Origin of the sequence: Streptomyces sp. NPDC056883 (assembly GCF_042788835.1) — a bacterium.
In the GTDB taxonomy this organism is placed as follows: Bacteria; Actinomycetota; Actinomycetes; order Streptomycetales; family Streptomycetaceae; genus Streptomyces; species Streptomyces stoeckheimensis.
The window spans coordinates 64,453-113,899 of sequence record NZ_JBHUBS010000019.1; the positions used below are offsets into that span (position 1 = coordinate 64,453).

Consider the following 49,447-nt stretch of genomic DNA (forward strand, 5'->3'; position numbering starts at 1 on the left):
CACTGCCTCCTGTCGCAGACGACCAGGGCAACAGCACCAGCGTAGGCCCGGGTATCCCCGGTCGCGCGGCGGATCAGGCGTCGATGCGCTCCGGGCCTGCCGCGGCGGCCTCGGCCTCCGCCTGCTTCTTCGAGGCGATCAGGCTGGTGATCGTGGTGATCACCAGGACACCGCAGATGACGCCGAGGGAGACCGGGATGGAGATCTGCGGGACGTGCAGGCCCGACTCGTGGAGGGCGTGCAGCACGAGCTTGATGCCGATGAAGCCGAGGATGACGGAGAGCCCGTAGCTGAGGTGGACCAGCTTCTTGAGCAGGCCGCCGATGAGGAAGTACAGCTGGCGCAGACCCATGAGGGCGAAGGCGTTGGCGGTGAAGACGATGTACGGGTCCTGGGTGAGGCCGAAGATCGCGGGGATCGAGTCCAGGGCGAACAGCACGTCGGTGGTGCCGATGGCGAGCATGACGACCATCAGCGGGGTCAGGACGCGCTTGCCGTTCTTCTGGATGAAGAGCTTGGTGCCGTGGTACTGGTCGGCGACGCCGAACTTCTTCTCGATGGACTTGAGGAGACGGTTCTCCTCGAACTCCTCGTCTTCCTCGTCCTTGCGGGCTTCCTGGATCAGCTTCCACGCGGTGTAGATGAGGAAGGCACCGAAGATGTAGAAGACCCACGAGAAGTTGGCGATGATCGCGGCGCCGGCGGCGATGAAGATGGCGCGCAGGACGAGGGCGATCAGCACGCCGATCAGCAGCACGCGCTGCTGGAGCTGCGAGGGAACCGCGAACTTCGCCATGATCAGGACGAAGACGAAGAGGTTGTCGACGCTGAGGGACTTCTCCGTGATGAAGCCTGCGAAGAACTCCTGCGAGGCCTGGCCGTGGCCGAAGGCCATCAGGCCGAGTCCGAAGAGCACCGCGAGGACGATCCAGACGACCGTCCAGATGCCCGCCTCCTTCATGGAGACGTCGTGCGGTTTGCGGCCGATGAAGAAATCGGCGCCGATGAGGATGCCCAGACCGAGAATGGTCAGCACCCATAGGGTCAACGAAACGTCCACGTGAACACGCCTCCGGCAGATGGCTCAGAACTTGTCAGCGTCATCGCTGCCGGAGGTCTCTTCCACCCGGACGGCCAGGAGGCCACGGGCCGGCGCCCCGGGACCGATTGCAGTCCGTATTGACGGGCACGCCGTAGCAGGAAAGCAGGAATACTCCCCTCCGCACTCACCAGGGTACCCGTCGTAGGCACGTAAGGTAAAGGGGAACCCAAGAACTGGTCAGTAGCCGGTCATCGGCGCCGGGCGGCGGACCGCCCGGCCGCCACTACCGCGCGCGGCCGCGGGCCGCCGCGACCCGCTCCAGTGCCTGGTCAAGGACCCGGCTGCCCTGCGGGGGCAGGTCCGGCTCGAAGATCCAGGCGTGGTGGACCCAGGGGTCGGCGAGGTGGTTGTCCGGTACGGGCGACAGCCGCATCAGCGAGCGCCACAGCGGGTCCAGGAGCGGCCCGTAGGCCGAGGCCTCGTCACGGTCCGCGACCATCAGGAGGTGCACGCCGACGGCCGGGCCCTCGTCGGCGAGGTAGCGCAAACGGGTGACGGCGCGGTCGTCGAAGCCGTGCGGGAAGTCGTGCACGATCAGCAGCTGGTCGGAGGTGTCTACATCGGGCGGCAGGTCCTCCGGAGCCCCGGCCCGCACGGCCATCTGTACGAGGTCCACCCGGCGGGTCAGCCGCTCCAGGGTCTCGGTGACCGCCACGGCCCCGGCGGCGGGCGCCCCGGCCAGCACTCCGGCCCGCACCAGCGGGGCCAGCGAGGCGGCTCCGGCTCCGGCCGCGTCGATGACGTGGACGGCGAACCGGTCGGCGGGGTGGGCGGCCAGCATCCGCGCCGCGTGCGCGACGGCCATGTCCATGGCGGCCCGGCGTAGCCGGTCGGTGTCCATCGCCATGGCTGCCTCGGAACCGGTGCGGCCGTTGTCGATCCACAGGCCGCGTTCCAGCGGGACCCGGACCAGCATGGGGATGCGCAGACCGGGCCGCTCGGGCAGGTGGAGGTCGCCCAGGCGCAGGGCGAGCGGGGCCTCGGCGGGCACGGAGTGCGCGTGCCAGACCGGGTTGTCCCAGCGCGCGTACGCGGCGGGCAGCGCGGGCTCGACCACCTCGGACTCGGAGGTGAGCTGGACCAGGTCCCGGTCGAGGACCTCCTGCGCCCGCGCGACCAGCTCCTCGCGGCGGTCCCGGGCGGCGTCGCGGTCGGCGTTTCCGGAGCCGCCGAGGCGGTGGCGGGGGTCGGACAGCGCCTCGTCGAGCTCGCGGTCCATCCGGGAGTCGGCGAACTCGACGGCGCCGCGGTAGGCGGCGACGGAGCGGGCCAGGTCCTCGAACATGCCCCAGACCTGGTTGTAGAGCCGCTCCTCCATGGACCAGCCGCTCGCGTCCCCGGCGACGGGGCGGGGCTGCTCCCCGGGCCGCGGCGGCGCGGCGGGGCGCGGCGCGGGCTCGGGCGGCTCGGTGCTGGTGCGGCGGCGCGGGTGGGCGTAGCTGATGGTGGGCGGACCGCCGGCGGTGTCAGGTCCCGCTTGCGGTGGCGGGGGCATCGGCGGGGGTGTGGGCGTCGGCGCGGCCGGAACGTCCTGCGGCGCCGGGGTCGGTGTCTGGGCCGTGGCCGGGGCCCGGAGCCCGCGCGGAACGGTCGGGGCCGGACCGCCGGGCATGACGGCCAGGGTGATGTCCCCGGCCGGCGCCGTGCCCAGGGCGGCGGCGGCCAGTTCGGCCGCGGCCGGCGCGGGCAGCCCGGCGTCGGCCAGGAGCGCGCCGAGGCCGGCGGCGTACCCCTGGCCGACGGCGCGCACCTTCCAGGCGCCCTGGCGCCGGTACAGCTCCAGGGCCACGACGGCGGTCTCCGACTCCAGTCCGGTCAGCGTGTACCCGGCGAGCTCCGCGCCCTCCGGGTCGGCCACGGAGACGTAGGAGGCGGGGACCGCGCCGAAGTGCCCCGGCCCGCCGGGCGGCAGGACCAGGACGAGGCCGACCCGGTGGACGGCCGGTGCGACCGCGTCGAGGTCGACCGCTATGCGGTGCTGCCCGGAAGCCGCCCCGGGCACTTCCAGCCCGGGGAGGGTGCGGGCGCCCGGGTGGGCGACCGCCCCGGGGCCGGCGAGCCGGCCCGTGTCGTCGCCGAGCTGGGCCAGGGCGAGCACGGGTGTGCCCGCCGAGACCCTGATCTCCACCCGGCTCCGGGACAGGGGGTGGTTCTGCCCCCGGACCAGTTCGGCCGTCATCGTGCAGCCCCTCCCCCGTACCCGTTCTTCCGCCGGGCCCTCGATCGCGCCCGGTCCTGCCGTGCCGTACTTCTGTTGCGCCGTGCCGTGGTGCTGGTGTGCCGTGCTGCCGGTCCTGCTTACAGGTGCGGCAGGATCGCCGGCATCAGGTCCTGGAAGGTACGGCCGTTGGCCGGGTTTCCGAGGGCCGTCATCTGCCAGCCGCCGCCGACGCGCGACACCTTCGCCATGATCTGAGCGGTGTACTGACCGCCACCGTCCAGCGTGTAGCGGGCCAGCTCCTGGCCGTTGGTCTCGTCGACGATGCGGCAGAAGGCGTTCTCCACCTCCTGGAACGTCTGGCCGGTGAAGGAGTTCACCGTGAAGACGATCTGGTCGATGTGCACCGGCACGCGCTGCAGGTCGACGAGGATCGACTCGTCGTCCCCGCCCTGGCCGACGCCGCCGACGAGGTTGTCACCCGTGTGCTTCACCGAGCCGTCGTCGCTCTGCAGGTGCCGGAAGAAGACGACGTCCACGGGCTGCTTGTCGGCGAAGAGCACCGCCGACGCGTCGAGGTCGATCTCCCGGGTCCGCGAGCCGAACAGCCCCCGGCGCTTGGCCGCCTGCCAGCCGAGGCCCATCCGGACCGCGGTCAGCGTGCCTCCGTCCGCCTTCTGCAGACTGATGGCCTGACCCTTGGTCATGTTGACCGTCACGCGCTGTCCCCTCTCCATAGCCCTCCCCCGATGGGGGTGCGCAGCGTGTACCTGCGGCTGTGCCAACCCTACTGACCGCCTCCGGGTCAGGCGAGGCCCGCTTCCTTCATCTGTCGCAGCTCCTTCTTCAGCTCGCCGACCTCGTCCCGGATCCGGGCCGCGACCTCGAACTGCAGCTCGGCCGCCGCACCCCGCATCCGCTCGGTCATCTGCTCGATGAGCGCGGCCAGTTCGGCGGCGGGACGGTCCGTCGCCACGACGGGACCCTTGGCGCCCTTCGCCCCGGCCTTGCCGCCCGACGCGGCCGACGCCGCCTTGCCGCCCAGCGCCGGGACGGGCGCCTTGAGGGCCTTGCCGTCCTTCGTCTGCCGGTAGCCGGTACCGAGGAGCTCCTCGGTGTCGAGCTCCTCGCGGGCGATGGTGGCCACGATGTCGTTGATCTTCTTGCGCAGCGGCTGCGGGTCGATGCCGTGGGCGGTGTTGTAGGCGACCTGCTTCTCGCGGCGCCGGTTCGTCTCGTCGATCGCCTGGGCCATCGCCGGGGTGATGCTGTCCGCGTACATGTGGACCTGGCCGGAGACGTTGCGCGCCGCGCGTCCGATGGTCTGGATCAGCGAGGTCCCCGACCGCAGGAACCCCTGCTTGTCGGCGTCGAGGATGGCCACCAGCGACACCTCGGGCAGGTCGAGGCCCTCGCGGAGCAGGTTGATGCCGACCAGGACGTCGTACTCGCCGGCCCGCAGCTCGCGCAGCAGTTCGATGCGGCGCAGGGTGTCCACGTCGCTGTGCAGGTAGCGGACCTGGATGCCGAGCTCCAGGAAGTAGTCGGTGAGGTCCTCGGCCATCTTCTTGGTGAGGGTGGTGACCAGGACCCGCTCGTCCTTCTCCACCCGCTGCCGGATCTCGTGCACCAGGTCGTCGATCTGGCCCTCGGTGGGCTTGACCACGACCTCCGGGTCGATGAGCCCGGTCGGGCGGATGATCTGCTCGACGAAGCCGTCGCCGCGCGAGAGCTCGTACTTCCCCGGAGTGGCCGACAGGTAGACGGTCTGGCCGATCCGCTCCTGGAACTCCTCCCACTTCAGCGGCCGGTTGTCGAGGGCCGACGGGAGCCGGAAGCCGTGGTCGACCAGGGTCCGCTTGCGCGAGGCGTCGCCCTCGTACATCGCGCCGATCTGGGGCACGGTGACGTGCGATTCGTCGATGACGAGGAGGAAGTCCTCGGGGAAGTAGTCGATGAGGGTGTTCGGGGCGGAGCCGCGCTCGCGGTCGTCCATGTGGAGCGAGTAGTTCTCGATGCCGGAGCAGGAGCCGATCTGGCGCATCATCTCCAGGTCGTAGGTGGTGCGCATGCGCAGGCGCTGCGCCTCCAGCATCTTGCCCTGCTTCTCCAGCTCGGCGAGGCGCTCGGCGAGCTCGGCCTCGATGCCGCGGACCGCCTTCTCCATGCGCTCGGGGCCGGCGACGTAGTGGCTGGCGGGGAAGACGTAGAGCTCGCGGTCCTCGCTGATCACCTCGCCGGTCAGCGGGTGCAGGGTGGACAGGGCCTCGATCTCGTCGCCGAACATCTCGATGCGGACGGCCAGTTCCTCGTAGACCGGGAAGATCTCGATGGTGTCGCCGCGCACGCGGAAGGTGCCCCGGGTGAAGGCCACGTCGTTGCGGGTGTACTGGATGTCGACGAAGCGGCGCAGGAGCTGGTCCCGGTCGATCTCCTCGCCGACCTTGAGGGAGACCATCCGGTCGACGTACTCCTGCGGGGTGCCGAGACCGTAGATGCAGGACACGGAGGCGACGACGATGACGTCGCGCCGGGTGAGGAGGGAATTGGTCGCGGAGTGACGCAGTCGCTCCACCTCCTCGTTGATGGAGGAGTCCTTCTCGATGTAGGTGTCCGACTGAGGTACGTAGGCCTCGGGCTGGTAGTAGTCGTAGTACGAGACGAAGTACTCGACCGCATTGTTCGGCAGGAGCTCGCGGAATTCGTTCGCCAGCTGGGCGGCGAGCGTCTTGTTCGGCGCCATCACCAAGGTGGGCCGCTGGAGCTTCTCGATCATCCAGGCGGTCGTCGCCGACTTGCCGGTTCCGGTCGCGCCGAGCAGCACGACATCCTTCTCACCTGCACGGATGCGCTTCTCCAGCTCGGCGATGGCCGTCGGCTGGTCGCCGCTGGGCTGGTAGGAGCTGACGACCTCGAAAGGCGCCACCGTGCGTTCGATCTTCGATACGGGCCGCATGGGTCAACCGTACGACCACCCACTGACACTCGGGACCCACCCGCCCCGTGCGGAGCCGTGCGGGCCTGGTCCGTTTGTCGTAGTTCGGTGGCGGCCCGGTGATCGTCAACCCCATGATCGCCGTACGCGGCTCTCCCTGAAAGTGCGTCGGAAACGCATCGCCGCCAGTGCACCGCCGCAACGAATGCCGCTCCGCGCCCGTTTGACGGCAGGAGCAGGGCCCATGACCCGAGGAGAACGCGCATGTACGTCCGATCCGCCGCCGCGGCCACCGCCGCCTTCCTGGGACTCGCCCTGAGCGTGTGCGGTGCGGGATCCGCCTCGGCCGCACCCGGTCCGGACTGGCTGTCCAACCCGATCGTGTACGCCCACCGGGGGGCTTCGGCGTACGCCCCGGAGAACACTCTGGAGGCGATCGACCTCGCCATGGAGATGGGCTTCGACTGGGTGGAGAACGACGTCCAGCGCACCAAGGACGGGGAGCTCGTGGTCATCCACGACGACACCCTGACCCGGACGACCGATGTCGAGCAGGTGTTCCCCGACCGCAAGCCCTGGCGGGTGAAGGACTTCACCGCGGCGGAGATCGCCCGGCTGGACGCGGGCAGCTGGTTCGGCCGGGAGTTCGCGGGCGCCCGCGTACCGACCCTGCGGCAGTACATGAACCGGGTCCAGCGCAACCAGCAGCGCCTGCTCCTGGAGATCAAGAAGCCGGAGCTCTACCCCGGAATCGAACAGCAGACCCTGGTCGTGCTGGGCGAGACCGGCTGGCTCGAGGAGAACCACGTGGCCCGCCGGCTGGTGGTCCAGAGCTTCAGCGCCGCCTCGGTCCGCACCGTGCACGAGCTGCGCCCCGACCTGTTCACGGCCTTCCTCGGCACCCCGGCCCTCGCCGACCTGCCGCGGTACGCCGAGTTCACCGACCGGATCAACCCCTGGTACACCACCATCGACGCGGACTGGGTCGCCGCGGTGCACAAGCTGCTCGGCGCCCACGGCAAGGCGCTGGAAGTGGACACCTGGATCGTGGACGACGCCCCGACCGCCCTGAAGGTCCAGGACATGGGCGTGGACGGGATCATCACCGACAAGCCCGACGTCGTACGGGAAGCGGTCGGCGGCTACTGACGCGGCCGACGCGTGCGGCGCTGTCCGTGCTGTCGGCACTGTCGGCACTGTCAGCGGGGCGCCGTACCGTGAAGGGGTGGACACTCCTCAGCCCCGCGGGCCGCACCTCGAATGGACCGTCGTCGACAGCGATATCGGTCCGCTGCTCCTCGCCGCCACCCCCGAGGGCCTGGTCAAGGTCGAGTTCCATGCCGGGCCGGACCGGGCCGCGAAGATGATCGGCGCGCTCGTCTCCCGGCTCGGCGCCGACGCCCGGCGCCCGCCGCCGGGCGAGGAGGTTCTGCTGGCCGAGCCGATACGCCAGCTGAACGCCTACTTCGCCGGTACGCTGCGCCGCTTCGATCTGCCGCTGGACTGGCGGCTCAGCTCCGGCTTCAACCGGCAGGTCCTGCTGGAACTGGACCGCACCGTGCCCTACGGGGCGGTCGTGGGCTACGGCGAGCTGGCCGCCCGGGCAGGGGCCCCGGGCGCGGCCCAGGCCGTCGGCAACGCCATGGGCTCGAACCCCCTGCCGCTGGTGGTGGCCTGCCACCGGGTCGTGGAGAACGACGGGGGCATCGGCGGCTTCGGCGGCGGCGTGGAGACCAAGCGCCGCCTCCTCGCCCTGGAGGGGGTACTCCCCCAGCCGCTGTTCTAGGGGGTGGCGTGCTCCCGATGCTCCCCGTGCCCCCGGAAACACTGTTCCGCCCGCCCTGCGAGGGGTGCGAAACTGCGGCGGTGACCACACCTTGCGCCGCGCCCGCAGCCCCTCCGCATCCGTGTCGGAGGTGGACCGCGTGAGCACCGCGCCCGGCACCGACCGGCCCGCCGTCACGGTCACCGCCGCCGACCTGCCCCGACTGCGGCGCCGCACCTCCGGGGTGCTGATCGCCGGCCAGATGCTGGGCGGGATCGGCGTACCCATCAGCATCGCCCTGGCCCCGGTCCTGGCCACCGAGGTCAGCGGCACGGAGTCGCTCTCCGGCTTCGCCTCGACCGCCTCCGTGATCGGCACCGCGGCCGTCTCCCTGCCGCTCGCCGCGCTGATGACCGCGCGCGGCCGCCGGCCCGGACTGGTCCTCGCCTACGTGATCGGCGCGGCCGGGGCCGCCCTCGTCGTCCTCGCCGCCTCGATCAAGAGCTTCCCGCTGCTGATGCTCGGCATGGCCGCCTTCGGAGCCGCCTCCTCCGCCAACCTCCAGGCCCGCTTCGCCGCCGCCGACCTCGCCGAGCCCGACCACCGGGCACGGGCGATCTCCGTGGTCGTATGGGCCTCCACCATCGGCGCCGTGCTCGGCCCCAACCTCTCCGCCCCGGCCAGCCGCAGCTTCGCCGGCACCTCCATACCCCCGATGGCGGGGCCCTTCATATGGGCCGGCGCCATCTTCCTGCTCACCGCCACGCTGATCGGCGTGCTCCTGCGCCCGGACCCGCTGCTGACGGCCCGCGCGCTCGCCCCGGCCGAGGACCAGACCCGCGCCGGGCGTTCGCTGCGTGCCGGGTTCGCGGCCGTCAAGGCCTCCCCCCGGGCCCGGCTCGCGCTGCTCACCATCGCGGTGTCACACACCGCCATGGTCTCGATCATGGTGATGACCCCGGTCGACCTCGGGCACCACGGAGCCGGGCTCCAGCTCATCGGGCTGGTCATCAGCGGGCACATCGCCGGCATGTTCGGCTTCTCGCCCGTGATGGGCTGGCTCGCGGACCGGATCGGCCGGCTGTCCGTGATCGGGCTCGCCGCAGGGCTGCTGTCCGTCGCCGCGCTGCTCGCCGGCACCGCCGACGGGAACCACACCCAGAGCGGCATCGGCCTCTTCCTGCTCGGGCTGGGCTGGTCCGCCGGCATGGTGTCCGGCTCCGCGCTGCTGACCGACTCGGTGCCGCAGCCCGCGCGGGCCGCCGTGCAGGGGCTGGGCGACCTCACCATGAACACGGCCGCCGGGGTCGGCGGCGCCGCCGCCGGGCTGGTCATGTCCCAGGCGGGCTACGGCTGGCTCAACGCGGCCGCCGCCGCCCTGCTGCTGCCGATGGCGGCGCTCGCGCTGTTCACCTCGCGCCGCAGCCCGGTGAAGGCTGCGGACACCGGGACGGGCACCGCTCAGTAGCTGATGTGGTAGGCCTTGCGGAGCGTCTCGTGGACGGTCCAGGTGGTCTTGTCACCCTCCCGAAGGACACAGGCGGAGCCCGGGCCGACCTCCAGGGTCTCGCCGCCCTCCACCTCGACGGTGGCGCGGCCGCTCACCACCACGAACAGCTCGTTCGCCTCGGTGTCGGTGACCACGCCCGGGGTGATCTGCCAGATCCCGCGCACCTGCGAGCCGTCCGGCGCCTCCCACAGCACCTTGCCCGTCACCACGGGGTTCCCGGAGACGATCTGCGCCGGGTCGAGCTCGTCCGGCTCCAGCTCGGAATCGGGAAAGTCCGGGACGGAGACGGCGAAGGAAGCGGGGGCGTGATCACTTGTGCTCATGCTCCGGGAGCCTAATCGGCACGCCCGGCGCGCCGCGGCGACCAGAGCGTCCAGCGCGCGTCCACCCGACCCGTCACCCTGTCGAGCGGCACCGTCCCGGTCCGGGCGTCAGTGGGCGGGTGCGGGCGGCGCGGCCCTGCGGGGCGAAGTCCCCTACCCGCCCTTCGCCCGTTCCCCGGGGCTGTGCCCCGGACCCCCTGGGGCTCCGCCCCAGACCCCGCGCCTCAAACGCCGGCGAGGCTGGATGATGCCGCGCAGCGGCATTTCCAGCCCGTCCGGCGTTTGAGGACCGGGTCCGGGCAGCGCCCGGGGAACGGTGGAAGGGCGGGTAGGGGAACTCCGCCCCGCAGGGCAGCACGCCTACGGGCGGGGCCGCGTGTTTGGGGGCCCTGGGCGCGCGCCAGGGATGGGGACATGTCACAGCACACAGCAACTGCACGCACCGCCCCGGTCCCCGTCCTGTCGGAGGAGGTGCGCGAGGCCCTCGACCGCGGGCACCCCGTCGTGGCACTGGAGTCCACGATCCTCGCCCACGGCCTGCCCCGCCCCCGCAATCTGGCGGTGGGTCTGGAACTGGAGGAGCTGGTCCGCGCGGAGGGAGCCGTCCCGGCGACCATCGCGGTCGTCGACGGAGTGGCGTACGCCGGCCTGGACAAGGCCCGGCTGGAGCGGATCGCGGGCGGCGAGGGCGTGCGCAAGCTCGGCCACCGGGATCTGGCCCCGGCCCTCGCCACGGGGGCGACCGGCGCGACGACGGTCTCGGCCACGGCCTTCCTCGCCGCGCGGGCGGGGCTGCGGGTCTTCGCCACCGGCGGGCTGGGCGGCGTACACCGGGACTGGACCCGGTCGCAGGACGAGTCGGCCGACCTCGCGCTGCTGGCGCGGACCCGGATCACCGTGGTGTGCGCGGGGGTGAAGTCGATCCTGGACGTGCCCGCGACGCTCCAGCGGCTGGAGACGCTGGGGGTGACGGTCCTCGGGTACGGGACGGATCGTTTCCCCGGGTTCTACCTGGCCGATTCCGGCGAGCCGGTGGACTGGACGGTGCACCGCCCGGAGGAGGTGGCGGCCGTGATGGCCGCTCAGGACCTGCTCGGCGGCGCGGAGTCGGCGCTGCTCGTGGCGAACCCGGTGGCGGCGGAGCGGCAGCTCGATCCGGAGCTGCACGACCGGGTCCTGGCCGAGGCCCTGGCGGAGTGCCGGGAGCGGGGCATCACGGGACAGGCGGTGACACCGTTCCTGCTGGGGTTCCTGGTGCGCGCGACGGGCGGCGCCTCCCTGGAGGCCAACCTCGCGGCGGTACGGGGCAACGTGCGGCTCGGGGCCCGGATCGCGCGGGCCCGGGCGGCGCGGCCGTGACCGCCGCACCGGCCGCTCCCGCCGGGCCGGGGGCGCTGCTGGTCGTCGGGGACGTGGTGACGGACGTCGTGGCGGTCCATGCGGAACCACTGGCTCCGGGCACCGACACCCCGGCCCGGATCCGGACCCTGCCGGGCGGCGCCGGCGCCAACGCGGCCTGCTGGGCCGCCCACGCGGGGGCTCCGGAGGTACGCCTCCTCGCGCGGGTCGGCGCCGACTCGGCCGGGTGGCACGAGCGGGCCCTGCTCGACGCGGGGGTGCGGCCGAGGCTGGTGGTGGATCCCGCCGAGCCGACCGGGACGGTGGTCGCGCTGGTCGGAGCGGACGCGGAGCGGACCTTCCTGACCGACAGCGGTGCCTCGCTGCGGCTCTCCCCCGCCGACTGGGAGTCCGGACTCCTGGACGGGGTCGCCCATCTCCACCTGTCGGGCTACCTGTTCTTCGCGGACGCGAGCCGGGAACTGGCCCTGGTCGCGCTACGGGCCGCCCTCGCCCGGAACGTGACGGTGAGCGTGGATCCGGCGTCGGCGGGGTTCCTGGCCGCGCTGGGTCCGCAGCGCTTCCTGGCCGCCGCGGCGGGGGCCGGCGTACTGCTGCCGAACGCGGACGAGGCGCTGCTGCTCGCGGGGGCACCGGGACCGACGGGAGCGACCGGGCCTACAGGGGCGGCCGGACCGCCGGAGCTGGCGGCCGCGGTCGCGCGGGCGGCGGCGGAGCTGAGCCGGCGGGTGCCGTTGGTGGTGGTCACCCGGGGCGGGGCCGGAGCGCTCATCGCCGAGGACGGCCGGGTGACGGCCGAGGTCGCGGCGGAGAGCGCCGAGGCGGTGGATTCCACGGGCGCCGGTGACGCCTTCACCGGCGCCTTCCTCGCGGCCCGGCTGGCGGGCGCGGGCCCGGCGTGGGCCGCGGGGGCCGGATGCCGGGCGGCCGCGCTGGCGGTGGCCCGGCTGGGCGGGCGGCCGTAGAGCGGCCTCGGGACGAGGGGTCAGGAGGTGTACTGCTGGTCGAGGGAGTCGATGACGCCCGTGCCGTCCAGGTGGTAGCGGAAGACGCGGCCCTGGTTCGGGTGGGCGATCAGCCAGTCGATGAGCTGCTGGAGGGTGATCGGCTGGCTCACGGTGCTCGCGACGATGGGGGTGACGGCCGTGATCTTGGCGTCCTCGGCGATGTTGAGGAAGGTTTCCTTGCCGGTGGTCTCGAAGGGGGCGGAGTCCGCGCCGGGGGCGGCGCAGCCCCAGTTTCCGTGCTTGATGATCAGGCTGTGGACCCCGCCTTCGGGGGTGTAGCGGTTGACGGCGATCTCGTCGGGCGAGATCGGCATCTTGTGGTCGCAGGTGGAACCGGGCGTCGGCGCCTTCTTCGTACCCGCCGGGGTGACGGTCGAAGGGGTGGCGGGAGTCGGCTTCTTCGACGGGGCCGAGGAGGCCGACGGCGAGGCGGCGCCCGTGGCCGCCGCACTGGTGGCGGGGCTCGCGGGGGTTCCCGGCGCGCCGGTCTCCTCGTCGCCGTTGCAGGCCGTGAGGGCCAGGGTCCCGCACAGGGCCAGCGCGGCGAGCGCCGCCTGCGTGCGCACCCGTCTCGCGCCCCGAACCACCTTGCCGTGTCCGTGCATTGACCGCATCGCCTTCTCCCTCTGCCAAGGCGCCACCGGGGTGGCCGCCGTCGAAGCGTGCCGTCAACGTAGCGCGGGGTTCCGGCCGGAGCGATGGCCGGAACCGATCGTCACCGTGCCGGAATCCCCCTGTTGCCGTTCCCGGACCTCCGTGACGGGGAAGGGGTATGCAGCCGCAGCCGCGGCGGCCCGCCGGGTCAGCCGGAACCTCCTCCGCGCAGGCCCGTCCAGGCCGGATGGCGCGGATCGTCGGCCCGGACCAGGGCGTCGGCCCGGTCCGCCGGGCCGGTCTCGGCCTCGTAGCGCGCGAAGGCGGGGAGGGTCCAGCGGGCGGCCTCCTCGGTGCGGCGGGCGAGTGCGCCCGGGGAGAGCCCGATGTGGACGCTGAGGTCGAAGGGGAACCAGTGGCCCAGCAGCAGCGGGCCGTGCACGATCAGCACGCCGCCGGGCGGGAGTTCGGCGTAGGGGCTGCGGGTCGCCCGGTCGGTGACCGGGTCCCAGAGGTCGGGCAGCACCCGGCCGGTGCCGCCGGGGTCGGTCGGGCCGAAGACCTCCCGCCAGAGCGCGGCCGTGTCGTACCAGCCGTCGAGGTAGGAGTCCACGTCCTCGCGGCCGAACTCGAAGCGGAGGGAGGCCGGGCGCAGGAAGCCCTCGGCCGCCACCACCAGGACCGAACGCCCGCGCAGGCGCAGCGCGTCGGCGAGCTCCGCGGCGAGCACGCCGGTGCGGGCGGCGGGCGCCCCGTCGATGCCCACCCGCCGCCATCGGCCCTCGGGGCCGCCCCCGTCCTCGCCGGTGCCTCCGCCTCCGCTCTCGCCGCTGCCCTGCTCGTCGTCGTCGTCGAGGTGACCGGCGAGCCGCTCGGCCATCCGCTGCCATGTGATCGCTTCCAGCTGCACCAGCCCATTGTCAGTGGTGACACCTAACGTTTTTCAGGAGGGATCACCGGCGCACAGGGGGCCGGCGGCCCGGCCTTGGGGAGGGGTCTGTCATGGCTCGGGAGACGACGTATCTGGAGCTGTCCCAGGAGGACGGCGGTGCCCACAAGTTCTACGAGGTCACCGTCGACGGGACCTCCGTCTCGGTGCGGTACGGCCGCATCGGCGCGGACGGCCAGCTGCAGAGCTCCTCCTTCCCCACCATCGAGAAGGCGCGGGCCGCCGCCGCCAAGAAGGTCGGGGAGAAGGTCCGCAAGGGCTACGCCCCCGCGGTGCGGGGAGTCCGCGCGGCCCGGTCGGTGACGCGCCGCCAGGTGACCTCGACCCCCTCCACCGCACGCGCGGTGGCCCCGGTGCTGTGGCGGTTCCGTACGGGGTCCTCCGCCTTCGGGATCCACGTGGACGAGGACCGCTGCTGGGTCGGGAACCAGGCCGGAGACGTCTACACGGTGAGCCACGAGGGTGAGGTGCTCGCCCGGTACTCGCTGCCGGACGGGGTGAAGTGCCTGGTGGCGGACGAGTTCTGGATCTACGCGGGCTGTGACGACGGCACGGTGTACGACCTGTCCTCGAAGGTGCCGTTCGGGGCGTACGACATCGCGGCCGACGTGGACATCTTCTGGCTGGACATCCGCGAGGGCGTGCTGAACGTGTCCGACCGCAACGGCGGGCTGACGGTCATCGACCACGAGGACGAGTTCCAGTGGTCGCGGCGCTCGGCCGGGGCGAACGCGTGGATGGTGCGTGCGGACGAGCGGGCGGTCTACCACGGCCACGGCAAGGGGGTCACGGCCTACGCCCCCGACGGCGGGCGGGAGTTGTGGCACACGCAGACCGACGGGTCGGTGCTGTTCGGCTGGCAGGAGGACCACGCGGTGTACGCGGGAACCGGCCGCAACACCGTGCAGCGGCTGTCGAAGGCGACGGGCGCACTGGAGGCCACCTACCGGTGCGACGCCGCGGTCTACTCGTGCGCGACCTCGCCGGACGGCCGGCACGTCTTCGCCGGCGACCTCGCCTCGTCCGTGTACTGCTTCGACGCCGACGGGCGGCGGCTGTGGAAGCTGGGCACCGGCAGCGGGGCCGCGCTGTCCATGCAGTATCTGGACGAGCGGCTGTACTTGGTGACCACGGACGGTTCGCTGGTCTGCGTGGATGCGAGCGAGGCCGCGATCGCGGCCGCCCGGGAGGGGTCGGTGCCGACGGCCGTGGACGTGAAGTCGGCGGCCGCCCTGCCCGTCTTCACCCCGGCGGCCACGCCCGCCGCGGTGGCGACGGTGTCGGTGGCCTCGGTGCCCGCGGGCGGCGTGGTCGTGGAGTGCGTGCAGCAGGGCCAGCGGATGCGCGTACAGGTGGTGTCGGGCGGGTTCGAGCCCTCCTGGAACGTGCAGTTCCCGCGCGGGATACGGGAGCCCGGCGCCAGGTACGTGGTGGACGGCCTGCACCCGGCGGCCGGAGGCTTCTACCGCGTGCGCGGGGAGATCCGCCGTCTCGTCTGAGCAATGGCCCGGTTCACGGGGGCGGGGCCACCGCTCACGGGGGGCCACCGCTCACGGCAGGGGCGGGGGCGGGGTCACCGCATCGGCCTCATCGCGTCCGCGTGGGGCACGCGCAGGGCGTGGTCCCGGGCGGGGCCTGCGCGGGGAGCGCGAAGGGGTCGCCCTCGCCGAGGGCGGCGGTCACGCAGAGCACGACCCGCTCGGTGCCGAAGTTGCGGCCGAGGTGGACGTGGCGCCGCCCGGCGGGTTCGACGAAGCTGGTGCCGGTGTGGTGCACCTCGACCGTGCCGTCGCTCAGGATCCGGGTCAGGGTGCCGGACTTGACCACCGCTATCAGCGGCACGCGGTGGTAGTGCCAGCCGGTGCAGCCGCCGGGCTCTATCTCGACCTCTCTCACCACGAGGTCGGAGGCCACCTCCGCTTTCGGGCGGCGGCCCGCAGTCCTCGGGCGCCCGACCGTCGCCTGCCGTCCAGCCATGTTTCCCTCCTCGATGGACCGGACGCGGCCCACTCGACTCACGGTAGGAGGACACCATGAGGTCGGGGAAGGCTCTGTGAAACCGCAAGTATCCATACGTACAAGGTGATATAAGGCCTGAACGGCGGTATCACTTCGGCATGAGCCTGGTCGTTTTCGAGTCGACGAAGCAGATTCACTGCGCGGAGTGCAGGCAGGGACCGCTGCGCCGCCTCGTCCGCGAGACCGGCGTGCCCCGCTGCCTGGACTGCGCCGATCTCGGACACCTCGTCTACCTGCCGCGCGGCGACACCGCCCTCACCCGCCGAGCCCACGAAGCCAGTTCGCTGTCCGCCGTCGTGGTCCGTTTCCACCGGCGCCGCCGCCGCTACGAGCGCATGGGAATCCTCGTCGAGGACGCCGCCCTGGCCCGGGCCGAGCGTGCCTGCCTCGCGGACGCCGAGGCGCGGGCCCGCCGCCGGGAGCGCGACCGGCTGCGCCGGGCGGCCGAGGACACCCGGTTCACGGCGGCCTTCGCCGCCGAGATCCTGCGCCTGTTCCCCGGGTGCCCCTCCGACCGGGCCCGGGCCATCGCCGCGCACGCCTCGGTGCGCGGCAGTGGCCGGGTGGGTCGCAGCGCGGCGGGCCGGGCCCTCGACCCGCCGGCCGTGTACGCGGCGGTACGGGCGGCCGTACGGCACCTCGACACCGAGTACGACTCCCTGCTGATGGGGGGCGTGCCCCGGTTCGCGGCCCGGGCCCGGCTGGCGCCCCGGATCGACGCGATCCTGGACGGCTGGCGGGCGGCCTCCGACGCCTCCGACCCGCCCGCGCGGGCTAGTTGAGCCGGAACCGGCGGTAGAGCAGCACTCCGCCGAGCAGCATGGCGCCGCCGCCGGACAGCAGGTATCCGGCGCCCTCGGCCCCGGTGTGGGCGAGCGCCGAGGGGTGGCTGCGGGGCGGGGCGGGCGGTGCGACCGGCCGTACGGTGACGGGCGGCTGGACCGGCGGCTGGACGGGCTTGCCGACGACCGGGGTCGAGCCGTTGACGGAGGTGTTGCCCACGGAGGAGTTGCCGACGCCGACGACGCTCACCGAGTTGCCGCTGATGTTGACCGGTACCTCCACGGGGAGCTGGAGCCCGTTGCCGGACAGCAGCCCCGGAGAATCCTTTCCGCGCCCCTCGGCCACCGCACCCCGTCCGGGCCCGGCGTGCCCGCTCTGACCACCGTTCCCCGCACCGTTTCCGGCGCTGGGTTTCGAGGGGTGCGAGGGGTCGGACGGCCTCGGCCCGTGATGACCCGGCTCGCCCTGCTTCCCGGCGCCCCGGTCCGCGTTGACGCAGCGGTTCCCGGCGGCCGAGTTGAGCACGCCGACCACGCTCACGGTGTTCCCGCACACGTTCACCGGGGTGTGCACCGGCAGTTGCAGCAGATTGCCCGACAGCACCCCCGGCGAGCGAACGGCCTGTCCGCCCGCCTCCGCGTCGGCGTAGGCGAAGCCACCCGCACCCGCGACCGCGAGTCCACCCCCCGCAACCACCGCCGCGATCAAGCCATTCCGACGACTGTGACGCATCAGATTTCCTGCCTTCCGGAAGGGTCCACGGGCTGTGCACCCGTACCGGAAACAACGCCGTAACCCCATTCGGGTTATAGCGCCGGTAGGCATTTCACTCCATCGTGTACTGGGTAATCCCTACTTCATGACTCGCCCGCTGCTCCTCCTCGACGTGGACGGCCCCCTCAATCCGTTCCGGTCCCGCCTCGCAGGTCTCCGCGGATACACCAGCCACCGGATGCGGCCGAGCATCTGGCTGTCCTACCGCGAACCGGAATCCCGCAGCACCAGGCGCGGCCTGCGGGTGCGCCTGCACCCGTCCCACGGCCCCCGGCTCCTGGCCCTGCCCTACGAACTCGCCTGGGCCACCGCCTGGACGCACGAGGCCAACACCCTGATCTCCCCGCACATCGGACTACCCGCTGATCTTCCTGTCATCGAATGGCCGGAACCCTTCGCCCGCGACCCCGACGGCCTCTTCTGGAAGACCCGCCCCCTCCTGGAATGGGCCGCCGGCCGGCCCTTCGCCTGGGTCGACGACCTGATCACGCCCCGGGACCGCGCCTGGGTCGCGGCCCACCACCCGGCCCCGGCCCTCCTCCTGCGCATCCACCCCCGCCACGGCCTGCGCCCGCAGGACTTCGCCACCCTCGAGCGCTGGGCGGCCGGACTCAGCCCAGCAGGGCCGTGACCGGGTCCGGGGAGGGGCGGCGACCCGTGGGCCACCAGTCGTCGTCGCCCAGGCGGTTCTCGTAGGAGTACCAGAGGGCGTCCCGGCCGAGCCGGAGCTGCCGGGAGGAGCCCGTGAGCCGGTTGCGGTCGGGGCGGAACGAGCCCTGGGCGGCGGCGAGGAGCGCCGGGCGGGCCCGGTCGAAGGGGCCGGCGGGCGGGTCCCAGGGCTCTTCGAGGGCGAGCAGGGCGGGCAGACCGCCCTGCCGCCAGGCTGCCGCCCCCCGGGCCAGGTCGGTGGTGCTGCGGCCCGTGGCGCGGGCCAGCTCGCGGTAGAGGGCCCGGGCGGCGCCGGTGAGCCCGGCCGTGGGGTGCGCCGAGGCCAGCCGGACGGCGTCCTGCCAGCGGCTCAGCCCTGCCATCGGATCCTCGGCGGTGCGCAGCAGCGCCAGGGCGCGGGCGGCCGCGTCCGCGGCGAGCTGGTCCAGGGCGAGCGGGTCCGGGGCCGCCGGGTCGGCCGGGTACGCGGGCGGCATCCCGACGGCGGAGGGCGCCGCCAGTGGAGCGGGCAGCGGGGGCAGGACGGTGCGGACGAGCGCGGCACGGGCCGGAACGCCCGGGAAGTCCGGTGTCCCATCGGGCTGTTCGCGCGCGGCATGGGCGGCATTGCGCCGGGTGAGCTCCTCCAGCAGTTCCCGCTCACCGCGGCCGCGCAGCAGGAGCAGGACGAAGGGATCGGCGTCCAGGAGGCGGGCCGCGCGGTAGCACAGGGCGGCTGCGTGTTTGCAGGGCGGACGCCCGACGTCCGGGCAGGAGCAGCGCGGCACGAGCTCTCCCGCACCGGGCAGGACCGACTCGGAGAGGGACTCCGGGACCTCCCGCTCCAGCAGCGCGGCGAGCGCCGTCGGATCGGCCACCACCGATTCCAGCAGCTCGCTCCACTCGGCGTCCGAGAGCGCGGGCAGGGACAGCTCGGTGCGGTACGGCCGCGGCCGGCTGCCCCGTACGTAGGCCACGATCCGGCCCGGGGTGATCGTGACGGCGTCGACGTGGCCCTCGGCGGCATAGGTCCGCCCCCGGGTCAGGCGGGCTCCGTCGTGGGCCACCGCCTCCAGGGCCGACACCCAGGCCCGGCCCCACCAGCTGACGGCTTCCAGCCCCGGCGGCACGGTCTCGAAGGTGCGGCGGCGGTCGTCGCGCGCGGTGATCATACGGGCCTGCGCAGGGAGACGAGGTCGGCCAGCTCGCGGTCCGTGAGCTCGGTCAGCGCCGTCTCGCCGGAGCCGAGGACGGCATCGGCCAGCGCCCGCTTCGCCTCCAGCATGTCGGCGATCCGGTCCTCGACGGTGCCTTCGGCGATGATGCGGTGGACCTGGACGGGCTGGGTCTGGCCGATGCGGTAGGCGCGGTCGGTGGCCTGTTCTTCGACGGCCGGGTTCCACCAGCGGTCGTAGTGGATGACGTGGCCGGCGCGGGTGAGGTTGAGGCCGGTGCCCGCGGCCTTGAGGGAGAGCAGGAACACGGGGACCTCGCCCGCCTGGAAGCGGTCCACGAGCTCCTCCCGGCGCGGAACGGGCGTGCCCCCGTGCAGCAGTTGGTGCGAGATCCCGCGCGCGGTGAGATGGCGTTCGATGATGCGGGCCATCGTCACGTACTGGGTGAAGACCAGCACCGAGCCGCCCTCGGCCAGGATCGTGTCGAGCAGCTCGTCGAGGAGGGCCAGCTTCCCGGAGCGGTGCGCGATCCGCGGCTCCGCCTCCTTCAAATACTGGGCGGGGTGGTTGCAGATCTGCTTGAGCGAGGCCAGCAGCTTCATGATCATGCCGCGCCGCTCGATGCCCTCGCTCGCCCCGATCACGGCCATCGCCTCGTCGACCGCCGCCTGGTAGAGGGAGGCCTGCTCGCGGGTGAGGGACACGGGGTGGTCGGTCTCCGTCTTCGGCGGCAGTTCCGGCGCGATCCCCGGATCGGACTTCTTGCGCCGCAGCAGGAACGGCCGGACCAGCGCGGCCAGCCGGGCGACCGCCGCCTCGTTGCCCCCGTCCTCCTCCGTCTGGTGCTCCACGGGCCGGGCGTGCCGGGCCCGGAACGCGGTGAGCGGGCCGAGCAGTCCGGGCGTGGTCCAGTCGAGGAGCGCCCACAGCTCGGAGAGGTTGTTCTCCACCGGGGTGCCGGTCAGCGCCACCCGGGCGGGCGCCGGGATCGTGCGCAGCGCCTTCGCGGTCGCCGAGTGCGGGTTCTTGACGTGCTGGGCCTCGTCCGCGACGACCATGCCCCAGGGCTGCTCGGCCAGCCGGGCCGCTCCCGCGCGCATGGTTCCGTAGGTGGTGAGGACGAATCCGCCCTCGAGCCCTTCGAGGCTGCGGCCGGCGCCGTGGAAGCGGCGCACCGGCATGCCGGGGGCGAACCTCTCGATCTCCCGCTGCCAGTTGCCCAGCAGCGAGGCCGGGCAGACCACCAGCGTCGGCTCGGGACGGTCGCGGTGCAGGTGGAGCGCGATCAGGGTGACGGTCTTGCCCAGACCCATGTCGTCGGCGAGGCAGCCGCCGAGTCCGAGCGAGGTCATCAGGTCGAGCCAGGCCAGGCCGCGGGCCTGGTAGTCGCGCAGGGTGGCCTTGAGCCCGGCCGGCTGGGGCAGCGGGGCCAGCTCCCCGGTCAGCCGGTCCCGCAGGGCGGCCAGCGCCCCCACGGGGACCGCGGCCACCGGCTCCCCCTCGACCTCGGCCGTCCCCGTCAGTACGGCCGCCAGCGCGTCCACCGGGTCCAGCAGACCCAGCTCCCGCTTGCGCGCCTTGCGCACCAGCTCCGGATCGACCCGCACCCACTGGTCGCGCAGCCGCACCACGGGCCGGTGGGCCTGCGCGAGCGCGTCCATCTCCCCCGGGGTGAGCCGGTCGCCGCCGAGCGCCAGCTCCCAGGAGAAGGCGAAGAGGTGCTCGGCGTCGAAGAACGCGGTGCCGTCGGTGGCGGAACCGGGCGCGGTGGACCGTACGACGGCGGTCGCGGACAGCGTACGAGCCAGCTCGCGCGGCCAGTGGACCAGGACTCCGGCCTCCGCGAGCCGGGTCGCGGCCCGGCCCAGCAGGTCTTCGAGCTCGGGGTCCGAGAGGGCCAGTACATCGGGGACCTGCTGGTCCAGCAGCCGCAGCAGCGGCGGCCAGACCCGGGCCGCCCGGCGCAGCGCGAGGACGGCGTCGATCCGGGCGCGGGGTCCGAACCCGGCCGCGGCGGCGCCCGCCCAGAGCATGGAGGCGTCCGTGACCAGGGTCGGGTCGGCGAGGCTGTGGACCTGGACGACGGCGGCCCCGGCGCGGCGCACGCCCTCCCCCGGCTCCGTGCCGCTCTCGGCCTCGTCGAAGAGGCGGAAGGAGGACAGGTCGAGGCGGAGCGAGATCCCGACTCCGGTGTCCGCACCCGAGGCGACCTGCGCGGCCCAGTCCCGTATCCCCGGGACCTGCTGCGGCTCGCGGGCCGCGAACGGCCGGCCCGCGGCGAAGGGCGCTGCGGGGGTCCGGGGCAGACTGTCGGCCACGGCGTCGAGGAACGCCCTGACCAGCGCCTCCGGTTCGGGCAGGTGCAGCGGGCGGCGTCCGGCGAGCGGGGTGGCGTACCCCTCGTGGGGCAGGGCTGCGGCGACCGCGCGCAGATGCGCGATGTCCTCGGCGTCCAGGGGCCCGGCCCGCCAGGCGTCGACCCCTTCGGGGGTCAGCCCGGGCAGGAGACGGCCCCGCGCGACGAGGGACAGGGCCTGGACGGCGGCGGTCCCCCAGGCGCGGGTCGCCGGATGCGTGGCGGGCCCGCGGACCGCGCGGGCCGCACGGACGAGCACGGGCAGGGCGGCGGTGACCGTCAGCGTGACGGCGGGCACCGTGCGGGTACGGACGCCCTCGCCATGGGGACGGACCACCTGAAGCGTGGCCGGGACGCCTTCGGCGGGCAGGGCGTCCCCGTCGGGGGCCCAGAACGCGATGCGGCTCTCGCGGGGCACGGCGGCGGGCAGGAACACGGCGGCGTGCCGCGGCAGGGCGGACACGAGCGGCTGCGCCGGTGCGTGCCTCGTCCCGGGCATGGCCATCGCGTCCCCCTCTCCCGGTCTCCACAGCCTCCGGGGTCGTCCCGGACACCTTCACGTCCAGACACGTATCCCGTCGAGTCTAGGCGGGGCCACTGACAATGCCGCTGAGCTGGGCGTTTCCGGAAGACCCGGGAACCCGACGGCACCCCGTGACACTACGGCCCGGGCGGCCCCGAGGTCCGGCGATTGCACCGGCGGGGGCCCGGGTGACCCGTTCGGCTTCATCGGTGCTGGGGTTCAGCGGCTCCAGCGGCCGCGTTCGTGGGCGTAGCCGTAGACCGGGCGGTCCGGGGAGGCGGCGGAGATGCGCCAGGGGCGGCCGGACTCGTCGAGGCGGAGGGTGCCGGAGCCGGTGGGGGCGCTCCAGCGGAGGTCCAGGTACCAGTCGCAGTCGCATCCGGTGCTGCTCGCCACCACCCGCAGGACGGCCGGTTCGGTGGCGGAGATCTTGATCGGGAAGGCGGGGGCCTCGATCTTCTCCCCCTGGTCGTTGCCGGCCACCGGCCGCGCCACCGGACGCGGCGCGTCCAGGTTGACCGTGAACCCGGCCGGGGTCAGCCCTCCGCCGCAGCCCTGCGACATCTCGTACACGTTCCACCGCAGCGGGGCCCGCCGCCCGGCCACCCGTACCTCCAGGTCCTCCAGGACCACCGGGTCCGGTCCCGTGCCCAGCAGGGTGACCTCCACGATCTGCGTCCCCGCGTGGACGGCCTTCCGCCCCGCCGCCCACGCGGGCGCGTCCGCCTCCACGGGCGGCGGGGGCACCGCCGACGGAGCCGGCTCGGCGAGGTACGCGTGGTCGCAGCCCGCCGCCCACACGTGCGACCGCACGGCCGCACGCAGGGGCGGGGAGGCCGGTGAGGGGCCGCCCGTGGCCGCGGGAGCCGTCGGCGCTCCCGTCGCTCCCGCCGACGTGCCGCTCTCCGCCGGCGTCGCCGCGGGGCCGGCCGGCGTTTCCGGCGCGGCCTGCGACGCCGTCGGCCCGGTCGCCGGTCCCGTCCCCGTGGCCCCGCCCGTGGCCGTGGCCGTACCCGGAGCCGTACTCGGAGCCGCCGCCGTCGGGTCGGCCCGGCCCGTCTGCGGAAGCCACCCGACGCCCACCGCGAGGGCCACGACGGCGGCCGCCGCCACCCCGGCCAGCATCAGGCGGCGCCCGGTCCGGCGCGGCGCCGACGCGGGCGCCTGCGCGGGCGCGGGCGCCCCCGGAACACCGATGTCCGCAGCCTCCGCCGCCCCGTCCCCCTCCTCCACGGGCGGCGCCACCTCCACCGCCCCCGCCCGCCTCCGCGCATCCGCCAGCAGCCAGGCCCGGTGCAGTTCCACCGCATCCGCCGGCCGCGCCCCGCAGGCCCGGGCGAAGCGGTCGACCACCACGAACTCCGCGGGCAGCGCCTCACCGGTGCAGTACCTGTGCAGGGTCGACGTGCTCGTGTGGAGGTCGCGGGCGAGAGCCCCGTAGCTCCGCCCGCTCCGCTCCTTCAGTTCCCTCATCGACCGCGCGAACGCCTGCGCCTCGGCCGATCTCCCCGTCCCGGAGTTCCGTTCCATGTCAACGATGTTCCCGCAGCTGAGGGCCCGTACGGCCGTTCCATTGTCCCGAGTTCGTCCCGAACCGTCGGCCCGGGCCCCGGCCGGGGTACAGCCTTTCCATAAGCACCGCCGCACCGTCACGGACTACACCGACTACACCGACTGCACGGACCACACGGACCACACGGGGAGAACCGACCATGTTCCGACGCACCGCCCGCACCGCCCGCACCGCCGCCGCCCTCGCGGCCACCGCGGCCGCCGCCACCGCCCTCGTCCTCGCCGCCTCCACCACCTCGACGGCCGCCGTCACCGCGCCCGGGTTCCTGGTCGGCACCGACCTGCCCCCGCACCCCGGCTCCGCCTGGTACGCCGGGAAGGTCACCAAGGGGCTGCCCGAGTTCGCGCCGTTCTGCGTGGAGGGCGTCCTCCCCGCCTCCGGGAGCTGGTACCGCGACTTCTCCACCGAGTTCGACACGGGCGCGGTACAGGTGTCCGTACGCACCTCCTCCAGCGCCGCGGCCGTCAAGCTCGCGGCGGCCCTGGAGCGCAAGGTCGCGGCCTGCGCCGCCGACTGGCTGCGCAAGACCCCGGGCGGTACGGCCTCCTGGCAGGACTACGGGAAGCTCACCGTCGAGGAGGGCGCCCACGTCTACGGGGTGCACACCTCCATGCCGGAATCCGAGCCCGGCGTCCACCTGTACGGCATCGGCCGCGACGGCACCACCGTGACGGTCGTGAAGTGGGGGCAGATGGGGTACCTGAACGAGGCGCCCGTCCCGGCCTTCAAGAAGACGACCGTCAAGGCCGTGAACAAGCTCAACCCCTGACGCACCGGGCCCCCGGTGGGACCATGGAAGGGACGGGGGGAGCCCGGGTGGGCGACACGTCGAGGCGGTGATGGCCGTGCGCACCGGAAACGAGCCGGTGACCGCCCGCAGCGCGCTGCGGCTGCGCTTCTGGCTGAGCCTGTGGGGGATGGTCTGGTCCGGCGCCGGGGCGGCGGCGTTCTCGCTCGCCGCCCGGCCCGGGTGGGCCGCGGCCTGCGCCGCCGTCGCCGTGCTCGCGGCCGTGGACCTGGCCGTGGTGCTCCACCACATCCACCAGGGCCCGCACTACCAGCCGGGGCGCGACATCCCCCCGTACGAGCCCCCCGGCCACTAGGGGGTGTCTCCCTCGGGCAGGGCCCGGCTACGTCTCGAAGCGGGCCGCCGCCAGGTAGTCCGGCTGGGGGTCCAGGGCGGCCGCGAGGCGGAAGTGCTTGCGGGCCTGGTCCGGCCGGCCTGCGCGCTCGTGGGTGCGGGCCAGCGCGAAGTGGGCGAACGCGTTGTCCGGCTCCCGCTCCAACACGATCTCGAACTCCAGCTCCGCCGGCCGCAATTGGGCGGCGGCGAAGAAGGCCCGGGCGCGCAGCAGCCGGGCCGCCGTATTCTCCGGGTGGGCGGCTATGACCGAGTCGAGCAACTTCACCGCACCCCGCGGGTCGCGCGCGGCGAGGAGCTGCTCCGCGGCCCGGTAGTCGATGACGTGCGTCTCGGGCGACGAGGACCGAGACGGCGGCGGGAGCTGCGGCGTGGTGTCGGACACGGTCTGTTCCTTCCCTCTACAGGCGCGTTCAACGCCCCCCGCACCGCCCGCTATTCCGTCAACGCGGCACGCGGCACACGCCGCGTCCCCCGGGTCAGGCCCCGCCGCCCGCCGCCCGCGCCGTGAGCTCCTCCCACACCTTGCGCACCTGCGGCTCCAGCGCCTCCAGCGGCCCGTCGTTGTCGATCACGAGCGTGGCCACGGCCAGCCGCTGTTCCCGTGTGGCCTGCGCGGCCATCCGGGCGCGGGCTTCCGACTCCTCCATGCCCCGCAGTGCCGTGAGCCGGGTCAGTTGGGTGGCGGGCGCCGCGTCCACGACGACGACCAGGTCGTACAGCGGCGCGAGCCCGTTCTCCGCGAGCAGCGGTACGTCGTGCACCACGATGGCGTCGGCTCCCGCGGCGGCTTCCAGCTCGGCGGACCGGGCCCCGACCAGCGGGTGCACGATCCCGTTGAGGATCCGCAGCTTCTCGGGGTCGGCGAACACGATAGACCCCAGCTTGGGCCGGTCCAGCCCGCCTTCCGGAGTCAGCACGGACTCCCCGAAGGCGGCCACCACCGCCGCGAGCCCGGGCGTACCGGGCTCCACGACCTCCCGCGCGATCCGGTCGGCGTCCACGAGGACCGCCCCGTACCCCGCCAGCAGCCGCGAGACCTCGCTCTTGCCGGCGCCGATTCCGCCTGTCAGGCCAACTTTCAACATGCCCGGCAGACTAGCCCCCGCGCCCCGGGCTCCGTACAGGCCCCCGACCGGATCAGCCCTCGCCCTCGCGCTCCGCCAGGAACCGCTCGAATTCGAGGCCGATCTCGTCCGCCGACGGAATCTCCGCGGGCTCCGCGATCATGTTGCCCCGGGTCTCGGCGCCGGCCGCCGCGTCGTACTGGTGTTCCAGCCCCTGCACCAGGCTGACCAGCTCCTCGTCGCCCTCCCGGATCTGCCGGTCGATCTCCGTCTGCGTGCGGTGCGCCTCGGTGCGCAGCGCGTGCGCGACCGACGGCAGGACCAGCCCCGTGGCGGCGGTGATCGCCTCCAGGACGGTCAGCGCGGCGTCGGGGTACGGGGAGCGCGCCACGTAGTGCGGTACGTGGGCCGCGACGCCCAGCACGTCGTGCCCGGCCTGACCGAGGCGGAACTCGACGAGCGACTCGGCGCTGCCGGGGACCTGGGCCTCGTCGAAGGGGCTGCGGTGTCCCGGCATGAGGTCGGTCCGGTTGCCGTGCGGGGTGATTCCGACGGGACGGGTGTGCGGGACGCCCATGGGGATGCCGTGGAAGTTGACGGAGAGCCGCACGCCCAGGCGCTCGACGATCTGCCGGACGGCGACGGAGAAGCGCTCCCACTCCACGTCCGGCTCGGGGCCGGAGAGGAGCAGGAAGGGCGCGCCCGTGGCGTCCTGGACGAGGCGCACCTCGAGCAGGGGCTCCTCGAACTCGGTCCAGTGGTCGCGCTGGAAGGTCAGCAGCGGACGCCGTGCCCGGTAGTCCACCAGGCGGTCCGCGTCGAACCGGGCCACGACCTGGTGGGGCAGCGTGTCGAGCAGCCGCTCGACGATCTGCTCGCCGGTCTCGCCCGCGTCTATGTACCCCTCGAAGTGGTAGAGCATGACCAGCCCGGCCGAGTCCTGGGCGAGCGCCAGGTCGGCCACCGCCAGGCCCTTGGCGTCCCATTCGTACAAACCCTGTGGATCAAGCACCGCCACCACTCCTCCTCCGCCGCGTTCTCTGGCAAGAACGTTCAAGGTCCCGTGACCATTCCCCAGTTGGCGCGGCGTTCACAGAACATGCGGCTCCGCCCCACAACGCGGTAAGGCCCGCCCCCCAGAGGGGACGGGCCTTACCGGTGAAGATCAGCTCGGCTCGCGCCGTGCTGCTGCGATCAGCTCTGGCCGCCGGCCAGCTTCTCGCGGAGCGCGGCGAGGGCCTCGTCGGACGCCAGGGCGCCAGAGGTCTCGTCCGCACCCTCGGAGGAGTACGAACCACCCGAGATGCCCGCACCGGCGCTGCTGCTGCTGCCCGCGGCCGGAGCGGCCGCACCCTCGGCAGCGGCGGCCTCGTCGGCCTCGCGGCTCTTGATGACCTGAGCCTGGTGCTGCTCGAAGCGCTGCTGCGCCTCGGCGTACTGGCCCTCCCAGGCTTCGCGCTGCTTGTCGAAGCCCTCGAGCCAGTCGTTGGTCTCGGGGTCGAAGCCCTCGGGGTAGATGTAGTTGCCCTGGTCGTCGTAAGACGCGGCCATGCCGTAAAGGGTCGGGTCGAACTCGACCGACGCCGGGTCGGCACCGAAGGACTCGTTGGCCTGCTTCAGCGACAGCGAGATCCGGCGACGCTCGAGGTCGATGTCGATGACCTTGACGAAGATCTCGTCGTTGACCTGGACGACCTGCTCCGGGATCTCCACGTGGCGCTCGGCCAGCTCGGAGATGTGGACCAGACCCTCGATGCCCTCGTCCACGCGGACGAACGCACCGAACGGAACCAGCTTGGTGACCTTACCCGGGACGACCTGACCGATCTGGTGCGTCCGGGCGAACTGCTGCCACGGGTCTTCCTGCGTCGCCTTCAGCGACAGGGAGACGCGCTCGCGGTCCATGTCGACGTCGAGGACCTCGACGGTGACTTCCTGGCCGACCTCGACAACCTCGGACGGGTGGTCGATGTGCTTCCAGGACAGCTCGGAGACGTGGACGAGACCGTCGACGCCACCCAGGTCCACGAAGGCACCGAAGTTGACGATCGAGGAAACGACGCCGGAGCGGACCTGACCCTTCTGCAGGGTGGTGAGGAACGTCTGGCGAACCTCGGACTGGGTCTGCTCGAGCCAGGCGCGGCGGGACAGGACCACGTTGTTGCGGTTCTTGTCCAGCTCGATGATCTTGGCCTCGAGCTCCTTGCCCACGTAGGGCTGGAGGTCGCGGACGCGACGCATCTCGACGAGGGAAGCCGGAAGGAAGCCACGGAGGCCGATGTCGAGGATGAGACCACCCTTGACGACCTCGATGACGGTACCGGTGACGATGCCGTCTTCTTCCTTGATCTTCTCGATCGTGCCCCAGGCGCGCTCGTACTGCGCACGCTTCTTGGACAGGATCAGACGGCCTTCCTTGTCCTCCTTCTGGAGAACCAGGGCCTCGATCTCGTCGCCGACCTTGACGACCTCGTTCGGGTCGACATCGTGCTTGATCGAGAGCTCGCGGCTCGGGATGACGCCCTCGGTCTTGTAACCGATGTCGAGGAGGACCTCGTCACGGTCGACCTTCACGATGACGCCGTCGACGATGTCGCCGTCGTTGAAGTACTTGATCGTCTCGTCGATCGCGGCGAGGAACGCGGCCTCGTCACCGATGTCGTTGACCGCAACCTGCGGGGTGGTGGCGGTGGTCTCGGTGCTGCTCGTCATGTGGGTAAGGGCTCCGGTTACGGACAGAAAGTCGTAGGTACTGCTACGCCGGGAGCCCTTATCGGCATCTGCCGAAGAAGCCGGACAGCCAAGGAAGCCCCAGTTCCGCGAAACGCGGGGTGGGGGCCTCGAAAACCGAGGGGACATCAACAGATACAAGCGCAGCCTGCTAGGTCTGAGGAGCACAGGCTCGCAGCGCAACTTGTAGCATACGGGGGCAGCCGGACAGGGTCAATGCGCGAAGGCGCACACCTCGGGCGGATCACCGCACAACCGGCACAATTAGCGGGCGGGCAGGCGCCGATGGCCCTTCCAGCCCGCTTTCCGCAGACATTCGCAGACTACGACGACGGGCCCCATGAACCAAGAGGACTGCGCCCCCGAAGAGGCGTACGAAGCCGGATCGGCCGCCGAGGACGACTCCGAGGCCACGCGGCGTGACGCGGGGGAAGCGGAGAGCAGCCGGGCGAGCCGGGGCTGGTGGGACCGCAACGCCGACGAGTACCAGAGCGAGCACGGAGCCTTCCTCGGCGACGACCGCTTCGTCTGGGGACCCGAGGGCCTGGACGAGGCGGAGGCCGCCCTGCTGGGCCCCGTCGCCTCCCTCAAGGGCAAGGACGTCCTGGAGATCGGCGCCGGCGCCGCCCAGTGCTCGCGCTGGCTGGCCGCCCAGGGCGCCCGCCCCGTCGCCCTGGACCTCTCCCACCGCCAGCTCCAGCACGCCCTGCGGATCGGCGATGACGTTCCCCTGGTCGAGGCGGACGCCGGAAGGCTCCCCTTCCGCGACGGCTCCTTCGACCTCGCCTGCTCCGCCTACGGCGCCGTCCCCTTCGTCGCCGACCCCGTGAACGTCATGCGCGAGGTGCGCCGCGTCCTGCGCCCCGGCGGCCGCTGGGTCTTCTCCGTCACCCACCCCATCCGCTGGGCCTTCCCCGACGAGCCCGGCCCCGAGGGGCTGTCCGTCGCCGCCTCCTACTTCGACCGCACCCCGTACGTCGAGCAGGACGAGCAGGGCCGCGCCGTATATGTGGAGCACCACCGCACCCTCGGCGACCGGGTCCGGGACGTGGTCGCGGGCGGCTTCCGCCTCCTCGACCTGGTCGAGCCGGAATGGCCCGCGTGGAACAGCCAGGAATGGGGCGGCTGGTCCCCGCTGCGCGGCAACCTCATCCCCGGTACGGCGATCTTCGTCTGCGAGCGGGACTGATCCGGTGACGGGACGGCACGCGGTCCGTACGGCCGACCTCGACTCCCTTCCCGTACGGGAAGCCCTGCCCGCGCTCCTCTCGGCGCTCGACGCCCACGGCGCCGCCGTGCTCTGCGCCCCGCCCGGCACCGGCAAGACCACGCTGGTGCCGCTGGTGCTGGCGGGGCTGGTGGGGGGCGGGCCGCGCCGCCGGGTCGTGGTCGCCGAACCCCGCCGGATCGCCGCCCGCGCCGCGGCACGCCGGATGGCCTGGCTGCTCGGCGAGCAGGTCGGCGCCTCGGTGGGCTTCACGGTGCGCGGCGAGCGGGTGGTCGGGCCGTCCACCGTGATCGAGGTGGTCACCACCGGGGTGCTGCTCCAGCGGCTCCAGCGGGACCAGGAGCTGTCCGGGACCGACCTCGTCATCCTGGACGAGTGCCACGAGCGGCACCTGGACGCGGACACGGTCGCCGCCTTCCTCCTGGACGTACGGGAGAACCTGCGCCCGGAGCTGCGGCTCCTCGCGGCCTCGGCGACCACGGACGCGGCCGGCTGGGCCCGGCTCCTGGGACGAGGCGGCGGCGGGGACGCCCCCGTCGTCGAGGCGGCCGGCGTCTCCCACCCGGTGGAGACCGTGTGGGCCCCGCCGGCCCGCCCGGTACGGCCGCCGCACGGGATGCGGGTGGATCCGGCGCAGCTGACGCACGTGGCCTCGGTGGTGCGGCGGGCGCTGGCGGAACGTTCCGGCGACGTCCTGTGCTTCCTGCCCGGCGTCGGTGAGATCGCCCGGGTCGCAGGTCTGCTCGGCGCCGTCGGTGTGCTCGGCGCGGTGGTGCTCCAGATACACGGCCGCGCTCCGGCCTCCGTCCAGGACGCGGCGCTGTCCCCCGCGGCGCACCGCCGGGTCATCCTGTCCACCGCCGTCGCGGAGTCCAGCCTGACCGTGCCCGGCGTACGGATCGTCGTGGACTCGGGGCTGGCCCGCGAACCCCGGGTCGACCACGCCCGGGGCCTGGGCGCGCTGGCCACCGTACGGGCGTCCCGCGCGGCCGGCCGCCAGCGCGCGGGCCGCGCCGGGCGCGAGGCCCCGGGCACGGTGTACCGCTGCTGGGCCGAAGCGGAGGACGGGCGGCTGCCCGCGTACCCCGCCTCCGAGATCCGCATCGCGGACCTCGCGCAGTTCGCCCTCCAGGCCGCCTGCTGGGGCGACCCGGACGCGACCGGCCTGGCCCTGCTCGACCCGCCGCCGGCCGGAGCGATGGCCGCGGCGCGGGAGGTGCTGCTCGCGGTGGGCGCGGTCTCCGCGTCGGGGCAGCCGACGCCCCGGGGCACCCGGATGGCCGGGCTCGGCCTGCACCCGCGGCTGGCCCGGGCCCTGCTCGACGGCTCCGCCGCGCTGGGGCCCCGGCGGGCGGCGGAGCTGGTGGCCCTGCTGAGCGAGGAGCCGCCGCGGGAGTACGGAGACGACCTGGCCGCGGCCTGGCGCCGGGCCCGCGCGGGCGGAGACCCGTACGGCTCGCGCTGGCGCGCGGAGGCCAGGCGCTTGGAGCGCGCGGCTGCGGAGCGGGACCCTGCGGGGGCTCCGCCCCCGGACCCCCGCGCCTCGAACGCCGGCGGGGCGGGATCTGCCGCTGCGCGGCACATCCAGCCCGCGCGGCGTTCGAGCGCACCGGCGCGGAGCGCCGGTAACGGGTCCGGGCAGAGCCCGGTTTCGGGAAGGGGCGGGGTGGGGGAAAAAGACCTCCCCGACGACGCCGCCGCCGGGCTCGTCGCCGCGCTCGCGTTCCCCGAGCGGGTCGCCAGGGCCAAGGGCCAGGGGGCCTTCCTCATGGCCTCCGGAACCGGGGCCGAGCTCGGCGAGGGGTCATCGCTGCGCAGCGCGCCCTGGCTGGCCGTGGCCGTCGCCGACCGGCCCCCGCACTCCGCGTCCGCCCGCGTCCGGCTCGCCGCCCTCCTGGACGAGGAGACCGCCCGCACGGCCGCCGACCACCTGTTCCGCGCGGGTGAAGAGGTGCACTGGGAGGACGGCGACCTCGTCGCCCGCTCCGTGGAACGGCTCGGCGCGATCGAGCTGGCCGCACGGCCCCTGCGCGACCCCGACCGCGCCCTCGTCAGGGCCGCACTGCTCGACGGACTGCGCACCGAGGGGCTCGGCCTGCTGCGCTGGACCCCGGACGCGCAGGCGCTCCGGGCCCGGCTCGGCTTCCTGCACCGCACCCTCGGCGCGCCCTGGCCCGACGTCGCGGACGACGGGGAGCTGCTGGAGCGCGCCGACGACTGGCTGGAGCCCGAGCTGTCGCGGGCCCGCCGCCGCGGCGACCTCGCGCGGATCGAGGCCGGGCAGGCGCTGAACCGGCTGCTGCCCTGGGCCACGGGCGAGGCCGCCCGGCTCGACGAGCTGGCCCCGGAACGGATCGAGGTGCCGAGCGGCTCCCGGATCCGCGTCGACTACGCCGCCGAGCACGGGCAGCCCGTCCTCGCGGTCAAGCTCCAGGAGCTGTTCGGGCTGGCCGAGACCCCCCGGGTCGCGGGGGTCCCCGTACTCGTCCATCTCCTGTCGCCCGCCGGCCGGCCCGCCGCGGTCACCGCCGATCTGGCGTCCTTCTGGCAGGGCGGCTACCGCGCCGTCCGCGCCGAGCTCCGCGGCCGCTACCCCAAGCACCCGTGGCCCGAGGACCCGGCGACCGCCGAGCCCACCCGGCACACCAAGGCCCGGCTCAAGCGGTGAACGGCTCCTCCCGGCGGGGGCGCCGGCCGCGCGCCTCCAGCCAGAGGGCGAGCCCGAAGAGCGCGAGCCCGCCGGCCGCCAGCCCGATCGGGGCGTACGTGTGCAGCCCGAGGACCATGATCCGGTTCGACTTGACCAGGTCGACGGTGTAGTCGCTGTAGTCCTCGCGGATCTTCACGTGCCCGGCGAAGACGGTGAGCTTCCCGTCGGGCGCGCTGCCCGCGAGGGTCCCGCCGCGCATCTCCTGCTGGATCTCCTGCTCGGCGTTGACGGGTGCCCCGGTCACCGGGTCGACCCAGAACATCGCCTTGGTCGTGTACCAGAGGCTGGTTCCGGTGGTCTGCTCGAACGTCGCCGGGTCGATGCCGTCGAACGGCATCTTCTTCGGCAGCCCGACCTTCGTCCACGGCACGGTCTGCTCGTAGTAGTAGACGTCCATGCCCTTGAACGTGCGCGGCCCGACGTAGTGGATGGGCGAGGAGGTGCGGGTCTGCGCGTCGAAGTAGAGGTAGTCGCGCGGCTCGGTGAAGAACGGCCACTTGAACTCGACGCCCTCGCGCTTGACCGGATCCCCGTCCACGGCCTCGCCGGTGGCGTGCACCGGGGCCTGGCTGTGGGCGTCGAAGATGTAGCGCTCGGGGATCTGGGAGACCATCTTCCCGTCCGGGCCCATGATGTGGGTCAAGGTGTCCCAGACCACGACGTCCTTGCCCGCGCTGGCCTCTATCTCCTTCGACGCCTCGACGTTGCCCTTGAGGGTCTGGACGATGGTGACCTTGTCGACCTTCTTCGGCTGCATGGTCGCGTAGTCGACGAGGGTCGCGTCCTTCGCCTCCAGCACCATCTCCTGGTACTGGCTCGGCGGGATCTTGGCGAGCCTGGGGTACGCGTACCAGCGCAGCAGCGGTGCGAGGGCTGCACAGAACACGGCTACGGCTAGCAGGACGAGGCTTGCTCTGCGTCGCATGGCCGGGCCCTCCTCTACTTTCCGGGCGCGGCGGGCGCGGTGGTGAGCAGGGGCTTCGGTGAGGTCTTGCCTTCCGGCGCCCCCGTCGCCGTGATGGCGAAGACGAGGAGCGCCGCGAGGACGAGACCGCTGGCGGCGGCGACGAATGCGCGCATGCCGGGGCCTCCGGAATCTGATGGGGTGTCAGGGCGGTGGCACCGTAGCAATGCGGATGACAGATGAGAACCGTTTGCGCCACTGCTCGCGCGGTGACCTCGCGACGACCTCGGCCGGAGCCCCGGCCCCTACGCACGGGCACGCCGAAGCCCGCCCCCGCTCAGGGAGGGGGGCGGGCGTCAGTGCGCGTCAGGGGGTCGCCGTGGGCGCCGGACCGGCGGCCGACGCGGACGGTGACGGCGAGGGCTTGGCCGACGGCTTGGGCTTCGGCGACGGGGAGACCGAAGCCGTGGGCTTCGGGGAAGGGGTCGGCGACGGCGTCGGCGTGGGCTTCGGGCTCGGGGTGGGGCTCGGGGTGGGCTTCGGGCTGGGCGTGGGGGTCGGTGTCGGCTTCGGGGTGGGCGTGGGGCTCGGCGTCGGCGTCGGCGTGGGGCTCGGCGTGGGCGTCGGCGTCGGCTTGGGACTCGGCGTCGGGCTCGGCGTCGGCGTGGGCGTCGGCTTCGGCGAAGGCGTGGGTGAAGGCGGGGGCGTGGGTGTGGGTGTGGGCTTCGGCGTCGGGCTCGGGCTCGGGCTCGGCTTCGGCGGTGTGACCCCCGGGGTTCCGCCGCTGCCGCTGCCGCTGCCGCCGCCCCGGCCGTCCGGGACCTCGTGCGCGCCCTTCAGGTAGTACGTGAACCACGACCGCACCGTCCGCAGGTACGCGGAGGACTGGTTGTAAGACAGCACGGCCCGGTCCAGATCCGCGTCCACCCGCAGGTCACGCGTCCCGGCGCACAGATAGCGGCCCGCCGCGAGCGCGGCGTCGTGCACGTTGTTGGGGTCGCGCCGGCCGTCGCCGTTGGCGTCCTGGCCCCACGAGGCCCACGTCGACGGGATGAACTGCATCGGCCCGATCGCACGGTCGTAGCGGGAGTCCCCGTCGTAGGCCCCGCCGTCGGTGTCCGAGATGTTCGCGAAGCCGTTGCCGTCGAGCACGGGGCCCAGGATCGGCCGCAGCGTCGTACCGGCGGCGTCGACCTGCCCGCCGCGCGCCTGCCCGGACTCGACCTTGCCGATCGCCGCGAGGAGCTGCCAGCGCAGTCCGCATCCGGGGTCGTTCCTGCCGACGGCCTGCTCGGCGCCCCGGTACGCGGCGAGCACGCTCGCCGGTATCCCCTGCGCGCCCTCGGCCCCGCCCGTGCCCACGGGCTCGGTGCGCGGTCCCGGATCCGCGGCGGCCGGTGCCACGGGCGGCGGCGTCGGGGCCGTCCCGTCCTCGGGCAGCAGCACGGCCGGCGGCTCGGGGCTCACCAGCGGCGGCAGGGCGGTGAAGTAGGAGCCGTCCCCCGCGGAGCCGTCGGGCACGGGTTCGGGCGCGGGCTCCGCGACCGGTGCCGCGTCGACGCCGGCCGCGACCGGCCCCTGCGAGGCGGTCAGCACGGCGGCCACGAGGGCGGAGACGAGCACGGCGGCCCCGCCCTTGCGCACCACCCGGCCGAACCGCGTCGGCATCCCCGCGGACGCGCGTGCCGATATCCGAACCGGTATCCGAATCCGAGCCGTCATGAGCCGGACCCCCCTCCCCCTCGACGTCCGCGTGACCCTACGTCAACTCGCTGGACAGGGCACGCATCGCGAGCCGGAATTCACGATTTCCTCATGTGTTCCGCAGGCCGCCCATACTGGACACACCGATCGCACCGGTCGCGCCGGTCCGCACCAGTCGACGAGTCGAGCCCCGGAGGCAAGGCCCCATGCCGTTCACCCTCAGCCACGCGGCCGCCGTGCTTCCGGCCGTCCGCCGGTCCGGTCGGGCGCGCGGCCCCCTCGTCGGATCGGCGCTGGTCCTCGGGTCGTTCGCTCCGGACAGCTTCTACTTCGCCGACACGGTCGTGTCGGGCCTGAAGCCGTACGGCACCTTCACGCACTCCCTGCCCGGGGTCCTGACCGCCGACGCGGCGCTGACCGCCGTCCTCGCGGCGTGCTGGCTGCTGCTGCGCGAGCCGCTGATCGCTCTCCTGCCCCGCGGCCGGCAGGGCAGGGTGCACGCCTTCGTCCGGGGTGAGGAGTGGCGCGGGCGCCGACTGCCCGTGCTGGCCCTCTGGTTCTACCTCTCGGCGGTCGCCGGCTCCCTCACGCACGTGGTGTGGGACGCCTTCACACACGTCGACCGCTTCGGGACGCGCACCCTGCCGGAGCTGGGCGAGCCGCTCGCCCTCGGACTGCCCCTCTACTCGTACCTGCAGTACGGGACTTCGGCGCTCGCGGCCTGCTTCCTGGTCTGGTTCACGGTGACCGCGCTGCGCCGGCTGCCGGACGCGCCGGCCCCCGTGTCCGTCCCGGTGCTCGGCCGGGCCGAGGTGGGGGGCGCGCTCGCGCTGGTCCTCGTCTGCGTGGCGGTCGGGGTCACCCTGCGCGTGCTGCGCTTCTTCACCTTCTTCGACCGGATCCGCACCCCGCTCGACATCATCCCGACCATCTGTTTCGGCGCGGGCGGCGGACTCGTCGTGGGGCTGCTGCTGTACGGGGTCCTCGTGCGTCTGCGCCACCGGCGGGTCCGCGACCGCTCGTACGCGGACACGGACGCCGACGCGGGCGGGGGCACGGGCACGGACGCCGACGCGAAAACGCCCGTCCCCACCGCGTAGGCGGGGACGGGCGCTGCCGGACCACGGGTGCGGGCGATCAGTGCGCGGCGGACTCCCAGTCGGGGCCGACGCCCACGGACACGTCCAGCGGGGCCCGCAGGTCGACGGCGGCGGCCATCTCGCGGCGCACCAGCTCCTCCACCTGCTTGCGCTCTCCGGGCGCGATCTCCAGCACGATTTCGTCGTGGACCTGGAGCAGCATCCGCGACTTCAGCCCCGCCTCGGTGATCGCCTTGTCCACGCGCAGCATCGCGACCTTGACGATGTCGGCGGCGGTGCCCTGGATCGGGGCGTTCAGCGCCATCCGCTCGGCGGCCTCGCGGCGCTGGCGGTTGTCGCTGTTGAGGTCGGGGAGGTAGCGGCGGCGGCCGAAGACGGTGGCCGTGTAGCCGGTGGCGCGGGCCTCTTCGACGACGCGGCCCAGGTAGTCCCGGACTCCGCCGAAGCGCTCGAAGAAGGTCTCCATCAGGCCGCGGGCCTCGCCGGGCTCGATGTTCAGCTGCTGGGCGAGGCCGAACGCGGAGAGCCCGTAGGCCAGACCGTAGGACATGGCCTTGATCTTGCGCCGCATCTCGGCGTCGACCTCGGAGCGCTCGACGCCGAACACCTGGGAGGCGACGGTGGTGTGCAGGTCCTCGCCCGACTGGAAGGCTTCGAGCAGGCCCTCGTCCTCGGAGAGGTGGGCCATGACGCGCAGCTCGATCTGGCTGTAGTCGGCGGTCATGAGGGATTCGTAGCCCTCGCCGACGACGAAGCCGCGGCGGATGGCCCGGCCCTCGTCGGTGCGCACCGGCACGTTCTGCAGGTTGGGGTCGGTGGAGGACAGCCGGCCGGTCGCGGCGACGGTCTGGCTGAAGCTGGTGTGCACCCGGCCGTCGGCGGCGATCATCTTGACCAGGCCCTCGACAGTGACGCGCAGCTTGGCCTGCTCCCGGTGGCGGAGCATGAGCACGGGCAGTTCGTGGTCGGTCTGGGTGGCCAGCCAGGCGAGCGCGTCGGCGTCCGTGGTGTAGCCGGTCTTGGTCTTCTTCGTCTTCGGCAGGTCCAGCTCGCCGAAGAAGACCTCCTGGAGCTGCTTGGGCGAGCCGAGGTTGAACTCGTGGCCCACCGCCGCGTGCGCCTCCTTCACCGCCTGCTGCACGGCCGCGGCGAACTGCTGCTCCATCGCTTCGAGGTGGCTCTGGTCGACGGCGATGCCGGCCCGCTCCAGGCGGGCGAGCAGCTCGGAGGTGGGCAGCTCCATGTCGTGGAGCAGCTCGGCGGCGCCCACCTCGGGCAGCTTGACGGCGAAGGCGTCGCCGAGGTCCAGGACGGCGCGTGCCTGCGCCATGAGGGCTTCGGCCTCGGCGGTGTCGTCGGCGCCGAAGGCGAGCTGCCCGTCGGCGGCGGCGGGCGCCAGCTCCCGGTGCAGGTACTCCTGGGAGAGCACGTCCAGCGCGAAGGAGCGGCGGCCCGGCTTGACCAGGTAGGCGGCGAGCGCGGTGTCCATGGCGACGCCGGCCAGGGTCCAGCCGTGCTCCGGGAAGACGCGCATCAGGGCCTTGGCGTTGTGCACGACCTTCGGCCGGTCGGCGTCGGCGGCCCAGGCGGCGAAGGCCCGCTCGTCGGCCTCGTCCAGCGCGGACGGCTCGAACCAGGCGGCGGCGCCGCCGGCCGAGGCCAGTGCGATCTCGGAGACGTTGCCGGTGCCGAGCGCCCAGGTGTCGACGGTGGAGATGCCAAGCGGGGCGCCCGCGTGGCTCTCCAGCCACGGGGCGAGCTCGCCGGCGCCCAGCACGGAGCCGTCGAGCGATACGGCGGCGGCCGCCGGGGCGGGGGCCGCCTCCTCGGCGGCGCCGGGGTCCACGGCGAGCAGCCGCTCGCGCAGGGAGGCGTTGCGGATCTCCAGTACGTCCAGGACTCCGGTGACGGCGGTCCGGTCGTAGGGGGCGCGGGCCAGGTCGGCGGGGGTCTTGGGCAGGGCGACGTCCTTGACCATCTCGGTCAGGACCCGGTTGAGCTTCACGGCGTCCAGGTGGTCGCGGAAGTTCTGCCCGGCCTTGCCCTTGACCTCCTCGGCGCGCTCGACGAGCTCCGCGAAGGACCCGAACTGGGTGATCCACTTGGCGGCGGTCTTCTCGCCGACGCCCGGGATGCCGGGGAGGTTGTCGGACGGGTCGCCGCGCAGGGCCGCGAAGTCCGGGTACTGCTGGGGGGTGAGCCCGTACTTCTCCTCGACCTTCTCGGGGGTGAAGCGGGTGAGCTCGGAGACGCCCTTGGTCGGGTAGAGCACCGTGGTGTGCTCGGAGACGAGCTGGAAGGAGTCCCGGTCGCCGGTGACGATCAGCACGTCGAAGCCGAGGGCCTCGGCCTGCGTGGCGAGCGTGGCGATCACGTCGTCGGCCTCGAAGCCGTCGACCGCGAACCGCGGCACCTTCATCGCGTCGAGCAGCTCGCCGATCAGCTCCACCTGCCCCTTGAACTCGTCGGGGGTCTTGGAACGGTTCGCCTTGTACTCGGGGAACTCCGCCGAGCGCCACGTCTTGCGGGACACGTCGAACGCCACCGCGAAGTGCGTGGGCGCCTCGTCGCGCAGCGTGTTCGCCAGCATCGACGCGAACCCGTAGATGGCGTTGGTCGGCTGCCCGGTCGCGGTGGTGAAGTTCTCCGCGGGCAGCGCGAAGAACGCCCGGTACGCCAGGGAGTGCCCGTCCATGAGCATCAGGCGGGGGCGGTCCGCTGCGGTCGGCTGGTCGGTCTTCTTCGATGCTGAATCTGCCACGCCCCCGATCCTAGGCCGCCGGACTGACAATTCCGGCGCCGGCCGTCACCCGGTCAGTGGACGGCCGGCCGGGCAGGGCCCCGCACGGGCCCGCGTCCGCCTCCCCCCGGGGCCTCCCGCCGGGCCTCGCCCCGCCTCGCACCGCCTCCTCCCGCCGGGCCTCGCCCCGCGGCCTCCGTCGCGGCAGCCACCTCCGGCGCATCGGTCGCGGCGGCCACCCCAGGCGCATCGGTCGCCGTGACCACCCCCGGCGCATCGGTCGCAGCGGCCGCCCCCGGCGCACCCGTCCCGGCCTCCGGGCGCTCCGGACCGCCCTCCCGCCGACCCGGCGACCGTGAAAGGATCGTAAGTGCGGCACTATGTGCTGCATTCGCACGCACGCTCGAAGGGGAGCGACATGGCCACCAAGCCGCCCACAGGTGATCCCGTACAGGACGCACCGCAGGTAGCGCCCCCTCAGCACGCGGCCGCCGGCCTGCCCGCGATCGGGCACACCCTGAGGGTCGCGCAGGAGCAGATGGGCCTGGCCCGTAGCGCCCGCACCCTCCTCAAGGTCAACCAGAAGAACGGCTTCGACTGCCCCGGCTGCGCCTGGCCCGAGGGCGACAAGCGGCACACCGCCGAGTTCTGCGAGAACGGCGCCAAGGCCGTCGCGGAGGAAGCCACCCTGCGCCGGGTCACCCCCGCGTTCTTCGCCGAGCACCCCGTGTCCGACCTCGCCGGCCGCTCCGGCTACTGGCTGGGCCAGCAGGGCCGGATCACCCAGCCCATGCTTCTGGCGGAAGGCGCCGACCGGTACGAGGCCGTGAGCTGGGAGCGGGCCTTCGCAGTGATTGCGGAGGAGCTGCGCGCCCTGGACTCCCCCGACGAGGCCCTCTTCTACACCTCGGGCCGCACCAGCAACGAAGCGGCCTTCCTCTTCCAGCTGTTCGTCCGCGAGTTCGGCACCAACAACCTCCCCGACTGCTCGAACATGTGCCACGAGTCCTCGGGCTCCGCACTGAACGAGACCATCGGCATCGGCAAGGGCAGCGTCTCCCTCGAAGACCTCCACCAGGCCGACCTGATCATCGTCGCCGGACAGAACCCGGGCACCAACCACCCGCGCATGCTCTCCGCCCTGGAGAAGGCCAAGTCCGCCGGCGCGAAGATCATCTCGGTGAACCCGCTGCCCGAGGCCGGCATGGAGCGGTTCAAGAACCCGCAGACGCCCCTCGGCATGCTCAAGGGCACCGCCCTCAACGACCTGTTCCTCCAGATCCGCATCGGCGGCGACCAGGCCCTCTTCCGCCTCCTGAACAAGCTGGTCATCGAGGCGGGCGGCGCCACCGACGAGCAGTTCATCAGCGAACACACCCACGGCTACGAGGAGTTCGCGGCCGCCGCCAAGGACACCGACTGGGACGAGACGCTCACCGCCACCGGCCTGACCCGCCCCGACATCGAGCGCGCCCTGGCCATGATCCTGGCCTCGAAGCGCACCATCGTCTGCTGGGCCATGGGCCTGACCCAGCACAAGCACTCCGTCGCCACCATCCGCGAGGTCGTCAACCTGCTGCTCCTGCGCGGCAACATCGGCCGCCCCGGCGCCGGCGTCTGCCCCGTCCGCGGCCACTCCAACGTCCAGGGCGACCGCACCATGGGGATCTTCGAGCGCCCCGCGCCCGCCTTCCTCGACGCGCTCGACAAGGAATTCGGCATCACCTCGCCCCGCGAGCACGGCTTCGACGTGGTCCGCTCCATCCAGGCCCTGCGCGACGGCGAGGCCAAGGTGCTCTTCGCCATGGGCGGCAACTTCGTCGGCGCCACCCCCGACACCGAGGTCACCGAGGCAGCGATCCGCAACACCTCCCTGACCGTGCACGTCTCCACCAAGCTCAACCGCTCCCACGCGGTCACCGGCCGGCGCGCCCTGATCCTGCCCACCCTCGGCCGCACCGACAAGGACGTCCAGGCGAGCGGCAAGCAGTTCGTGACCGTCGAGGACTCCATGGGCATGGTCCACTCCTCGCGCGGCAACCTCGCCCCCGCCTCCCCGCACCTGCTCTCCGAGCCCGCGATCGTGGCCCGCATGGCCCGCGCCGTCCTCGGCGACGCCTCCCGGACCCCCTGGGAGGAGTTCGGACACGACTACGCCGCCATCCGCGACCGGATCTCCCGCGTCGTCCCCGGCTTCGAGGACTTCAACGCCCGCGTGGCCCGCCCCGGCGGCTTCCAGCTCCCGCACGCCCCGCGCGACGAGCGCCGCTTCCCCACCAAGACCGGCAAGGCGAACTTCACCGCCGCACCCGTGGAGTACCCGCACCTCCCGGCGGGGCGCCTGCTCCTGCAGACCCTGCGCAGCCACGACCAGTACAACACCACCATCTACGGCCTCGACGACCGCTACCGCGGGATCACCGGCGGCCGCCGCGTGGTCATGGTCAACCCCGAGGACGCCGCCGAACTCGGGCTCGCCGACGGCTCGTACACCGACCTCGTCGGCGAGTGGCGCGACGGCGTGGAGCGGCGCGCCCCCGGCTTCCGCGTCGTGCACTACCCGACCGCCCGCGGCTGCGCCGCCGCCTACTACCCCGAGACCAACGTGCTGGTGCCCCTCGACTCCACGGCGGACGTCAGCAATACCCCGGCGAGCAAGTCCGTCGTCGTGCGCTTCGAGCCCGCCTGATAGAACGACCTGAGCATCAGATGGTTAACGAGCGTTGACGAACGGAGTCGGCCCATGGGCGAGCAGCAGCACGCGGTGAAGTTCCCGCAGGAGGTCCTCGACGAGTACACGGCCCTGGGCATCGACCTGCCCGCGCTGTTCTCGGCGGGCGACCTCGGCAAGCGGATGGACATCCGCATCCTCGAAGCCTCCGCCGAGCGCGTCGTCGCCACCATGCCCGTCGAGGGCAACACCCAGCCCTACGGCCTCCTCCACGGCGGGGCCTCCGCCGTGCTCGCCGAGACCCTCGGCTCGGTCGGCGCGATGATGCACGGCGGCATCACCAAGGTCGCCGTCGGCGTCGACCTGAACTGCACCCACCACCGCGGCGCCCGGTCCGGCCTGGTCACCGGCGTCGCGACCCCCGTGCACCGGGGACGCTCCACCGCCACCTACGAGGTGGTCATCACGGACGAACAGGACCGCCGCGTCTGCACCGCCCGCCTGACCTGCCTGCTGCGCGACGCGAACCCGCAACAGGACGGCAACAACTAGCCGTTGCCCTCGCAGCGGCGCCGGTCTAGCGTTCCCGCATGGGATCCGGACCGGCGCCGCGACGCGCCCTGGCCGCAGCGGCGACGACGGCGCTGCTGGCCGCCGCACCGCTCGGCTGCACCGGCGGCGATCCCGAAACCGCCTCCGCCAACACCTCCCCCAGCGCCTCCGCCGCACCGGCGCCCCAGGACGTCTGCACCCGCCTGATCACCCACTGGGCGGGCGTCGTCCTCGACGCGGGCGAGGGCAGCGACGCCGTCCACCTCGACTACCAGTCCATGGGCCTGTCCGGCGGCCAGAACGACATCCTGCGCGCCGTCCTCGCCGACGCCCGCGCCGAGCGGGACGCCAAAGGCCCGGCGGCCGCGCGCGAGCTCACCGCCCGGGAGGCGGAGCGCCGCTGCGCGGACCGCTACCGGTCGGGCGCCCCGACGGACGGTCCCTGGCAGTGAGCGGCGGCATCGGCCCGATCGAGCCCGGAGAGGGCACGGAGGCCCACGAGGGCCCGCGCCCCGCGCCCCGTACGCCGCACACGCCCCCGGCCGTCCGACGGCTCCACGAGGCCTACGAGGGCCACCGGCGGGCCGTCCTGGCCCTCGGGGCGCTGACCTGCGCGTCCGCCGTCATCGTCGCCGGGGCCGCGCTGTACGCGGCCCGGCCGCGCCCCGCCCCGTACAGGCCGCCCGCACCCTCGCAGGTGTTCTCCCTCGCCTACGTCGGTCCGGCCGGGCAGGACCCGGGGCAGGGCCCGGGGCAGGACTCCGGCCGGCCCCCTTCCGGCACGGCCTTCGCGTTCACCGTGCGTGTGCGCGCCGCGGCCGGTCCGGCCGTCACCCTGGAGCGGCTGGAGCAGTCCTCGCGGGCTCTGGCGGTGGAGGTCGAGCCACCACTTCCGGCCACGCTCGCCCCCGGGGAGGCCCGTGACCTCGCGGTACGGATTCGCGTCACAGACTGCGTGCATGTGGCACGGAATTCCGGGCTCCCTTTCCTGGAAGTAACCCTAAGTAATGGGTTTGAGAAAGAGGATCACAGCTACATCCCCGGTGACCGTTATGCGCGCGATCTCTCCACCGCTCTGACCAGGGCCTGTCCCGAAGATCGAGACGCGAGCACCCCATCTCCGTCATGACCAAAAGGGCCCAGAGTCCTGGCGCGACAGGACTCAAACCAGCCAACGGTCCTGCCACATCTCACCATGCGGACAAGACGAACCGGCCGGATTTCCCCCTTTCCACCCGCAGAGATCCGCTATGTATTACGCCGTGGCATAACAAGAGAGTCACATCATTGGCCTCAGCCCTCCATAACGCCCTAAGACCCGCTTAGAGTCACGGCCAGTCACCGCGACCAGCCGGATTCCTTTCAGTTCGGTTCCCCGCGTTCGACACGGTGCGTCCCACGGGGGACGCAGTGCCAGGAAAGGACTGATCGTGCGTCAGCGTTCTCTCATTGCCGTGACCGCCGCGCTCGCCGCGGGCGCCCTCACCCTCACCGCCTGCGGATCGCGCGGAGACAAGGCCAACGACGCCGGCAGCGGCGACACCACGGTCATCATCGGCGTCGACGCCCCTCTGACCGGTGACCTCTCGGCCCTCGGCCTCGGCATCAAGAACTCCGCGGACCTCGCCGCCAAGCAGGCCAACGAGAAGAAGTACGTCAAGGGCGTCACCTTCAAGATCGAAGCCCTCGACGACCAGGCGCAGGCCTCCTCCGGCCAGCAGAACGCCACCAAGCTCACCGCCAACAAGGACGTCCTCGGTGTCGTCGGCCCGCTGAACTCCTCCGTCTCGGAGTCCATGCAGAAGGTCTTCGACGACGCCAAGCTCGTCCAGATCTCCCCGGCCAACACCAGCCCCTCCCTCACCCAGGGGCCGAAGTGGGCGACCGGCGAGAAGGTCCGCACCTACAAGAGCTACTTCCGCACCGCCACCACGGACGCCATCCAGGGCCCGTTCGCGGCGCAGTACCTCTTCAACAAGGCCGGCAAGAAGAACGTCTTCATCATCGACGACAAGAAGACGTACGGCGCCGGCCTCGCGGGCACCTTCAAGGGCGAGTTCACCAAGCTCGGCGGCAAGGTCGCCGGCGAAGGCCACATCGACCCGGAGAGCACCGACTTCGGCGCCATCGTGACCCAGGTCAAGAACTCCGGCGCGGACGTCGTCTACTACGGTGGCGAGTACCCCGCGGCCGGCCCGCTCTCCAAGCAGATCAAGGCCTCCGGCGCCACCATCCCGCTCGTCGGCGGTGACGGCATCTACGACAAGAAGTACGTCGAGCTCGCCGGCGCCGGCGCCGCGGGCGACCTGGCCACCTCGGTCGGCGCCCCGGTCGAGAGCCTGCCGTCCGCCAAGGACTTCGTCGCCAACTACACCAAGGCCGGATACAAGGAGCCCTTCGCCGCGTACGGCGGCTACTCCTACGACTCCGCCTGGGCGATCATCGAGGCCGTCAAGGCCACCGTCGACGCCAACAACGGCAAGCTCCCCGCCGACGCCCGCGCCAAGGTCCTCGCCGCCGTCCAGGGCGTCTCCTTCGACGGTGTGACCGGCAAGGTCTCCTTCGACGAGTTCGGTGACGCCACCAACAAGCAGCTCACCGTCTACAAGGTCGAGGGCACCGAGTGGAAGTCCGTCGAGTCGGGCACCCTCGGCGGCTGACCCCAGCCCGCCGCACCACCCACCGGTAGCCGGTAGTCCGCTCGAACGGCCGGCCCCCGGAGCACCACCCACAACAGTCACACCCGCCGCGCGGGGCGCGCACAAAAAGCGCCCCGCGCGGTGTCACATCCGTCGAAAGACTCGGAGGACCTGCGGTGCACGAACTGCCGCAACAGCTGGTCAACGGCCTGCTACTGGGATCCATGTACGGGCTCGTCGCCATTGGCTACACGATGGTCTACGGCATCGTCCAGCTCATCAACTTCGCGCATGGCGAGATCTTCATGACCGGCGGATTCGGGGCCCTCACCGTCTGGACCATGCTCCCCGGGGGCACCACGATGTGGATCGCCCTCCCCCTCATGCTCATAGGCGCGGTCATCGTCGCCACCCTCATCGCCGTCGGTGCCGAACGATTCGCCTACCGCCCCCTGCGCAGCGCTCCCCGCCTCGCCCCGCTCATCACCGCCATCGGCCTCTCCCTCGCGCTCCAGCAGGCCGTATGGGCCTGGTACCCCGGAGCCAAGTCGAAGGTCGTCTTCCCCGAGATCCCCGGCGGCCCCTTCCACATCGGCAGCATCACCATCCAGACCGGTGACGTCTTCCTCCTGCTCGCCGCCCCCATCTCCATGGCCATCCTCGGCTTCTTCGTCAAGAAGACCCGCACCGGCCGCGGCATGCAGGCCACCTCGCAGGACCCCGACACCGCCAAGCTCATGGGCATCAACACCGACCGCATCATCACGGTCGCGTTCGCCCTCGGCGCCGCCTTCGCCGCGGTCGGAGCCGTCGCCTACGGCCTCAAGTACGGCGAAGTCAACTTCAAGATGGGCTTCCTGCTCGGCCTCAAGGCCTTCACCGCAGCAGTCCTCGGCGGCATCGGCAACATCTACGGCGCCATGATCGGCGGACTCGTCCTCGGCCTCGCCGAGACCCTCACCACCGCCTACGTCGCCGACATCCCCGGCTTCGAACAGCTCGGCGGACAGACCTGGGGCAACACCTGGGCGTTCGTCCTCCTCATCCTCGTCCTCCTCTTCAGGCCACAAGGCCTGCTGGGCGAGCGCGTCGCGGACAGGGCGTGATGACCATGACGACCACCACCACGGACACCACGACCATGAACGCAGAGCCCACCAAGGCCAAGGGATTCATCCCCCTCCCGGAGAAGACCGGCCGCGCCCTCGCCACCGCGGGCGGCGCCCTCACCGTCGCCTCCTGCTTCCTCCCCTGGACCTGGACCACCGCCTTCCCCGGCGACCTCACCGTCGTCGGATACCCCGGCGGACTCCAGTGGCTCGTCCTCGTCGGCGGCCTCCTCACCACCCTCTTCGGCCTCTCCTCCTACGGGATCAAGGGCCTGGGCTGGCTCACCCCCGCAGGCGCCGACGCCGCCATCAAGCTCTCGGCCCTCGCCGCCTTCGTCACCACCGCGTACACCGTGTTCGCGATCGTGAGCCTCAACGGCGTCATCGTCGACCTCGAACCCGGCGCCGGAATCGCTCTCCTCGTTTCCCTCCTCGCCCTCGTCGGCGCCCTCGCGCTCCCCTTCGAACGCCCCGTCCTCGAAGGACCCGACCCCGACGACAGCAGCTGGGAACAGTTCAAGCACAACGCGCGCAACAAGGTCACCTCCGCCAAGGCCGCCTTCACCTCCGGCCCGGCCAAGCCCGCCCGCGCGCTCCCCGCCTGGACCGAGATCCTGATCATCGCCGGCGTCCTCGCCGTCGGCCTCGGCGTCTTCACGTACGGCATCACCACCCCGTACCAGGAACTCTTCATCGGCTTCCTGATCACCGCCGGCTTCGGCTTCGCCGCCTTCAACAAGGCCGGCCTCATGGCCCGCATCACCACCCTCACCACCCGCCACCGCAACGTCGCCCTCGTCGGCGCCTTCGCAGCCGCGGCAGCCTTCCCCTTCACCCAGTCCGACGACCAGTACGCGACCCTCGGCGTCAACATCCTCATCTTCGCCACCGTCGCACTCGGCCTGAACATCGTCGTCGGCCTCACCGGCCTCCTCGACCTCGGCTACGTCGCCTTCCTCGGCGTCGGCGCCTACACCGCGGCCCTGGTCTCCGGCTCCCCCAACTCCCCCTTCGGAGTGCAGCTCCCCTTCTGGGCCGCCATCCTCATCGGCGCCGCCGCCTCCATGGTCTTCGGCGTCCTCATCGGCGCACCCACCCTGCGACTGCGCGGCGACTACCTCGCCATCGTGACGCTCGGCTTCGGTGAGATCTTCCGCATCTCCATGAACAACCTCGACGGCGTCTCCGGCCCCGACATCACCAACGGGCCCAACGGCATCGCCAACATCCCCAACGTCGACCTCTTCGGATTCGACTTCGGCGCCACCCACACCGTCGCCGGCTTCACCATCGGACGCTTCGCCAACTACTTCTTCCTGATGCTCCTGATCACCCTCATCGTGGTCATGGTCTTCCGGCGGAGCTCCGAATCCCGCATCGGCCGCGCCTGGGTCGCCATCCGCGAAGACGAGACCGCCGCCGAAGCCATGGGCATCAACGGCTTCCGCGTCAAGCTCATCGCCTTCGCCCTCGGCGCCACCCTCGCCGGACTCGCGGGCGCCGTACAGGCCCACGTGAACTACACCGTCACCCCGGACCAGTACGTCTTCGCCAACGCCGTACCCCCGAACTCCGCCTTCCTGCTCGCCGCGGTCGTCCTCGGCGGCATGGGAACCATCTCCGGCCCCCTCGTCGGCGGATCGCTCCTCTTCCTGCTCCCCAACAAGCTCCAGTTCCTGGGCGAGTACCAGCTCCTCGCCTTCGGCGTCGCACTCATCGTCCTGATGCGCCTGCGCCCCGAAGGTCTCATCCCCAACAAGCGCAACCAGCTCGAACTCCACAAGGACATGGAAGCGCCCACGGTCCTCGGTAAGGCAGGGGTCTGACCCATGACGACGACCACCACCGAAACCACCCCCGCCACCACGGCGGAGACCGTCCTCGACGCACGCGGCGTCACGATGCGCTTCGGCGGCCTCACCGCCGTCAAGAACGTCGACCTCACCGTGCGCAGCGGCGAAATCGTCGGCCTCATCGGCCCCAACGGCGCAGGCAAGACCACCTTCTTCAACTGCCTCACCGGCCTCTACATCCCCACCGAGGGAGAAGTCCGGTACAAGGGCACGGTCCTGCCCCCCAAGTCGTACAAGGTCACCGCGGCCGGCATCGCCCGCACCTTCCAGAACATCCGTCTCTTCAACAACATGACGGTCCTGGAAAACGTCCTCGTCGGCCGCCACACCCGCACCAAGGTCGGCCTCTGGTCCTCCCTCCTGCGCCTCCCCAACTTCAGCCGGGAAGAAGCAGCGAGCCGCAAGCGGGCCATGGAACTCCTCGAGTTCATCGGCCTCGACCACAAGGCCGAACACCTCGCCCGCAACCTCCCCTACGGCGAACAGCGCAAGCTCGAAATCGCCCGCGCGCTGGCCAGCGACCCCGGCCTCATCCTCCTGGACGAGCCCACCGCCGGCATGAACCCGCAGGAGACCCGGACCACCGAAGAGCTCATCTTCGCCATCCGGGACCAGGGCATCGCCGTCCTCGTCATCGAGCACGACATGCGCTTCATCTTCAACCTCTGCGACCGCGTCGCCTGCCTCGTCCAGGGCGAAAAGCTCATCGAAGGCACCGCCGCCGAGGTCCAGGGCGACGAGCGCGTCATCGCCGCCTACCTCGGCGAACCCTTCGAAGGCGCCCCCGGCGCCGAGGAACTCGCCGAAGTCGAAGCAGCCGAAGCGCACAGCGAGGCGGCACACGGCGAAGCGACGGACGGCACGACCAGCGCGACCAGCACGGACGGAGAAGACCGGTGACCGCACTCCTCGAGGTCGAGGACCTCCGCGTCGCCTACGGCAAGATCGAAGCCGTCAAGGGCATCTCGTTCAGCGTCGACGCCGGCCAGATCGTCACCCTCATCGGCACCAACGGCGCCGGCAAGACGACGACCCTGCGCACCCTCTCGGGCCTGATCAAGCCGCGCGGCGGCCAGATCAAGTTCCAGGGCAAGTCCCTCAAGAAGATCCCCGCGCACGACATCGTCGCGCTCGGACTCGCCCACTCCCCCGAGGGGCGGCACATCTTCCCGCGCATGACCATCGAGGACAACCTCCTCCTGGGCGCCTTCCTCCGCAAGGACAAGGACGGCATCCAGAAGGACGTCCAGCGCGCCTACGACCTCTTCCCGATCCTGGGAGAGCGCCGCAAGCAGGCCGCCGGCACCCTCTCGGGCGGCGAGCAGCAGATGCTCGCCATGGGCCGCGCGCTCATGTCCCGCCCGAAGCTGCTGATGCTCGACGAGCCCTCCATGGGCCTCTCGCCGATCATGATGCAGAAGATCATGGCGACCATCGCCGAGCTCAAGTCCCAGGGCACGACCATCCTCCTGGTCGAGCAGAACGCCCAGGCGGCGCTCTCCCTGGCCGACCAGGGCCACGTGATGGAGATCGGCAAGGTCGTCCTGTCGGGCCCGGGCCGCGAGCTCCTGGTCAACGAGGACGTCCGCAAGGCGTACCTCGGCGAGGACTAGTCCCCGCCCCCTCGTACGAGTGAGGCACGGGGGCCGGGCCTTTGTTTTTGGGGGGGGGGGAACTTTTTTTTCTTTTTGGTTTTTCTTTTCCCTTTTTCCTGTGGGCCTCTTTTTTTCCTTTTTCTTCTTCTCG

The 49,447-nt window shown here is 72.5% G+C and carries 42 protein-coding genes; 22 read left to right on the forward strand and 20 right to left on the reverse strand.

The genetic code is table 11. The annotated features are described in order from the left end of the window. Positions 1 to 73 precede the first annotated feature (73 nt). The 4 genes from ACFRU2_RS33765 to uvrB form a co-directional block, all read right to left on the reverse strand. Positions 74 to 1,060 (reverse strand): TerC family protein, encoded by a 987-nt coding sequence (locus tag ACFRU2_RS33765; RefSeq protein WP_382979630.1) that lies wholly within the window; start codon positions 1,058 to 1,060, stop codon positions 74 to 76. A 265-nt stretch (positions 1,061 to 1,325) separates the two neighbouring features. Beyond that, complete coding sequence (locus ACFRU2_RS33770; protein WP_382979632.1) at positions 1,326 to 3,281, reverse strand: TerD family protein; 1,956 nt, start codon at positions 3,279 to 3,281, stop codon at positions 1,326 to 1,328. 119 nt (positions 3,282 to 3,400) lie between these two features. Continuing rightward, complete coding sequence (locus ACFRU2_RS33775) at positions 3,401 to 3,979, reverse strand: TerD family protein (RefSeq protein WP_274552476.1); 579 nt, start codon at positions 3,977 to 3,979, stop codon at positions 3,401 to 3,403. A gap of 86 nt (positions 3,980 to 4,065) precedes the next feature. Beyond that, the gene (gene uvrB, locus ACFRU2_RS33780; protein WP_382979634.1) at positions 4,066 to 6,216 is read right to left on the reverse strand and encodes an excinuclease ABC subunit UvrB; all 2,151 of its coding nucleotides are present in this window, start codon (positions 6,214 to 6,216) and stop codon (positions 4,066 to 4,068) included. Between the two features lie 243 nt (positions 6,217 to 6,459). Between uvrB and ACFRU2_RS33785 the strand changes: the two genes are divergently transcribed. The 3 genes from ACFRU2_RS33785 to ACFRU2_RS33795 all read left to right on the forward strand — a co-directional run bounded on the left by ACFRU2_RS33785 (position 6,460) and on the right by ACFRU2_RS33795 (position 9,428). Further along, entirely contained in the window at positions 6,460 to 7,344 is an 885-nt protein-coding gene (locus ACFRU2_RS33785; protein WP_382979636.1) for a glycerophosphodiester phosphodiesterase, read from the forward strand. A 76-nt stretch (positions 7,345 to 7,420) separates the two neighbouring features. After that, a complete protein-coding gene (locus ACFRU2_RS33790; RefSeq protein WP_382979638.1) occupies positions 7,421 to 7,981 on the forward strand; it encodes a methylated-DNA--[protein]-cysteine S-methyltransferase in 561 nt (186 codons plus the stop codon). A gap of 139 nt (positions 7,982 to 8,120) precedes the next feature. After that, on the forward strand, positions 8,121 to 9,428 hold the full coding sequence (locus ACFRU2_RS33795) for an MFS transporter (RefSeq protein WP_382979640.1): 1,308 nt from the start codon (positions 8,121 to 8,123) through the stop codon (positions 9,426 to 9,428). Here the strand turns inward: ACFRU2_RS33795 and ACFRU2_RS33800 are convergent. Beyond that, on the reverse strand, positions 9,422 to 9,793 hold the full coding sequence (locus tag ACFRU2_RS33800) for a cupin domain-containing protein (protein WP_382979643.1): 372 nt from the start codon (positions 9,791 to 9,793) through the stop codon (positions 9,422 to 9,424). The two genes, ACFRU2_RS33795 and ACFRU2_RS33800, sit on opposite strands and share 7 nt — an antisense overlap. Positions 9,794 to 10,207: 414 nt before the next feature. On the opposite strand from ACFRU2_RS33800, the gene ACFRU2_RS33805 reads away from it, so the two are divergent. Further along, on the forward strand, positions 10,208 to 11,152 hold the full coding sequence (locus ACFRU2_RS33805; protein ID WP_382979646.1) for a pseudouridine-5'-phosphate glycosidase: 945 nt from the start codon (positions 10,208 to 10,210) through the stop codon (positions 11,150 to 11,152). Next, entirely contained in the window at positions 11,149 to 12,117 is a 969-nt protein-coding gene (locus ACFRU2_RS33810; protein ID WP_382979648.1) for a carbohydrate kinase family protein, read from the forward strand. The genes ACFRU2_RS33805 and ACFRU2_RS33810 overlap by 4 nt, the downstream gene beginning before the upstream one ends. A 20-nt stretch (positions 12,118 to 12,137) precedes the next feature. On the opposite strand, the gene ACFRU2_RS33815 is transcribed toward ACFRU2_RS33810, so the two are convergent. Beyond that, positions 12,138 to 12,773: a hypothetical protein gene (locus ACFRU2_RS33815; protein WP_382979650.1), complete on the reverse strand. Its 636-nt coding sequence runs from the start codon at positions 12,771 to 12,773 to the stop codon at positions 12,138 to 12,140. Between the two features lie 188 nt (positions 12,774 to 12,961). Continuing rightward, positions 12,962 to 13,663, reverse strand: coding sequence for a uridine kinase (locus ACFRU2_RS33820; RefSeq protein ID WP_382979652.1), 702 nt, complete (start codon positions 13,661 to 13,663; stop codon positions 12,962 to 12,964). Positions 13,664 to 13,755: 92 nt separating this feature from the next. Here ACFRU2_RS33820 and ACFRU2_RS33825 point away from each other — a divergent pair, with 92 nt between their 5' ends. Continuing rightward, the gene (locus tag ACFRU2_RS33825) at positions 13,756 to 15,201 is read left to right on the forward strand and encodes a WGR domain-containing protein (protein ID WP_382979654.1); all 1,446 of its coding nucleotides are present in this window, start codon (positions 13,756 to 13,758) and stop codon (positions 15,199 to 15,201) included. A gap of 88 nt (positions 15,202 to 15,289) precedes the next feature. Here ACFRU2_RS33825 and ACFRU2_RS33830 read toward each other — a convergent pair whose 3' ends face one another. Beyond that, positions 15,290 to 15,679, reverse strand: a complete 390-nt coding sequence (locus tag ACFRU2_RS33830; protein ID WP_382979656.1) for a cupin domain-containing protein — start codon at positions 15,677 to 15,679, stop codon at positions 15,290 to 15,292. A gap of 140 nt (positions 15,680 to 15,819) precedes the next feature. Between ACFRU2_RS33830 and ACFRU2_RS33835 the strand changes: the two genes are divergently transcribed. Next, entirely contained in the window at positions 15,820 to 16,503 is a 684-nt protein-coding gene (locus ACFRU2_RS33835; protein ID WP_382979658.1) for a DUF2293 domain-containing protein, read from the forward strand. Here ACFRU2_RS33835 and ACFRU2_RS33840 read toward each other — a convergent pair. Next, the gene (locus ACFRU2_RS33840) at positions 16,496 to 17,236 is read right to left on the reverse strand and encodes a chaplin (protein ID WP_382979660.1); all 741 of its coding nucleotides are present in this window, start codon (positions 17,234 to 17,236) and stop codon (positions 16,496 to 16,498) included. The genes ACFRU2_RS33835 and ACFRU2_RS33840 overlap by 8 nt on opposite strands. 127 nt (positions 17,237 to 17,363) lie before the next feature. On the opposite strand from ACFRU2_RS33840, the gene ACFRU2_RS33845 reads away from it, so the two are divergent. Then, positions 17,364 to 17,909, forward strand: coding sequence for a hypothetical protein (locus ACFRU2_RS33845; RefSeq protein ID WP_382979663.1), 546 nt, complete (start codon positions 17,364 to 17,366; stop codon positions 17,907 to 17,909). Here the strand turns inward: ACFRU2_RS33845 and ACFRU2_RS33850 are convergent. The 3 genes from ACFRU2_RS33850 to ACFRU2_RS33860 all read right to left on the reverse strand — a co-directional run bounded on the left by ACFRU2_RS33850 (position 17,890) and on the right by ACFRU2_RS33860 (position 23,510). Then, on the reverse strand, positions 17,890 to 19,098 hold the full coding sequence (locus ACFRU2_RS33850; RefSeq protein ID WP_382979665.1) for an SWIM zinc finger family protein: 1,209 nt from the start codon (positions 19,096 to 19,098) through the stop codon (positions 17,890 to 17,892). The two genes, ACFRU2_RS33845 and ACFRU2_RS33850, sit on opposite strands and share 20 nt — an antisense overlap. Further along, complete coding sequence (locus ACFRU2_RS33855) at positions 19,095 to 21,956, reverse strand: SNF2-related protein (RefSeq protein ID WP_382979785.1); 2,862 nt, start codon at positions 21,954 to 21,956, stop codon at positions 19,095 to 19,097. The genes ACFRU2_RS33850 and ACFRU2_RS33855 overlap by 4 nt, the downstream gene beginning before the upstream one ends. Positions 21,957 to 22,199: 243 nt before the next feature. Beyond that, positions 22,200 to 23,510 carry a helix-turn-helix domain-containing protein gene (locus ACFRU2_RS33860; protein ID WP_382979667.1) on the reverse strand — a complete coding sequence of 437 codons (1,311 nt, stop codon included), beginning with the start codon at positions 23,508 to 23,510 and terminating at the stop codon, positions 22,200 to 22,202. A gap of 182 nt (positions 23,511 to 23,692) precedes the next feature. Between ACFRU2_RS33860 and ACFRU2_RS33865 the strand changes: the two genes are divergently transcribed. After that, positions 23,693 to 24,322, forward strand: a complete 630-nt coding sequence (locus tag ACFRU2_RS33865) for a hypothetical protein (RefSeq protein WP_382979670.1) — start codon at positions 23,693 to 23,695, stop codon at positions 24,320 to 24,322. A gap of 70 nt (positions 24,323 to 24,392) precedes the next feature. Then, positions 24,393 to 24,656 (forward strand): DUF6343 family protein, encoded by a 264-nt coding sequence (locus ACFRU2_RS33870; protein ID WP_382979672.1) that lies wholly within the window; start codon positions 24,393 to 24,395, stop codon positions 24,654 to 24,656. A gap of 27 nt (positions 24,657 to 24,683) precedes the next feature. Here ACFRU2_RS33870 and ACFRU2_RS33875 read toward each other — a convergent pair whose 3' ends face one another. From ACFRU2_RS33875 to rpsA, 4 genes are all read right to left on the reverse strand, one after another. Next, on the reverse strand, positions 24,684 to 25,079 hold the full coding sequence (locus ACFRU2_RS33875) for a tetratricopeptide repeat protein (RefSeq protein WP_382979673.1): 396 nt from the start codon (positions 25,077 to 25,079) through the stop codon (positions 24,684 to 24,686). 94 nt (positions 25,080 to 25,173) lie between these two features. Next, the gene (gene coaE, locus ACFRU2_RS33880) at positions 25,174 to 25,782 is read right to left on the reverse strand and encodes a dephospho-CoA kinase (RefSeq protein ID WP_382979676.1); all 609 of its coding nucleotides are present in this window, start codon (positions 25,780 to 25,782) and stop codon (positions 25,174 to 25,176) included. Between the two features lie 52 nt (positions 25,783 to 25,834). Next, entirely contained in the window at positions 25,835 to 26,773 is a 939-nt protein-coding gene (locus tag ACFRU2_RS33885) for a PAC2 family protein (protein ID WP_382979678.1), read from the reverse strand. Positions 26,774 to 26,955: 182 nt separating this feature from the next. Continuing rightward, a complete protein-coding gene (rpsA, locus tag ACFRU2_RS33890) occupies positions 26,956 to 28,473 on the reverse strand; it encodes a 30S ribosomal protein S1 (RefSeq protein WP_266876946.1) in 1,518 nt (505 codons plus the stop codon). Positions 28,474 to 28,831: 358 nt separating this feature from the next. On the opposite strand from rpsA, the gene ACFRU2_RS33895 reads away from it, so the two are divergent. Both ACFRU2_RS33895 and ACFRU2_RS33900 read left to right on the forward strand, forming a co-directional pair. After that, positions 28,832 to 29,680 carry a class I SAM-dependent methyltransferase gene (locus ACFRU2_RS33895; protein WP_382979680.1) on the forward strand — a complete coding sequence of 283 codons (849 nt, stop codon included), beginning with the start codon at positions 28,832 to 28,834 and terminating at the stop codon, positions 29,678 to 29,680. A gap of 4 nt (positions 29,681 to 29,684) precedes the next feature. Continuing rightward, the gene (locus ACFRU2_RS33900; RefSeq protein WP_382979682.1) at positions 29,685 to 32,387 is read left to right on the forward strand and encodes an ATP-dependent RNA helicase; all 2,703 of its coding nucleotides are present in this window, start codon (positions 29,685 to 29,687) and stop codon (positions 32,385 to 32,387) included. Here the strand turns inward: ACFRU2_RS33900 and ACFRU2_RS33905 are convergent. From ACFRU2_RS33905 to ACFRU2_RS33915, 3 genes are all read right to left on the reverse strand, one after another. Next, complete coding sequence (locus ACFRU2_RS33905; protein WP_382979685.1) at positions 32,377 to 33,354, reverse strand: DUF3068 domain-containing protein; 978 nt, start codon at positions 33,352 to 33,354, stop codon at positions 32,377 to 32,379. The two genes, ACFRU2_RS33900 and ACFRU2_RS33905, sit on opposite strands and share 11 nt — an antisense overlap. A 14-nt stretch (positions 33,355 to 33,368) precedes the next feature. Beyond that, entirely contained in the window at positions 33,369 to 33,509 is a 141-nt protein-coding gene (locus ACFRU2_RS33910; RefSeq protein ID WP_250744997.1) for an SPW_0924 family protein, read from the reverse strand. A 190-nt stretch (positions 33,510 to 33,699) separates the two neighbouring features. Then, on the reverse strand, positions 33,700 to 35,001 hold the full coding sequence (locus tag ACFRU2_RS33915; RefSeq protein WP_382979687.1) for a lytic transglycosylase domain-containing protein: 1,302 nt from the start codon (positions 34,999 to 35,001) through the stop codon (positions 33,700 to 33,702). A 242-nt stretch (positions 35,002 to 35,243) separates the two neighbouring features. Between ACFRU2_RS33915 and ACFRU2_RS33920 the strand changes: the two genes are divergently transcribed. Continuing rightward, a complete protein-coding gene (locus ACFRU2_RS33920; protein WP_382979689.1) occupies positions 35,244 to 36,137 on the forward strand; it encodes a DUF4184 family protein in 894 nt (297 codons plus the stop codon). 37 nt (positions 36,138 to 36,174) lie between these two features. Here ACFRU2_RS33920 and polA read toward each other — a convergent pair whose 3' ends face one another. Next, complete coding sequence (gene polA, locus ACFRU2_RS33925; protein WP_382979690.1) at positions 36,175 to 38,898, reverse strand: DNA polymerase I; 2,724 nt, start codon at positions 38,896 to 38,898, stop codon at positions 36,175 to 36,177. 397 nt (positions 38,899 to 39,295) lie between these two features. Between polA and ACFRU2_RS33930 the strand changes: the two genes are divergently transcribed. From ACFRU2_RS33930 to ACFRU2_RS33970, 9 genes are all read left to right on the forward strand, one after another. Continuing rightward, positions 39,296 to 41,566, forward strand: a complete 2,271-nt coding sequence (locus ACFRU2_RS33930; protein WP_382979692.1) for an FdhF/YdeP family oxidoreductase — start codon at positions 39,296 to 39,298, stop codon at positions 41,564 to 41,566. A 54-nt stretch (positions 41,567 to 41,620) separates the two neighbouring features. Next, a complete protein-coding gene (locus ACFRU2_RS33935) occupies positions 41,621 to 42,100 on the forward strand; it encodes a PaaI family thioesterase (protein WP_274552450.1) in 480 nt (159 codons plus the stop codon). 38 nt (positions 42,101 to 42,138) lie between these two features. Next, positions 42,139 to 42,552, forward strand: a complete 414-nt coding sequence (locus tag ACFRU2_RS33940; RefSeq protein ID WP_382979694.1) for a hypothetical protein — start codon at positions 42,139 to 42,141, stop codon at positions 42,550 to 42,552. After that, entirely contained in the window at positions 42,549 to 43,229 is a 681-nt protein-coding gene (locus ACFRU2_RS33945; protein WP_382979696.1) for a Tat pathway signal sequence domain protein, read from the forward strand. Before ACFRU2_RS33940 ends, ACFRU2_RS33945 begins: the two co-directional genes overlap by 4 nt. A gap of 301 nt (positions 43,230 to 43,530) precedes the next feature. Continuing rightward, complete coding sequence (locus tag ACFRU2_RS33950; RefSeq protein ID WP_375955651.1) at positions 43,531 to 44,760, forward strand: branched-chain amino acid ABC transporter substrate-binding protein; 1,230 nt, start codon at positions 43,531 to 43,533, stop codon at positions 44,758 to 44,760. A 155-nt stretch (positions 44,761 to 44,915) separates the two neighbouring features. Beyond that, a complete protein-coding gene (locus ACFRU2_RS33955) occupies positions 44,916 to 45,845 on the forward strand; it encodes a branched-chain amino acid ABC transporter permease (RefSeq protein ID WP_382979698.1) in 930 nt (309 codons plus the stop codon). 5 nt (positions 45,846 to 45,850) lie between these two features. Next, complete coding sequence (locus ACFRU2_RS33960) at positions 45,851 to 47,674, forward strand: branched-chain amino acid ABC transporter permease (protein ID WP_382979700.1); 1,824 nt, start codon at positions 45,851 to 45,853, stop codon at positions 47,672 to 47,674. A gap of 3 nt (positions 47,675 to 47,677) precedes the next feature. Continuing rightward, positions 47,678 to 48,601: an ABC transporter ATP-binding protein gene (locus ACFRU2_RS33965; RefSeq protein WP_382979702.1), complete on the forward strand. Its 924-nt coding sequence runs from the start codon at positions 47,678 to 47,680 to the stop codon at positions 48,599 to 48,601. Further along, positions 48,598 to 49,314 carry an ABC transporter ATP-binding protein gene (locus ACFRU2_RS33970; protein ID WP_250744986.1) on the forward strand — a complete coding sequence of 239 codons (717 nt, stop codon included), beginning with the start codon at positions 48,598 to 48,600 and terminating at the stop codon, positions 49,312 to 49,314. Before ACFRU2_RS33965 ends, ACFRU2_RS33970 begins: the two co-directional genes overlap by 4 nt. The last annotated feature ends 133 nt before the right edge of the window (positions 49,315 to 49,447 follow it).

Bases quoted from the DNA above. Each gene is read 5' to 3' on its own strand.
- ACFRU2_RS33895 (WP_382979680.1), top strand. From the start codon at position 28,832: ATGAACCAAGAGGACTGCGCCCCCGAAGAGGCGTACGAAGCCGGATCG.
- rpsA (WP_266876946.1), bottom strand. From the start codon at position 28,473: ATGACGAGCAGCACCGAGACCACCGCCACCACCCCGCAGGTTGCGGTC.
- ACFRU2_RS33860 (WP_382979667.1), bottom strand. From the start codon at position 23,510: ATGGAACGGAACTCCGGGACGGGGAGATCGGCCGAGGCGCAGGCGTTC.
- ACFRU2_RS33805 (WP_382979646.1), top strand. From the start codon at position 10,208: ATGTCACAGCACACAGCAACTGCACGCACCGCCCCGGTCCCCGTCCTG.
- ACFRU2_RS33935 (WP_274552450.1), top strand. From the start codon at position 41,621: ATGGGCGAGCAGCAGCACGCGGTGAAGTTCCCGCAGGAGGTCCTCGAC.
- ACFRU2_RS33855 (WP_382979785.1), bottom strand. From the start codon at position 21,956: ATGCCCGGGACGAGGCACGCACCGGCGCAGCCGCTCGTGTCCGCCCTG.
- ACFRU2_RS33845 (WP_382979663.1), top strand. From the start codon at position 17,364: ATGACTCGCCCGCTGCTCCTCCTCGACGTGGACGGCCCCCTCAATCCG.
- ACFRU2_RS33940 (WP_382979694.1), top strand. From the start codon at position 42,139: ATGGGATCCGGACCGGCGCCGCGACGCGCCCTGGCCGCAGCGGCGACG.
- ACFRU2_RS33785 (WP_382979636.1), top strand. From the start codon at position 6,460: ATGTACGTCCGATCCGCCGCCGCGGCCACCGCCGCCTTCCTGGGACTC.
- ACFRU2_RS33770 (WP_382979632.1), bottom strand. From the start codon at position 3,281: ATGACGGCCGAACTGGTCCGGGGGCAGAACCACCCCCTGTCCCGGAGC.
- coaE (WP_382979676.1), bottom strand. From the start codon at position 25,782: ATGTTGAAAGTTGGCCTGACAGGCGGAATCGGCGCCGGCAAGAGCGAG.
- ACFRU2_RS33825 (WP_382979654.1), top strand. From the start codon at position 13,756: ATGGCTCGGGAGACGACGTATCTGGAGCTGTCCCAGGAGGACGGCGGT.
- ACFRU2_RS33930 (WP_382979692.1), top strand. From the start codon at position 39,296: ATGGCCACCAAGCCGCCCACAGGTGATCCCGTACAGGACGCACCGCAG.
- ACFRU2_RS33960 (WP_382979700.1), top strand. From the start codon at position 45,851: ATGACGACCACCACCACGGACACCACGACCATGAACGCAGAGCCCACC.
- ACFRU2_RS33840 (WP_382979660.1), bottom strand. From the start codon at position 17,236: ATGCGTCACAGTCGTCGGAATGGCTTGATCGCGGCGGTGGTTGCGGGG.
- ACFRU2_RS33920 (WP_382979689.1), top strand. From the start codon at position 35,244: ATGCCGTTCACCCTCAGCCACGCGGCCGCCGTGCTTCCGGCCGTCCGC.
- ACFRU2_RS33915 (WP_382979687.1), bottom strand. From the start codon at position 35,001: ATGCCGACGCGGTTCGGCCGGGTGGTGCGCAAGGGCGGGGCCGCCGTG.
- ACFRU2_RS33830 (WP_382979656.1), bottom strand. From the start codon at position 15,679: ATGGCTGGACGGCAGGCGACGGTCGGGCGCCCGAGGACTGCGGGCCGC.
- ACFRU2_RS33965 (WP_382979702.1), top strand. From the start codon at position 47,678: ATGACGACGACCACCACCGAAACCACCCCCGCCACCACGGCGGAGACC.
- ACFRU2_RS33865 (WP_382979670.1), top strand. From the start codon at position 23,693: ATGTTCCGACGCACCGCCCGCACCGCCCGCACCGCCGCCGCCCTCGCG.
- ACFRU2_RS33910 (WP_250744997.1), bottom strand. From the start codon at position 33,509: ATGCGCGCATTCGTCGCCGCCGCCAGCGGTCTCGTCCTCGCGGCGCTC.
- uvrB (WP_382979634.1), bottom strand. From the start codon at position 6,216: ATGCGGCCCGTATCGAAGATCGAACGCACGGTGGCGCCTTTCGAGGTC.
- ACFRU2_RS33905 (WP_382979685.1), bottom strand. From the start codon at position 33,354: ATGCGACGCAGAGCAAGCCTCGTCCTGCTAGCCGTAGCCGTGTTCTGT.
- ACFRU2_RS33815 (WP_382979650.1), bottom strand. From the start codon at position 12,773: ATGCGGTCAATGCACGGACACGGCAAGGTGGTTCGGGGCGCGAGACGG.
- ACFRU2_RS33800 (WP_382979643.1), bottom strand. From the start codon at position 9,793: ATGAGCACAAGTGATCACGCCCCCGCTTCCTTCGCCGTCTCCGTCCCG.
- ACFRU2_RS33835 (WP_382979658.1), top strand. From the start codon at position 15,820: ATGAGCCTGGTCGTTTTCGAGTCGACGAAGCAGATTCACTGCGCGGAG.
- ACFRU2_RS33850 (WP_382979665.1), bottom strand. From the start codon at position 19,098: ATGATCACCGCGCGCGACGACCGCCGCCGCACCTTCGAGACCGTGCCG.
- ACFRU2_RS33870 (WP_382979672.1), top strand. From the start codon at position 24,393: ATGGCCGTGCGCACCGGAAACGAGCCGGTGACCGCCCGCAGCGCGCTG.